Consider the following 45082-nt stretch of genomic DNA (forward strand, 5'->3'; position numbering starts at 1 on the left):
TGGTGTGTTTGGAGACAGCCAGTTTACCAGCACCCTGTCTGTCAACTTCCACTTCCCCAAGATCCCGCGAAGAACCAAAAAAGCGCCTCTGGGGAGGCGCGGGGAAAAGACAGATTGGAAGCGTCACATGGGTGCCACCTGAATGAGGGATGAGCCGTCCCATCCAAGTGTGAAGCCATGATGCCTGATACTCTCTGAAGCGCTTCTGAGGCGATTCTTCATACTGTGTTCATTTTCAAAATGCTGCTGCAATGTGATTTTTAAATGATTGATGCTGAAATAAAATAAATAATCAGTGATTTATTTTGCTGTGCGGCTCAAAGGAAAGATGAATCGGGGCGGTGGGCATGCTCCTGCCATGGGGCGGATCTGGCGGCAGATTATCCCGGTGCAGGCTCAACACATCACGCAACCATGCTGCCAGATGGCAAGCAACCAGCATGTGATGGAGATGCTGTCCGTCATGGGCAGTGCAACGCCGCCTGCGGTCTACTGTTGGGCCCAGCAACTCGTATGTGATGAAGATGCCGCTCGTCAGAGGATCCGCGCGAGTGGCCTGCGGTCTGTGGTGCCTGCACCCGCAACCCGCATTTGACAGGAGGCGCACCCTTTCATGGGGTCAGCGCGAAGTGGTCTGCGCTCTCCTGCTCCAGTGCCAGCAACCAGCGCTTGATGGGGATGCCTCCCCCGTAGCCGGTCAGTTCACCGCTGCGCCCTATGACCCTGTGGCAGGGCACTATGATGCTGAGGGGATTGCGGCCGTTGGCGGCGCCTACCGCCCGCACGGCCCTGGGGTTGCCGATGGCCTCTGCAATCTGGAGGTAGCTGACGGTCTCGCCGTAGGGAATGTCGCACAACGCCCGCCACACGGCCTGCTGGAATGGTGTGCCCGTGGCGGCCAGGGGGAGATCGAAGCGCCGCAGGCGGCCGGCAAAGTAGTCGACAAACTGCTCGACGAAGGGGGCCAGGGCGGCATCATCCCGCTGCCACTCCGGTTGCGGCAGGACGGGGCGCTCCCCTTGCACGAATTCCACGTGGCGCAGCCCGGCCCCATCGATGGCGATGAGCAGGGGCCCCTTGGCACATTCACAAAAGCTGTACTGCATTCTCTTGTCCTCGGGGTTGTGGCAGGTCACTCCAGCACGGGCTTGCCGCGGGTGGATTTGATCTCTCCCTTGCGTTTCTTGGCATCGACCCGCTTGCGTTGGGAGCTGCGGGTCGGCTTGGTGGCGTGGCGGGCCTTGGGGCGCCAGGCGGCTTTTTTCAGCAGCTCGGTCAGGCGGCTCATGGCCTCCTTGCGATTCATGTCCTGGCTGCGATGGGTCTCGACCCTGATCTGGATGAAGCCGTCGTGAACCCGGCTGTCGCTGAGCCGCTCCAGTCCCTCCTTGTAGAGCGGCGGCAGGCTGGGGGAGTCGCGATAATCGAAGCGCAGCCAGACGGCGGAGTCGGTCTTGTTGACGTGCTGGCCGCCATTGCCCTGGGCCCGCATGGTCTGGAATTGCAGTTCATGCCAGGGGATGATCACGCTGTTGGAGATGACTAACATGGGGTGATGCTCTCATTTGGTGCATCAAGGGAGTCTGGTGCAGCTTGGTGCCTCATTATGGGGCGAGATGCGCTTCCTTGGTGATCCTGAGCCTTTCTGGCTCAGAGTGTCATATCTATCTATATGAAAATAAACGATAAAAATACTTGGCACAAGAATTGATGACCCATTCGTGACATACCATGGATTGGGAGCAACCAGATGAAGCTGATTACTGCGATTATCAAACCTTTCAAGTTGGACGACGTGCGCGAGGCCATCGCCAACCTGGGGGTGGAAGGCCTGACCGTCTCCGAAGTGAAGGGTTTTGGTCGCCAGAAGGGGCACACCGAATTATACCGGGGGGCCGAGTACCAGGTCGACTTTCTGCCGAAGGTGAAGCTGGAGATCGCCACCGCAGACGAGAACGTCGAAGGGGTGATCGAGGCCATCTGCAAGGCTGCCTATACCGGCAAAATCGGTGACGGCAAGATTTTCGTCTATGACCTGCTGCAAGCGGTGCGTATTCGTACTGGTGAGAGCGACGACGAGGCGCTCTGAGTACGCTCCTTTGCCCGGCCGGGTCGGGCAAAGGTCCGGGCAGGTTCTGCCGACAGTGTGAAGGGGTGGTCGTCGAAAGACCGGATGGGATTCCATTCGGTCTTTTTGTTTGGCCGCTGATTAAATAGATCGTTCCAACCCAGCAAACAGCCTTGATCCTCTCCTCCCGATTCATGCAGAATGCAAACGAAAATGGTTATCACTCTTTACGCAGACAAGGAACGGATGATGAAAATGAAGATGTTGGCACTGGCTTTCTCCACGCTTGTCGCCCAGTCGGCGTTCGCCGCCCAGGAGGTAAACGTCTATTCGAACCGTCAGGATGAGCTGATCAAGCCCATCATCCAGCAGTTCGAGAAGGAGACTGGGATCAAGGTCAATGTGGTGTTTGCCAAAGAGGGGCTGAACGAGCGTCTGGAACGGGAAGGCAAGCTCTCTCCGGCCGATCTGATGCTGACCGTGGACATCAGCCGTCTGACCGAGCTGGTGGACAAGGACCTGGTGCAGCCGGTGGACAGCAAGACGCTGCAGGAGAACATCCCCGCCATCTATCGCGATCCGGACAACCGCTGGTTCGCCCTGACCACCCGGGTGCGTGCCATCTACTCCAGCAAGGAGCGTCTTGGCAAGCTCGACACCATCCGCTACGAAGATCTGGTCAAGCCTGAATTCAAAGGAAAAATTTGTACCCGTAGCGGCAAGCACGAGTACAATGTGGCGCTGGTTTCGTCCATGATTGCCCATCACGGCATGGCGGACACCAAGACCTGGCTGGAAGGGGTCAAGGCCAACCTGGCGCGCAAGCCCCAGGGCAACGACCGTGATCAGGTCAAGGCGATCAAGGACGGCATCTGTGATGTCTCCCTGGGCAACAGCTACTACCTGGGTGCCATGTTGAAGGACCCGGCGCAGAAGTCCTGGGCCGACGCGGTGGAAATCAACTTCCCGAACCAGGGTGATCGCGGTGCCCACGTCAACGTGAGCGGCGTGGCCATGACCAAGTATGCCAAGAACAAGGACGCAGCACAGAAGCTGATGGAGTTCCTCTCCGGGGATACCGCCCAGCACATGTATGCGGATGTGAATGCCGAGTACCCGGTCAAGGCGGGGGTCGAGCCTTCTGCCATGGTCAAGTCCTGGGGCACGTTCAAGTCTGACCCCATGCCGGTCAGCGATTATGCCAAGCACCGCAAGGACGCCTTGCAACTGCTGGATGAAGTGAAATTCGACTTGTAATCAGATGGGGCCAACGGCCCCATCAACTTCTGTGGACTCATGAAACATTTTGGATGGATTGCCGGCAGCTGGGCCACCGCCCTGCTGCTGGGTTTGCCGGTACTCGCCCTGGTCTTCTCCGCCTTCTCGGCTGATGGGGAACTGTTTGCCCACCTCGCCGATACCGTACTGCCCGACTATCTGCGAAACACGTCCGGCCTGGTGCTGGGGGTGGTCTGCTTCAGCCTGCTGTTCGGAGTGCCCACCGCCTGGCTGGTGGCCATGTGCGAGGTGCCGGGGCGCCGCGCCCTGCAATGGGCGCTGATGCTGCCCATGGCGATGCCCTCCTATATCGTTGCCTACGTCTATACCGACCTGCTCGACTACTCGGGCCCGCTGCAGGCGGGGCTGCGTGCCCTGTTTGGCTGGCAGGGACCGACCGACTACTGGTTCCCGGCCATTCGCTCCCTCGGGGGCGCCGCCTGGGTGCTGGCGCTGGTGCTCTTCCCCTATGTCTATCTGCTGGCACGGGCCTCCTTCCTGGAGCAGTCGGTCAGCCTCATTCACTCCAGCCGTCTGCTCGGCTGCACCCCCTGGCAGAGCTTTCGCCGCCTGAGCCTCCCCCTGGCCCGCCCGGCCATCATGGTGGGGGCATCTCTGGTCGCGATGGAAACTCTGGCGGACTTTGCCACCGTCCACTTCTTTGCCATCAACACCCTGACCACCGCCATCTACGACACCTGGCTCGGCTACGGCAGCCTGGCGACCGCCGCCAAGCTCTCCTGTCTGATGCTGCTGGCGGTGGTGCTGCTCATCGCGCTGGAGCGCCGCTCCCGCCAGCGCCAGCAGGTGTTCCAGAAGTCCATGGGCTTCGAGCAGCCCCTGCGTTACCCCCTCGGGGGCCTGAGGGGCGTGCTGGCCGGGCTCTGGTGCTGGGGCCTGGTGCTGGCGGGGTTTGCCCTGCCGTTCGTCATCCTGCTCGATTACGGGGTGCGTTACTTCGCGCTGTCGTGGACGCCCGAATTCGTGCGCTTTGCGGGCAACAGCCTCGCCATCTCGGCCCTGACCGCCCTGCTGGCCATGGCCATTGCCCTGCTGCTCGGCTTCTTCCGTCGCCTCGATGGGGGGACTCGCAGCCTGCTGCCCCTGCGCCTCGCCGCCATGGGCTATGCCATGCCGGGGACCGTGCTGGCCATCGGCGTGCTGGTGCCGCTCACGGCCCTTGATTTTGGCATCAACGATCTGGCCGAGTGGCTCGGGATGCCGGGCCCCGGTCTGCTCCTGACCGGCACCCTCACCGCCATCGTGTTCGGCTATCTGGTGCGCTTCGTCGCCATCGCCATCGGGTCGGTGGAGAGCAGCATGAGCAAGATCTCCCCCAGCCTCGACATGGCGGCCCGCTCTCTGGGGCAGGGGGCGGGCGGCATGCTGCGTCGCATTCACCTGCCGCTGGTACGCCGCGGCCTCTTTGCCGGCGCCATGCTGGTGTTCATCGAATCCATGAAGGAGCTGCCCGCCGCCCTGCTGCTGCGGCCGTTCAACTTCGAAACCCTGGCGACCCACGTCTATCAGTTCGTCTCGGACGAGATGCTGGAGCGGGGGGCGCTCGGTGCCATCGTCATCGTGCTGGTGGGGCTGATTCCCCTGCTGTGGATAAACCGTACCCTGGATGGTCCAGGCCATTGAGCGGCCCCGTCCGGCATCACTACGCGAGAGGAAAAGAACCTTGTCCTGCCTGAATATCGAGAAGGTCAGCTGTCACTACAATGGCCGCCCCGTGCTGGAGCAGCTCTCCCTGCAGGTGGCCGACAACGAGATCGTCTGTCTGCTGGGGGCCAGCGGCTGTGGCAAGACCACGCTGCTCAAGGCGGTGGCCGGTCTGCTGCCCCTGGCCCAGGGGGAGATCCGGCTGGGAGAGACCCTGCTCGATGCCCCCGGCGTGAGTGTGCCGCCGGAGGCCCGCCATATCGGCATGATCTTCCAGGATTACGCTCTCTTTCCTCACCTGACGGTGGCCGAGAACGTCGGCTTCGGCCTGACCGGGCAGGATCGCGGCAGCCGCCTGCAGCAGGTGGAAGAGGCGCTGGCGCTGGTCAACCTGCAGGGATTGGGGGAGCGCTATCCCCATCAGCTCTCCGGCGGCCAGCAGCAGCGGGTGGCCATCGCCCGCGCCCTGGTGTGCAAGCCGCGCCTGATGCTGCTGGACGAGCCCTTCTCCAACATCGACACCCAGGTGCGGATGAAGCTGATCCTCGAGATCCGCACCCTGCTCAAACAGCAGGGCATTGGCGCCATCTTCGTCAGCCACAGCAAGGAAGAGGCCTTCGCCTTCGCCGATCGGCTGGCCCTGTTTCGCGCCGGTCGCATCGAGCAGGTGGGGGAGCCGGAGCAGCTCTATCGCCGCCCCGGGAACCGCTTCGTGGCGGAGTTTCTCGGCGGGGTCAACTATCTGGCGGCCGAGGTGGTGGACAGCCACTGCGTGCAGACCCTCCTTGGAACCATCTGCGGTCAGGAGCCCCATGGCCGCGCGGTGGGGGAGCGGCTGCAGCTCATGCTCAGACCCCAGCAGTTGGCGCTGACGGCGGCGGATGACGGTGAGCTCTGGGTGCGTGAGCAACAGTTCCTGGGCCATCACTGCCGGGTACTGGTGGAGTGTGGCGGCCAGCAACTGGAAGCCAGCATCGGTGAGCCCCTGGAAGGGGAGCGCGCGCGGGTGACCGTGGCGCCTCATGCCCTGGTGTTGTTTGACCCCTTGCCCTGAGTGCGTGGTATTGTCATGAAATCAATGAACTGGAAGCGCGCTGGTTTATAATCGCGCCACGCCCATAGCCAACGCACTTGGAGAGAGACATGAAAGCCCAAGCCGGGATCTGCGCAGAGCCGAATCTGCACGCCCTCTATCTGATGTTCAATCGCACCGGTGACGCCGCTGCCCTGACCTCCCGCCTTGCCAGCCTGCCAGCACTCTGGGAGGCGGTGAGCGCCGACTTCCCCGATGCGGCTTTCAGCGGTCTGGTCGCCGTCGGGGCCGACGCCTGGGATGATCTCTATCCTGCCGCCCGGCCGCCCCAGTTCCGCGGTTTCATGGCGCAATCCGCCAACGGTCAGGAGGCCCCCAATACCCCGTTCGATCTCTTCGTACAATTGCGTGCTGATCGGGTGGACGTGCTGCATCATGCCGGTCATCGCGTCATGGCCCTGCTGGCCGGGCTTGTTGAATTGGCCGAGGAAGTCCGCGGTTTTCGCAACCAGGATTGCCGGGATCTGACCGGTTTCGTCGACGGCACCGAGAACCCGCAGGATGAGCACCGAGCCGAGGTGGCGTTGCTGGACGGCGGCGAGTTCGCCGGTGGCTCCTACATCCACGTGCAGCGCTGGGTCCACGCCATGAGCGACTGGGAGAAGCTGGCCCTGAAGGAGCAGGAAGACATCATAGGCCGCACCAAGGTCGACAACATCGAATACGAGTCCGCCGACAAGCCGCTCACCTCCCACATCAAGCGGGTCAACCTCAAGACCCCGAAGGGGGAGTCCATGGAGATCCTGCGCCAGAGCATGCCCTGGGGCACCATGAGCGAGCAGGGGCTCTACTTCATCTCCTGCTGCCGCACGCCGCTGCACTTCAACGCCATGCTGGCCAGCATGTACAAAGGGGAAGGCAGCCACTTCGACCACCTGCTGCGCTTCACCCGGGCGGTGACCGGCGCGGCCTTCTTCGCCCCTTCCGTCGATTTTCTGGTGGCCGAGGGCAAATAAACCCGGCCTGCCGACCGCTCAAAACAAAAAATCCCGGCCAAGGCCGCAATGCTGTTCACTTAAGAGAATTTGAGTTCCAGTCCACGTAGTATCAGGGCTAAAAAATGAGGGAGGCATGATGCCTCCCTCTTTCTATTGCAAGCCACGCTGGATAAAGGCTGAAGGAACATCGACTGGAAACAGCCTTGCTCCCCCAACTCAAGTCGCATTTATGAATAATTAGTCAAAAATGTGCTTATCTGAACAGCATTGCGGCCAAGGCCGGGATTTTTGTGCGGATCGCCCAAGGCGATCGGATCAGGGCGTCTGCTCGAACAGCTCGAGGGCGGAGAGGTAGAGCTCCTCGATGTCGGTATCGCTGGTCGGGGTGATGAAGATGGTGTCATCACCGGCGATGGTGCCGAGGATCCCTTCGGCCTTGCCGAGGGAGTCAAGCAGGCGGGCGATCAGCTGGGCTGCGCCGGGACTGGTGTGGATCACCACCAGAGCGCCGTTGTGGTCGACATCCAGCACCAGGTTCTTGAGGGGGCTGGAGGTGGTGGGCACGCCCAGTTCCACCGGCAGACAGTAGACCATCTCCATCTTGGCATTGCGGGTGCGAACGGCGCCGAAGCGGCTCAGCATGCGCGAGACCTTGGATTGGTTGATGTTCTCGAAGCCCATCTCTTGCAGGGCAGTCACTATCTCTGCCTGGGAGCCGAAACGCTCCTCTTTCAGCAAGGCTTTAAAGGCCTTGGCCAGTTTTTCTTGCTTGTCGTTATGTTTCATCTTGGACTCACGAATGAGGGGAGTGACCGCCTGTCACGCTCAGGCGGTAGATACGAACAGCGCTGCTATTTTGCATTCATATGCCTGTTTTGGCAAGGAAGCGGCGCTTGTTCTGCATATTGATTCAAATATAGCTTGCATCAACTTATGCTGGCGCTAGAATCAGGACGAAATTTTGAAAACTTATTCAATTGGGCTGTATGGGTATCGAATTAATCGGCATCGAAAAATCCTGGCACAAGGTGCCGGTACTGCAGCAGGTGAGCTTTCGGACTGCTCCCGGCGAGACCTTGGTATTGCTGGGCCCGAGCGGGGCAGGCAAGAGCTCTCTGCTGCGCATGATGAACTTGCTGGACACGCCGGATGCCGGTGTGTTGCGCATCGCAGACAGTGAATTTTCTTTCCCGTCCAGCCTCTCTACTGCCGAATTCAACCGTCAGGCACAGGCGCTGCGCCGCAAGGTGGGCATGGTGTTCCAGCAGTACAATCTGTGGCCGCACCTCACCGTGATGGAGAATCTGATTGAAGCGCCCGTCAAGGTGCTCGGCATGAGCCGCGAGGCGGCCATCGAGAAAGGGGCCTATCTGCTGGCCCAGCTGCAACTGGCCGACAAACGGGACGCCTGGCCCGCACGGCTTTCCGGTGGCCAGCAGCAGCGGGTCGCGATTGCCCGGACCCTGATGATGGATCCCCAGGTGCTGCTGTTTGACGAACCGACGGCTGCCCTGGATCCCGAAATTACCAAAGAGGTGGCGGAGATCATCCGCACCCTGAGCCAGACCGGCATCACCCAGGTAGTGGTGACCCACGAAGTGGAGTTCGCCCGCAAGGTGGCCAGTCAGGTGATCTATCTGGAGAAGGGGCGGATCATCGAATCCGGCACCGCCGCCATCTTCCAGTCCCCGCAAACCAGCCGGTTTGCCGAATTCTTGATGCATTGATATTGAGTCGATAAGGAAGCTGTCATGAAAAAGAGTCTGTTGCTGATCGCCGCCATGGGTCTGCTGAGCACTTCTGTGCTGGCCAAAGAGATCAAGTTCGCCACCGAGGCAACCTATGCGCCGTTCGAATACCTGGATGACAAGAACGAGTTCCAGGGGTTTGACATCGATCTGGCCCGCGCGGTCTGCGAGCAGGCCAAGCTGGAGTGCAGCTTCCACAACCAGGCCTTCGACAGCCTGATCCCCAGCCTCAAGTTCCGTCGCTATGACGCCGTCATCGCCGCCATGGACGTGACCCCGGAGCGGGCTGCCCAGGTCGACTTCTCCGACATCTATTACGAGAACTCCGCGGTGTTCGTCGCCAAGAAAGAGACCTTCAAGGGGCCGGACGATCTGGTGGACAAGACAGTTGGCGTGCAGAACGGCACTTCTCACCAGTCCTATCTGGTGGACAACTGGGTGAGCAAGGGTCTGCTGACCGTGCCCTACGCCAGCTACCAGAGCGCCTTCCTCGACATGATGAATGGCCGCACTGACGGCGTGTTTGCCGATACGGCGGTGGCCGCCGACTGGCTCAAGCAGCACAAGGAATACGCCGTGGTCGGTACCCCGGTGACCGACGCCAAGTACTTCGGTACCGGTTTTGGCATCGCGGTGGCCAAGGGCAACCAGGAACTGCTGACCCAGCTGAACAAGGGGCTGGCCGAGATCAAGGCCAACGGCACCTATCAGAAGATCTATGACAAGTACTTCGCGCAGTAAGCCATGTTGAGCCTGTTGTTGGATGCAGCCTGGATGACCCTCGGGCTGGCCCTGGCATCCCTGGTCGGTGGCATGGTGCTGGCACTGGCATTCAGTGCGGCTGAGTTGAGCAAGCAGCGTGCGTTGGTGTGGCCCGTGGCCACCCTGACCACCTTGATCCGTGGTCTGCCCGAGTTGCTGGTGGTGCTCTTCATCTACTTCGGCTCGACCCAGGTGCTGTTCCTCATCACCGGGGAGTATGTGGAGTTCAGCCCGTTCGCCTGCGGTGTGCTGGCGCTCTCCCTGCTGTTTGCGAGCTACGCCACCCAGACCCTGCGTGCCGCCCTCAATGCGGTGCCCACGGGGCAGCGGCTGGCGGCGCAGGCGCTCGGCCTGGGCAAGGGGCACACCTTCTTTCGCATCGTGCTGCCCCAGGCCTGGCGTCACGCCCTGCCCGGGCTCGGCAACCAGTGGCTGGTGCTGCTCAAAGACACCGCTCTGGTCTCCCTCATCGGGGTAAACGAGATGATGCGTCAGGCACAGATGGCGTCGGCCAGCACCTATCAACCCTTCACCTGGTACGCCGCTGCCGCCCTCATCTATCTGGCCATCAGTCTGGTGAGTGAATTCGGCTTGAAGCAGGCGTCCCGCTATACCCGCCGTTACGGAGGCTGACCATGCAGGATTACCTGATGACCCTGCTGGGAGGGCTGGCGATCACCTTGCAGCTCACCGCATTCAGCTTGCTCCTGGGCGTGCTGATGGCGGCCGGCATGACCTGGGTGCTGGAGCGTCGCATTCCGGTGGCGACCCAGCTGGTGCAGCTCTGGGTACTGGTCTTTACCGGTACGCCGTTGCTCATCCAGATCTTCCTCATCTACTACGGGCCTGGTCAGTTTGAATGGCTCAAGGCGGGGCCGCTCTGGCCGCTGCTCAAGCAACCCTGGTTCTGCGCCGTGCTGGCGCTCGGTTTCAATACCGCAGCCTACTCCACCCGGCTGTTTAAGGGGGCGCTCGACGCCATCCCCGCCGGTGAAGTGGAGGCCTGCCGTGCGCTCGGCTTCTCCGCCGGACAGACCCTGTGGATGAAGGCCCGCCATGCCGCCCGTCGGCTGGTCCCCGCCTATTCCAACGAGGTGATCCTGGTGCTCAAGGGGAGTTCGCTCGCCAGTACCATCACCATCATGGACATCATGGGGCTGGCCCAGCGTCTCAACGCCCAGACCTATGACACCCTGGCGGTGTTTACCGTGGCCGGAGCGCTCTATCTGACCATGAATGGATTGTTAACAATTGGTTTCCGCTGGTGTGAGCGTCGGGCACTGGCTTTCCAGTCCTGAAGCAGTCACATTTACCTCTTAATGGTGAGGGGAGCACAGGAAATCTGTGTCTTTCCTCCCATTTATCGCATATTCCTCTCCGCTTTCATCGCCGCTTGTTCCCTGGCTCACAGAACCCGTGATTACAACTGTTATCAGATTGTTTTTTAGGAGGGGATCCTTTAAGGTGAGGCGCACAATAAGAATCAGCATTAACCCAACTAGAAACAACCTTAAACCTACGCTTAGACATGGAGTTGATCATGAAAGTTGCCGTTCTGGGTGCCGCCGGTGGCATCGGCCAAGCCCTCGCTCTGCTGTTGAAAAACCGCCTGCCTGCCGGTTCCGAACTGAGCCTGTATGACATTGCCCCGGTCACTCCGGGCGTGGCGGCGGACCTGAGCCACATCCCGACTGACGTGAAAGTAAAAGGTTTCTGCGGTGAAGATCCGAGCCCGGCTCTGGTCGGCGCCGATGTCGTGCTGATCTCTGCCGGCGTGGCGCGCAAGCCCGGCATGGACCGTTCCGACCTGTTCAACATCAACGCCGGGATCGTCAAGAACCTGGTGGAAAAGTGTGCTGCTTCCTGCCCGAAAGCACTGATCGGCATCATCACCAACCCGGTCAACACCACGGTCGCCATCGCCGCCGAAGTGCTAAAGAAAGCCGGTGTCTATGACAAGCGTCGCCTGTTCGGCGTGACCACCCTGGATGTGATCCGTGGCGAGACCTTCGTGGCCGAAGCCAAGGGCCTGAACGTTGACAAGGTACGTGTCAACGTCATCGGCGGTCACAGTGGCGTGACCATTCTGCCGCTGCTCTCCCAGGTTGAAGGCGCCAGCTTCACCGCTGAGGAAGTGGCTGCCATGACCAAGCGCATTCAGAATGCCGGTACCGAGGTGGTGGAAGCCAAGGCCGGTGGCGGTTCCGCCACTCTCTCCATGGGTCAGGCAGCCTGCCGTTTCGGTCTGTCGCTCATCAAGGGTCTGCAAGGGGAAGCCAACGTCATCGAGTGTGCCTATGTGGAAGGCAACGGTGAGCACGCCACCTTCTTCGCGCAGCCGGTGCTGCTCGGCAAGAACGGCGTCGAAACCGTGCTGGACTACGGCAAGCTGAGCGCCTTCGAGCAGGAAGCGATGGACAGCATGCTGGCCACCCTGAAGGCTGACATCCAGCTGGGCGTCGACTTCGTCAAGTAAGTCTCTACGTCGACCGCAAGGGGAGCCCAGGCTCCCCTTTGTCATTTTCGGGGTTGGGTGTAGCGGGCTAAGGAGATGGCCCTGGCTGCCGATAACAGAAGGCAGCAGGAGATCCCTATGATAAAACCAAGAACCCTCATCGCCATTATCGGTGTGTGCAGCTTACCCTTGCAGGGGGCGGAGTCCACCTCGGCCGCCGCGCCCACCCAGGCGGTGGCGGCTGCAGCCGCGCCGCCATCCGCGGCGTCTGCATCCTTGTCACCGGCCTCATCATCGGCCCAGCCAGCCCTGACGCCAGCCTCTTCTGTCGCCACGCCATCCCTCCCTGTGTCAGCAGTTCCAGCCCAGGCGCCATCCGCATCCGCACCTGTGCCGTCCGCACCGGCAGCTGCGCCGCTGCCCAGGGCGACGACGCAGGCATCCGCTGCTGCGGGAGAGTTGCAGGCCGTGCCGCTCTATCGCCAGGACGAACTGCTCAACTGGATAGAGCAGGGGCGCCATCTGGCCCGGGTGAAGCAGGACAGGTGCCAGCTCACCCAGGATATCGAGGCGAGGGCCTCGGTGATGAAGATCCCTGCCTATCAGTTCCTCTGGGGAGACATGCTGGCGTGGGGGGTTTGCACCAAGCCGGACGCCCAGATCGGGGTGCAGTACATGTGGGAGGCCGCCAACCAGGGGCTGGCGCCGGCGCTGGAACAGCTTGGCCGCTATTACTGGAAGGGGATCCTGGTTCAGAAGGATCTGGTGCGGGCCGAGACCCTGATGCGGGAAGCCGCGAGCCTCGGCTTCTTACGGGCACAGATGGAGTGGGTGGAGATGTTGCTGCAGGGCATGGGGAGTCCGCTGGATTACGAGGAGGCGTATCACTGGCTGCACGGCGCCGTCATCGGTGACAAGGCCATGCACCAGAAGGCGGCGAGCCTGCTCAGCCGGCTCGGCAACCGGATGCCCGCCAATGCCATCGCCCGTGCCAAGGCGATGCACTGAGTTCTGGTAGCCCGCTTTGATATTACAAGGCCCACGAAGCTGTGCTTGTGGGCCTTGTGCATTTTCCCGGTCAGGGGAGGGATCAGAGGCCCTGATGGGGGCCGAAGACCTCGTAGTGCATCCGCTCGGCAGGCACGCCCACATTCTCCAGCTGAGCTTTGACTGCCTTCATGAACGGGACAGGGCCGCAGAAATAGTAGTGGGCGTCGGCCGGAATGAGGTCGGTGACCTGCTCCAGTGCCAGAGTGCCGCTGAAGTCGTAATCCTCTCCTTTGACATCCTGCTCCCCCGGCTCCCGATACCAGATCCGGCTCTCCAGTTTCCCGTGTTGCCTGCTCTTTGCCCGGATCTCGTCCCTGAACGCGTGGTGGGCGCCGTGTTCGCAGGCGTGAAGCCAGCGAATATCCATATCCGGGCCCTCGGCCAGCAAGTGGTTGAGCATGCTCAGCATGGGGGTGAGGCCGACCCCGGCGGAGATCAGCACCACGGGCGTGTCTGTCACCTCTTGCAGGAAGAAGTCGCCGGCCGGCGGCATGATGTCGACCGTGTCACCGATGTGAAGATGATCATGCAACAGGTTGGAGGCCTGACCCCTGGGTTCGCGCTTGACGCTGATGCGGTAGTCGCGGCCATTGGGGGCGTCCGAGAGGGAGTACTGGCGGATCTCCTGATGCTCGAGGGCGGGATGAACCAGCTTGATACTGAGATATTGCCCCGGTTTGAAACGCAACACGGGGTTGCCATCGAGGGGTGCCAGGACGAAAGAGGTGATGAGTTCACTCTCCTGACGCTTCTCCTTGATGATGAAAGGGCGGGTTCCCTGCCAACCACCGTCCTGGCTTGCCTTCTCCCGATAGAGCTCGCTCTCCCGGCCGATAAAGATGTCGGCCAGCACACCGTACGCCTTGCCCCAGGCGGTAAGGACCTCCTCCGTGACAGCGTTGCCACCCATTTCTTTGAGCGTGGCCAAGAGATGACTACCCACAATGTGATATTGTTCCGGCTGGATCAGGAAACCCGTGTGTTTGTGGGCGATGCGTTCAACGGCTCCGGCCAGGGCCCCCAGATTGTCAATGTTCCTAGCATAGGCCGCCACCGCACTGAACAGTGCCAAGGGCTGTCCCCCGCTACGCTGGTGAGCCAGGTTGAAGAGATCCTTCAACTCGGGATTGTGGCTGAACATGCGCTGATAAAAGTGCCGTGTGAGGTCAGGGCCCGCCGATTCGAGCAAAGGAATGGTGCTCTTGATGACGGCGATGGTGGCTTGGTCTAACATAGGAGGTCCTTTCTAATTGAACATCTGGAATGTCACTTATTAAGTTGCATCCTAAATGTTTAATTGATCTGGATCAATCATCAATTCTTCGCGCTAGGCGCTACAGGCACTATGAGACTAACGAGCTATACCGATTTTGGATTGAGAGCCCTGCTCTATCTGGCTACCCTGCCGGAGGGGGAACTGTCGAGCGTGGCCAAGGTATCCGCCTTGTACGACGTATCCCGCAACCACATGGTGAAGGTGGTGAACCAGTTGGTGAAACTGGGCTATCTACAGTCACAACGCGGCAAGAATGGTGGCATCCGCATGGCGCGCTCCCCCGACGAGATCAATATCGGGCAAGTGATCCGGGCATTGGAAGGCAATCTGGACGGGATCGACTGCAGCTCCCCGGTCTGCCATATCGTCTCCGTCTGTCTGCTCAAGAGTGCCTTGAAGGAGGCGATGAACGCCTTCCTCGCGGTGATGGATGGTTATACGCTGCAGGATTTGCTGGCAAACCGTGACGAGTTGCAGCAGGTGTTCGGTGAGCTCATCCCCACTCTGGTGCTGGAGCCGGATGACGAGAGCGAGTGAAGCAAAAAGGCTGCCATCGGCACAATGCTGTTCACTTAAGAGAATTTGAGTTCCAGTCCACGTAGTATCAGGACAAAAAAGCGAGGGAGGCATGATGCCTCCCTCTTTCTATTGCAAGCCCCGCTGGATAAAGGCTGGAGGAAGATCGACTGGACACAGCCTTGCCCCCTCAACTCAAATCCAATTTATGAATAATCAGTCAAAAAAGTGCTTATCTGAACAGCATTGTGCCATCGGCAGCCTTTTTTCAATCCTCGTACTCTGAATCGTCCCGGTACAGGTGCGGCATGATCCTTGCCATCTTCACCATGTTGTTCTCCACTTCGAGAATCTCGATAGGGTAGCCCGCCAGCCTGACACTGATGTTGGGTTGGGGGATCTCCTCAAGGTACTCCAGGATGGCGCCATTGAGGGTCCGTGGGCCGTCCATGGGCAGGTGCCAGTCCATCTCCTTGTTCAGCTCGCGGATGCTGGCGGAGCCTTCGACCAGGAAGGAGCCGTCCGGCTGGGGATGGATCTCGTCACTCGGGGTCGGTGTCATGGAGGTGGTGAAGTCACCGACAATCTCTTCCAGGATGTCGTCCAGGGTGATCAGCCCCTGAATATCGCCATATTCGTCGACGATAAGGCCAATTCGCTCCTTGTTGCGCTGGAACTTGGCCAACTGCACGTTGAGGGGGGTCCCCTGGGGGATGAAATAGATGGGGTCGACTTCCCGCAGCAGGCTGGACTTGCTGAACTGATCCCGGGCGACCAGTCTCAGGGCATCCCGTGAGTGCAGGAAGCCGACGACGTCATCGATATTGTCGCGATAGAGCAGGATCTTGGTGTGGGCGCAGTGGGCCAGCTGGCGCAGTATGATCTTCCAGTCGTCATTGATGTCGATGGCGGAGATCTCGCTGCGCGGGACCATGATGTTCTCCACCGTCATCTTGTCGAGATCCAGGATGCTTATCAGCATCTCCTGGTGGTGCTTGGGAATGAGATTGCCCGCCTCGTTGACGATGGTGCGCAGCTCTTCGGAATTGAGGGAGTCATCCTTGTTGTGCTCTAGACGCAAGAGTTTCAGCAGCAGGTTCGTGATGCTGTTGATGAGCCAGACAAGGGGGGTGAACGGCACCATCAGCCCCTTGAGGATCCAGGAGGCAGGGTAGGCTATCCGCTCGGGGAACATGGCCGCCAGTGTCTTGGGGGTGACTTCCCCGAATACCAGCACCACCAGGGTCAGCCCGAAGGTGGCAATGGCGACGCCGAGATCCCCGAACAGCCGGATGCAGACGATGGTCGCGATGGCGGAGGCCAGGATGTTGACCAGATTGTTGCCGATGAGAATGAGGCCAAGCAGGCGGTCCGGCCTGGCCAGCAGCTTCTCGACCCGGCGGGCAGCCTTGTGCTTGGTCTGGGCCAGATGCCGCAGCTTGTAGCGGTTGAGCGACATTAGACCGGTTTCGGAACTGGAGAAGAAGGCTGACAAAAGGATCAAGATAACGAGAACAATCAGCAATGTACTCGTTGAGATACTGTCCAAGAAGGGCTCCTGTAAGGATGGTTGGGGAATGTTCGTGTGTCAGCTAAGCAGCACTTCCTTGACGAAACGGCTGCCAAAATAGGCCAGTGTCAGGATGAAGCTGCCGATGAGGCTCAGCATGATGACCTTGCGGCCGCGCCAGCCACGGGTATGGTGACCCCAGAGCAGCAGAGCGTAGACGCACCAGGCCAGGATAGAGAGGATGGCCTTGTGGGATTTGCCCTGGGCAAACATGTCTTCCAGGAAGAACAGGCCGGATGCGATGGAGAGGGTCAGCAGCAGCAGACCTGCGGAAATGAGCTGAAACAGGCGCTTCTCCACCGTCATCAGGGGTGGCATGGCTGGCAGGTGGCTGATCTTTCTGGATTTCAGTTGCCTGTCCAGGCAGGCAAGCTGGAGGGCAAACAAGCAGGCGATCATCAGTACCGAATAGGCCATCAGCGCGAGGCCTATGTGCAGCAGTAACTGGGGGTGCGCTTCCAGATGGGTGATGTAGCGCCCGGGAATGAGCGCGCTGGCCGCCAGCAGCAGGGCTGAAAAACTGTAGACGACGGGCAGCAGGATCCAGCCGTTGAAGCGTCGGGTGACGCAGGTCATGAAGCAACTGATGATAAGGCTGACCAGGGACGCCACGTTCAACATGCTGAGATTCTGGCCGGAATGGGTGACCAGCACTTCGCTGCCCACCGCCATGCCATGGGCGGTCAGGGCCAGGCCGACACAGGCGAACAGCGATACTTGCCCGACGGGCTTGGCGCTGAGCAGCAGGTGCAGTGAGGCGATGATGGCCAGCAGGTAAAACGCCAGGGCCAGAACAGAGATCACGATCATAACCAGGTCGTTGTCAAACAAGCTTTATGGATAAGAGGGGCAGTATACCTTGCACAAGATATGCTCGCCAGTTGTGCCAGAGGCTAACTGCCCACATATAAGTAGGCGTTGATGGCCACCGTGCGGCGAATAATCGTCCTCCGGCGTTGACTGAGGTATACTGCCCTCCATTTGTTGACCTGCCCGTTCGATGGCAGGCCGCCGCGGCAAGCGGCGAGTAATCGTCCCTAGAGTGCTGACCGGGGTATAATGCCCCCAGTGTCACGCCAAGAACCGGAAAGCGTCATGTTTGAAAATTTGACTGAACGACTCTCGCGCACCCTGCGCAATGTCAGCGGCCGCGGCCGCCTGACCGAAGAGAACATCAAGGATACCCTGCGCGAAGTCCGCATGGCGTTGCTCGAGGCGGACGTCGCCCTGCCGGTGGTGCGCGATTTCGTGGCGCGCGTCAAGGAACGAGCCGTGGGCCAGGAAGTGGCCAAATCCCTGAGCCCGGGCCAGGCGTTCATCAAGATCGTCCATGGCGAACTGGTCACCGTGATGGGGGAGGCCAACGAACAGCTCAACCTGGCTGCCCAGCCGCCGGCCATCATCCTGATGGCAGGTCTTCAGGGGGCCGGTAAGACCACTACGGTCGGCAAACTGGCCAAACTGCTCAAGGAGCGCAGCAAGAAGAAGGTGCTGGTGGTCAGTGCGGACGTCTACCGTCCGGCGGCGATCAAGCAGCTTGAGACACTTGCGGGCGACATCGGTGTCGACTTCTTCCCGAGTGATGCCAGCCAGAAACCGATCGCCATTGCCACTGCCGCCATCGATCAGGCGCGCAAGAAGTTCTATGACGTGGTGATCGTCGATACTGCCGGTCGTCTGCACGTCGATGGCGAAATGATGGCGGAGATCCAGGATCTGCACGCCACCATCAAGCCGGTCGAAACCCTGTTCGTGGTGGATGCCATGACAGGCCAGGATGCTGCCAATACCGCCAAGGCCTTCAACGAGGCGCTGCCGCTCACCGGTGTGATCCTTACCAAGGCAGACGGTGATGCCCGCGGTGGTGCCGCACTGTCGGTGCGCCACATCACCGGCAAACCGGTCAAGTTCATCGGTATGGGCGAGAAGACCGACGCGCTGGAGCCGTTCCACCCGGATCGTCTCGCCTCCCGCATCCTCGGTATGGGGGATGTGCTCTCTCTCATCGAAGAGGTGGAGCGCAACGTCGATAAAGAGAAGGCGGCCAAGCTGGCCAGCAAGGTCAAGAGTGGCAAGGGCTTCGATCTGGAAGACTTCCGTGAGCAGCTGGCCCAGATGCGCAACATGGGTGGCATGATGGGGATGCTCGACAAGCTGCCTGGCATGTCCGGCCTGCCGGACAACATCAAGGATCAGATGGATGACAAGCTCACCGTGCGGATGGAGGCCATTATCAGCTCCATGACGCCGAAAGAGCGTGCCCATCCCGATCTCATCAAGGGCTCCCGCAAGCGCCGCATCGCTGCGGGCTCCGGCATGCAGGTCCAGGATGTGAACAAGCTGCTCAAGCAGTTCACCGAGATGCAGCGCATGATGAAGAAAATGTCCGGCAAGGGCGGCATGCGCAAGATGATGGGCCAGATGAAGAACATGCTGCCCCCCGGATTCGGTGGTGGCGGTCGCGGTCCGTTCTGATTTTCCTGCTGGTCAGGTAGAAAGGCTCACCCCGGTGAGCCTTTTTCATGCCAATCCCTGCGCAAAAAATAGCTGGCTTGGTTGCAATTATTACGAATCCAAGTAGAATTACGCGGCTTATTTTAAGCTAGGGTCTGCGTATTTGCAGGCCTTGTTCATTAGATGTTTATGAGGACGATATGGTAACCATTCGTTTACAACGTGGTGGCGCGAAAAAGCGTCCGTTCTACCAGGTAGTAGTTGCTGACAGCCGTAACGCCCGTGACGGTCGTTTCATCGAGCGCGTCGGTTTCTTCAACCCGGTTGCTGCTGGTAACGCTGAAAAGCTGAACCTGGACCTGGCTCGTATCGAGCATTGGGTTGCTACTGGTGCCGCTGTTTCTGACCGCGTTGCCAAGCTGATCAAAGACGCTGCCAAAGCTGCTTAATCAGCCAAACGGTAGGGAGTTAAGGTGGAAAAACCTGTAGTTCTGGGCACCCTGGGGACCGTTTACGGGATCAAGGGCTGGCTTAAAGTGAACTCCTTCACCGATGTTGCCGAAGCGATTTTCGATTACAACCCCTGGCTGATCAATCAGAACGGGGCGTGGCGTGAAATCCGGGTGTCATCCTGGAAGCGTCATAACAAGGGTCTGATCTGCAAACTCGATGGTATCGATGTGCGTGAGGATGCCCTGGCATTGACCAACGTCGAGATTGGCGTCCCCGCCGATCTGTTGCCTGCGTTGCCCGAAGGGGAGTTCTACTGGCGTGACCTCATTGGTTGCACCGTGGTAACCACCAAGGGATACGACCTGGGCAAGGTGACCGAATTGATGGAAACCGGCTCCAACGATGTGTTGGTGGTTGAGGCCAATGTAAAAGATGCCTTTGGTGCAAAGGAGCGGTTGATACCGTTCCTGGAAGAGCAGGTGATCAAGAATATTGATCTGACTGCTCGAACAATCGAAGTTGATTGGGATCCTGGTTTCTAGTTTCCCGCGCTAACACGGGTGCCGGAGGTTTCTTATGTGGATTGGGGTCATTAGCCTCTTCCCGGAAATGTTCCGAGCCATTACCGAGCACGGGGTAACGGGTCGGGCCGTCAAGAGTGGCCTGCTGCAGATTGAGTGCTGGAACCCTCGGGACTTCACCCACGACAAACACCGTACGGTCGATGATCGTCCTTATGGTGGTGGGCCCGGCATGTTGATGATGGTTCAGCCGCTGCGTGATGCCATTCATGCAGCCAAGCAAGCGGCGGGAGACGGGGCGAAAGTCATCTATCTCTCTCCTCAGGGACGCAAGCTGACTCAAGCGGGCGTGACCGAGTTGGCGACGAATCAGAAACTGATTCTGGTCGCCGGTCGATACGAAGGTATCGATGAGCGCGTGATACAAACCGAAGTCGACGAAGAGTGGTCTATCGGAGATTACGTGTTAAGTGGTGGCGAGTTGCCTGCCATGACCCTGATCGATGCGGTTTCGCGTCTGGTCCCGGGGGTCTTGGGTGATCAGGCCAGTGCCGAGCAGGACTCCTTCACGGATGGCCTGCTGGATCATCCCCACTATACTCGGCCGGAGGTGTTGGATGGGCTGACGGTGCCCGAGGCGCTGACAAGCGGCAATCACGAAGTGATTCGGCGCTGGCGACTCAAGCAATCGCTCGGACGAACCTGGCAGAGAAGGCCGGAACTTATTAACAACCTAGCTCTGACTGACGAGCAAGAATCACTTCTTGCCGAGTATGTCCGCGAAGTGCGTGACAGCGTTAAGTAGAGTTTTCAGTTTATCCTAGGTAAGGAAAGACAATGAGCAAGATTATTCAGCAGCTTGAACAAGAGCAACTGCGTACCGACATCCCGGCTTTTGCCCAGGGCGACACCGTACGTGTTCAAGTTCGTGTTAAAGAAGGTGGTAAAGAGCGTCTGCAGGCTTTCGAAGGCATCGTGATTGCCAAGCGTAACCGCGGTCTGCACTCTGCTTTCACCGTTCGCAAGATCTCCAACGGCGAAGGTGTTGAGCGTGTATTCCAGACTCACTCTCCGCTGATCCACAGTGTAGAACTGAAGCGTCGTGGTGATGTTCGCCGCGCCAAACTGTACTACCTGCGCAACCTGTCCGGCAAAGCTGCTCGTATCAAAGAGAAGCTCAACTAATTCGATTCGAATTGGTGTCGGTATGTCGGCGAAAAGCTCGACAGGTAGTGAAAAGGCTCGCCAATGGCGAGCCTTTTTTGTATCCGTGTGCGGGGTATTGGCTCAACTGGGCTGGCTGACCCGCACCACAGAGTTGTCACGCCCGAAGGGGCCAGGCACGTAGTCGTCCGCCTCCCAGTCGTTGTCATAAAGAGTTTCACCATCGGGTTGCACTAGCTGATAGCAATACTCGAAATGGCTGGGGCCATCGGTCGGCAGGTTGAGTGTCGCCTTGAACTCCCCGTTTTTCATCCTCTTCAGTTCAATGGGCTGCCACTGGCTGAATTCACCCAGCAGCAAGACCTGCTCGGCATCACCGGCGGCCTCCTTTTCGACGGCAAAGGTCACCTTTACCTCGGGACGCGATTTGAGGAATTGCTTGTTGATCGGCATATGGACTCCTTGTCACTGGCTGCGAAGAAAGTAGCGCTGGTTATTTTTATATCACTTTATGACAAGGATGTTGATAAACAGGATCAAAGGGGGAGGGCAAAATGGCGCTGCAGGAGTTGATGGGTGAACTCGATCTTGAGGTAGAAGCCCCGTGGTAGCGTCATGATGGGTTGGCCATTGCGGCCGATAGCGCGGGTCAGCGCCTTGCTGTTGGCCGCCTTGGGGCGCAGCTGCAATACTTGGCCGTGGCGGGCGCTGATCTGCTCCACTTCCCCCAGCACTATCATGTCCATCAGCTCTTCCCAGTCCTGTCGCAGCAGTCCTTCTTCCTCTTCATTCGGGCTCCATAGCAGCGGCATGCCGACGCGACGGTCGCCGACAGGGATGTCGCGGCTGCCTTCCACCGGGATCCAGAGCACCCGCGACAGCTTGTTGCGCACGTTCGACTCCTCCCAGCGCTGGCCGCTGACCCCGATGAGGGGGGCCACGCAGACAAAGGTGGTTTCCAGCGGGCGCCCTTGAGGATCGACGGGGATCGTCTTGAGCTCGATACCGAGATCCGGAAAATCCTGCTCGGGACGGCTACCTGCACTGGCCCCCAGCTGCCACTCGATCAACTGCCCTGTCCAGCCCTTGTCACGTCTGAGATCCCGCGGTACGGGGATGCCCGCCGTTGCGGCAAGCTGGGCCAGAGTGAAGCCAGCCATGGCGTAGGCTCGACTGAGCAGCTCTTGTTCTGACTGGGGATTGGCAGGCATGAGGGCTCCTCTGGAGATAATAGACATCGCAATACGGATCCTTGCATGGTATCGCTGATTTTATAACCGATCCTCGCCCGACTATACACAGGGGGACATGGGTGACAGAATTCAACATATCTAAATGATTTTAAAGGGTTTTACTTTATTTATCCAGTATGTTGGCCCGCCGGATCCCCGCATAAACGAGTTGTCCAAGGGTTTGTGCGAGCTGTTGCACACAGTTATCCACAGAAATCTTGGATAACTGGCGTAAAGTGGTGAAAGGAAGCGTGGCACCAGAAATAAATGTGAGAGTACGCCGATTTTCAGCGCCATTTCGGTGCAGATAATGCGCCATATCTGTGGATAAATCCGTCTTGGTGGATCTTTGAGCAGTCGAACTTGTTCACAATTGACAGGCAGGATCCTCTTAGGCAAAAGACATGGATCTTGATCCAGCAATTAAACTATAACCTTATGTATTTAAATGTATATTTTGTTTTTAAGTGAATCGGGTATGATATGCTTCCGTGCAATGCCACAGTATAAAACTACTGTATATACCTGCTTGATCACAGGTTTATGCACAGTCTGGGTGGGCAACTTGCCTAGCATGAACCTTCAATTTGTTTATAACTTTGCTTGAAATGCCAAGTTATTCATGAATGGAAGATGACAGTCCCTGTTTGCCGCCACGGGGTGAATGTGGAACAATCTCGTTATAGATTCAGCCTTTATAAGGTGATCACGTGATAGATGGTGACGGATTTCGTCCCAATGTCGGCATCGTGATCTGTAACCGTGACGGACAAGTATTGTGGGCTAAGCGCTATGGGCAGCACTCCTGGCAGTTTCCGCAGGGGGGGGTTGATGATGGTGAATCGCCGGAGCAGGCCATGTATCGTGAGCTGTATGAGGAGATAGGCCTCAAGCAGGACGATGTGACCATACTGGCGACCAGTCGCAACTGGCTGAAGTATCGCTTACCCAAACGACTCGTCCGCTGGGACAGTTCACCGGTCTGTATTGGCCAGAAGCAGAAATGGTTTTTGTTGCAGCTCGATCCTGGCAAAGAGTCCAGGATCCAGTTTGGCTGTCATGGTCACCCGGAATTTGATGATTGGCGTTGGGTCAGCTTCTGGTACCCGGTTCGTCAGGTCGTCTCCTTCAAGCGGGAGGTTTACCGCCGGGTGATGAAGGAGTTTGCCCCGCTGGCCATGCCAGTCCCCGTGGTGCAGGCTAACCGAAAAGATGGGCGGCGCAACCGCTCGCGTTAAGGAGCACAACTAGTTGCTGACGGAACTCAGACGCATCGTGGAAAGCATGGCCGAGGCCAACACCCTCGAACAGGCCTTGCAAGCATTGGTGAGCCAGACCCGGCTCGCCATGACGGTGGACTGCTGCTCCGTCTATGTAGCCGAGCCGGACATGCGCCGCTATCGACTGGCTGCGACCGATGGTCTGGCCGAATCGGCCGTGGGCAAGGCCACCCTGCCGTTCGAGCAGGGTATCGTCGGCCTGGTGGGTCAGCGTGAAGAGCTGATCAACCTGGCGGATGCCCCCTCTCACCCCAGTTTTAAGTTCCTGCCCGATGTGGCGGAAGAGGCGTTTCGCTCCTTCCTCGGCGCTCCCATCATGCATCAGCGTCAGGTAGTGGGGATTCTGGTCGTGCAGCAGAAGGAGAGCCGCCTCTTCGATGAGGGGGAGGAGTCCTTCATGGTCACCCTGGCGGCTCAGCTGGCTGCCCGCATCGCCCAGGCCCAGGCCAAGGGGTGGCTGCAGAAGACCGACTGGAGCAAGCCGCTGCGCGGTATTGCCGGGGCGAGTGGCATCGCCATCGCCAAGGCCTGGGTGTGGCGTCCGCGCAAGGCGCTCAATACCATCACGCCGCGCAAGGACGAGGATCATGCCAAGCAGCTTGCCCGTCTCGAGCTGGCGGTGGAGGAAGTGCGCCATGATCTGGAGAGCCTGGCACTGCGCTTTCGCGAGAGCTACAGCCAGGACTCGGTCGCCATCTTCGACATCTATCTGCACCTGTTGAACGATCCCGGCTACATCAAGCCCATCCGCAACAAGGTCAGCAAGGAACACTGGACGGCGATCTCGGCGGTCAAACTCATCAGCGATCGGCTGATAGAGCAGTTCAAGGGGATGAAGGATCCCTATCTGCGGGAACGTTCCACCGATGTGAAAGACATCGCCCAGCGGCTCATCAGCCGGCTGGTGCAGGACGAACCCGAGCAGCTCACCATCGGCGAACCCGTGGTGCTGGTCGCCGATGAAGTGACGGCCACCATCCTTGCGGAGATCCCGAGGGAATTTCTGAGCGGTGTGGTGTCGCTCAAGGGCGGGACCAACTCCCATGCCGCCATCCTGGCCCGTGCCATGGGGGTGGCGGCCATCATGGGGGTGGATCTGCCCCTCGGTGACATCGGCGGGCGCACTCTGGTCATCGATGGCTACAGCGGCGATCTCTTCATCGAACCCAACCAGGTGATCCTGACCGAGTACCGGCAACTGCTGAGTGAGGAGCGGGCACTCGACACCCTGGTGCGTAGCGTCGACAGCCAGCCCTCCGAGACTGCCGACGGCACCAAGGTCTCTCTGCTGCTCAACGCAGGGCTGAGTGCGGATACCGAGATCTCCCTCAATCATCTGGCGGACGGGGTCGGGCTCTATCGCACCGAGATCCCCTTCATGCTGCAGGACAGCTTCCCTTCGGAGTGGGAGCAGACTGCCCGCTATCGCGGGATCCTGGAAACCTATCGGGATCGCCCGGTTTGCATGCGGACTCTGGACGTGGGGGGGGACAAGCAACTGCCCTATTTCCCCATCGTGGAGGAAAATCCCTTCCTTGGTTGGCGGGGGATCCGGCTCACCCTGGATCACCCCGAACTCTTCTTGGTGCAGCTCAAGGCCATGTTGCGGGCCAGCGAAGGGCTGGACAATCTGGCCATCATGCTGCCGATGATCAGCAGTGTCAGTGAAATCAAGGCCTCCCGTCGTCTGCTGGATCAGGCGTGGCGCGAGGTGTCGGAAGAAGCGGCCAGCCGCGATGCGGTGATCCGCTACCCCAGTCTCGGGGTGATGATCGAAGTCCCCTCCGCGCTGTACATCCTGCCGGAGATGGCGCCGCTCATCGACTTCTGGTCGGTGGGCAGCAACGACCTGACTCAGTACCTGCTGGCGGTGGATCGCAACAATGCCCGTGTCGCCAGCATCTACGATGCCTTCCATCCCGCGGTGATCCGCGCTTTGCAACTGTTGGTCGATGCCTCTCAGCGCTATCACAAGCCGGTCTCTGTTTGTGGCGAGCTGGCTGGCGATCCGGTCGGAGTGCTGCTGCTGCTGGCCATGGGCTATCGCCGTTTCAGCATGAATACCCACAACATCTCCCGTATCAAATACGTGCTGCGGCAATCCGACCTTGGCGAGTTGAAGGCGCTGATGGCGGATGGTCTCAAGCATGACAATCCTCACGTGCTGCGGGGCCTGTTCGCCCGATATCTGGAAGAGCACGGTCTGGGCGGATTGCTGCGGGCTGGGCACAAGGTCAGGCTGCCCGATTGATATTCCACCTTGTTACTGCGTAAGAATGATCGGAGAATGCGGCTTTTCTTATGATTGGGGCCGCCTATGCAGCACGACGGATATTGGGTTTTCTCGCAGATTGATCCCGTAGCATTCAGTTTGGGACCATTATCGGTACGCTGGTATGGTCTCATGTACCTGTTCGGTTTTGCCTTCGCCATGTGGCTGGCAGGTCGCCGCGCCGATGCACCCAATAGCGGCTGGACCCGCAACGAGGTCTCGGATCTGCTGTTCTACGGCTTCCTCGGGGTGATCCTGGGAGGGCGCATCGGTTACGTGCTGTTCTATAACTTCGATCTCTTCCTCGCAGACCCGACCTATCTGTTCAAGATATGGACTGGTGGCATGTCGTTCCACGGTGGCCTCATCGGGGTGATCACCGCCATGATCTGGTTTGCCCACAAAACCCAGCGCCACTTCTTCACCGTGGCGGATTTCGTGGCACCGCTGATTCCGTTTGGCCTCGGTGTTGGCCGCATCGGCAACTTCATGAACGGCGAGCTGTGGGGTCGGGTGACCGATGTCCCCTGGGCAATCATCTTCCCCGAGGCGGGCCCCGAGCCGCGTCACCCGTCCCAGCTTTACCAGTTCGCGCTGGAAGGTGTGGTGCTCTTCATCATCCTGAACCTGTTCTGGCGCAAGCACCCACCCCGTGGCGCCATTTCCGGGATGTTCTTGCTGTTCTACGGCCTGTTCCGCTTCCTGGTGGAGTTTGTTCGTCAACCAGACAGTCAGCTGGGTCTCTACTTCAACGAGATCAGCATGGGTCAGATCCTCTCTACCCCGATGATAGTGGCGGGGGGCCTCATGGTCTGGGCCGCCTACAAACAGCCCCGTCTGTTCGGCAATGCACCCAAGGAGGCGAAGTAATGCGTGCCTATCTCGACCTGATGCAGAAAATTCTGGATGAAGGGACCGTCAAATCCGATCGCACCGGCACCGGGACCGTCTCCCTGTTCGGTCATCAGATGCGCTTCAACCTGGCCGAGGGATTCCCGCTGGTGACCACCAAGAAGTGCCACCTGCGCTCCATCATTCACGAGCTGCTCTGGTTCCTCAACGGCGATACCAACACCGCCTATCTGAAAGAGCACGGTGTCAGCATCTGGGACGAGTGGGCCGACGAGCACGGTGATCTGGGGCCTGTCTATGGTGCCCAGTGGCGCTCCTGGCCGGCGGCCGATGGGTCTGTCATCGACCAGATCCAGAAGGCGGTGGACGACATCCAGCACAACCCGGATTCCCGCCGCATCATCGTCTCCGCCTGGAACGTGGGCGAGCTGGACAAAATGGCGTTGGCACCCTGCCACGCCTTCTTCCAGTTCTATGTGGCGGATGGCAAGCTCTCCTGCCAGCTCTACCAGCGTAGTTGTGATGTTTTCCTTGGCCTGCCGTTCAACATTGCCAGCTATGCGCTGCTGACCCACATGATGGCGCAGCAGTGCGATCTGGAAGTGGGTGACTTTGTCTGGACCGGTGGCGATGTGCACCTCTATTCCAACCACATGGAGCAGACGGCACTGCAACTCACCCGCGAGCCGCGCCCCCTGCCGCAACTGGTGATCAAGCGCAAACCTGACTCCATCTTCGATTACAGATTCGAGGATTTCGAGATCCAGGGCTATGATCCCCATCCTGGGATCAAGGCGCCTGTCGCTATTTGAGTAGGTAATGAGCCTGGGGCGAGTATCGTCTCCCAGGTGACGATGAGTCGACACTCAGCTGTTAGAGGCACCTTCGGGTGCCTTTTTGCATTTTCTGTGAATTAATATGCAACATTCCGGGTGGAGAGATGGCTCCTGAAAAGGGGAAATAACCTGCTTATAGCAGGCATTATCTGTTTTGCTTTCGGTTTTTTCGTTGTTATCAGCCGTTAGAAACGATTTTTCATTGAGCTACTCTGGCCCTAGACTGAAAAGATGCAATTTTATGGGTAGTTAGATATGAGCGATGTATTCAAGCGTTTTCTCAAACTGGAGTCCGCTTCCGGGATCATTCTGATCCTGGCCGCCCTGCTTGCCATCGGCCTGGCCAATTCGGCGCTGGCGCAACACTATCAGGGCTTCCTCAATACCGAGGTACAGGTTCGCATCGCGGCGCTCGACATCAACAAGCCGCTGCTGCTCTGGATCAACGATGGCTTCATGGCGATCTTCTTCCTGCTGGTGGGTCTCGAGGTGAAGCGAGAGATGCTGGAGGGGGCGCTTTCCTCCCGGGTGCAGGCAACCTTCCCGGCCATTGCTGCCGTGGGGGGGATGTTGGCACCGGCACTCATCTATAGCTTCTTCAACTACGGGGACGAGGCTACCCGTGCTGGCTGGGCGATTCCGGCCGCAACCGACATCGCCTTCGCTCTCGGGGTCATGGCGCTGCTGGGCAAGCGGGTACCGACCAGCCTCAAGGTCTTCTTGCTGGCGCTGGCTATCATGGACGATCTGGGGGTCATCATCATCATTGCCCTCTTCTACACCCAGCAACTGTCGCTGACTGCGCTGGCGATAGGTGTGGTGGCTACCCTGACCTTGCTCTGGATGAATCGCCGTGGTGAGGACAGGATTGGACTCTATATGCTGGTCGGCCTGGTGCTCTGGGTTGCCGTGCTCAAGTCCGGTGTCCATGCGACCCTGGCGGGGGTCATCGTGGGCTTCATGATCCCCCTCAACGGCAAGCGTTACGCATCGCCACTCAAGCATCTGGAGCATGTGCTGCACCCCTGGAGCGCCTTCCTGATCCTGCCACTGTTCGCTTTCGCCAACGCCGGGGTATCGCTGGAGGGGATCTACTTCTCGGCTCTGCTCAATCCGCTCCCCATGGGGATCATCCTGGGGCTCTTCGTCGGCAAGCCGCTCGGGATTTTCACCATCAGCTGGCTGGCTGTGAAATCAGGCATTGCCCAATTGCCGCAAGGAGTGAACTTCAGACAGATCTTTGCCGTCAGCATCCTGTGTGGCATCGGCTTCACCATGTCGATGTTTATCGCATCGCTGGCATTCGAGCATGGCGGACTGGACTACGGCAGCTACTCGCGCCTCGGGATCCTGGCAGGTTCCACACTCGCGGCCGTGATCGGTTACATCGCACTGCGGATATCGCTGCCCAATCGGGAGGCGAATCAAAGTACGGAGGGGTTATGAGAAAACTAGGATGGTTAGTCATGCTGGCGAGTCCTGCAATCTGGGCAAATGGCCTGGTCGATTGTCAGCGGGATGCCACCTCGGCAAGTTGTTCTGCCTATCTCAACGGGGTGGTCGACAGCGCACTCATGCTGGGGGACTCACAGGTAAAAGCTCGGTTCGGAGAGACCTTCGCCGAACGGGCACTGAGCAGTCGTGCCGGCGAGCGAGTCAAGCTGTCCAACAAGCGCTATTGTACCGAGCGAATGCCGGATGCCGGTCGTCTCAAGGCCCATCTGCAGGCACAGTTCGACGCGAACAAGGTTGACTCGATCAGCGACATGTATGACATTCTGGCGGTTGAACTCAGCTGCTACCGGAGCCCGCCTGGCGCGGGAACCCCATCGGATGTCACACCTTAACTACAACCATCTCTACTATTTTTGGATGACTCAGAAGAAGGGCTCCGTCACGCAGGCGGCGGAAGCCCTCTTTTTGACCCCACAGACCGTGACCGGTCAGATCAAACTGCTTGAGCAGCGTCTTGGCGGCAAGTTGCTGATCAGAAAGGGGCGCTCCCTTGAGGCCACCGAGCTTGGCCAACTGGTATTTCGCTATGCGGACAAGATGTTCAGCCTCTCCTACGAGATGCTGGATATCGTCAACTACCGCAAGGAGAGCCAGATCCTGTTCGATGTGGGCATCGCCGATGCTCTCTCCAAGCGTCTCGCCAGCCGGGTACTGCTCTCCGTGATCCCCAATGACGGTTCCATTCACCTGCGCTGCTTCGAGTCGACCCATGAACTGCTCCTGGAGCAGTTGAGCGAGCACAAGCTCGACATGATCCTCTCTGATTGCCCGGTGGACTCCAGCCAGCATGCCGGGTTGCTGTCCAAGCGTCTGGGGGGATGTGGCGTCAGTTTCTTCTGCAAGGCGCCTCTGCCCTCCCAGCCTTTCCCTGCCTGCCTGGAAGAGCGCAAGCTGCTCATCCCGGGCCGCCGTACCGCCATGGGTCGTCAACTGACCCAGTGGTTCGAGCAGCAGGGAATTTCCCCCAGCATTCTGGGAGAATTCGACGATGCGGCGCTGATGAAGGCGTTCGGCTTCTTCAACCAGGGCATCTTCATGGCACCGACCATTTATCGGGAGGAGATCCTGGAGGGGGAGGAGGTGATGCTGCTGGGTGAAACCCAGGATCTGATGGAGGAGTATTACGTCATCTTTGCCGAGCGGATGATCCAGCATCCTGCGGTCAAGCGGGTATGCGAGAGTGATTTCTCCTTCCTCTTTGCGGGGCAGGAGGATTTCACGGCCATTCAGCCGGCAAGCCTCTCGTTTTAAATCGACGGTGACGGCGCTATGATGCCAGTCTTGGAAGAGGAGGGTGAGATGCAATTGGAAGAGATGGAAGCGAATGCCGGGCGTGCCGTCACCCTGCTCAAGGCATTGGCCAATGAGCGACGGCTGTTTATCTTGTGCCAGTTACTGGATAGGGAGCTGTCGGTCGGCGAGCTGAACGAGGTCTTGGGATTGAGCCAGTCAGCCATGTCGCAGCATCTGGCGGTGTTGCGCCGGGATGAGCTGGTGGCGACGAGGAAGGAAGCCCAGACGGTCTATTACTCCCTGCGCAGCCATGAGGTGCGCGAGATGATCGGATTGTTGCACAGACTGTACTGTAGCGACCCCAAATAAAAAACCGGCACTAGGCCGGTTTTTTCAGCTTTCATCAGCGGATGCTGATTAAGCCATGGCTTTGATCTGGGCAGACAGGCGGCTCTTGTGACGAGCAGCTTTGTTCTTGTGGATCAGGCCTTTGGTCGCCATACGATCCATGATCGGCTGAGCAACAGCGAAAGCGGCAGTGGCAGCAGCCTTGTCACCAGAGGCGATGGCAGCGATCACTTTCTTCAGGTAGGTACGGGTCATGGAACGACGGCTGGCGTTGTGCTGACGACGTTTCTCTGACTGAAGAGCACGCTTCTTAGCAGATTTGATGTTAGCCAAGGTAAAACTCCTAAAACTGTCTTAGCGAGTGTATTGAAAAGGCCCGGAAATATGCCTTCCCAACCACATATTGTCAAATGATTTGTGCAAATAAACACCGCCCCCCGGTGGTGTGTCAGATGGGAGACGGTTAAACTGTCGGCCGATTCTAACAGCATTCTTTTCTTTCCGACAGTTCCAGAGGCCTCGTCTTGAGTAAGAAATTGATCAAATCCGGCATGATTGTGTCCGGAATGACGCTGGCATCCCGTGTGATGGGCTTGGTGCGCGATGTGGTCATCGCCAATTTGCTCGGTGCCGGGGTGGCCGCAGACGTCTTCTTCTTCGCCAATCGCATTCCCAACTTCTTGCGCCGTCTCTTTGCCGAAGGGGCATTCAACCAGGCCTTCGTGCCCGTGATGACGGAGTACAAGAAAAACGGTGACGAGCAGGCGGTTCGCGAGTTGCTGGCGGCGGTGGCGGGCACCCTGGGTGGTATCGTCACCGTGGTCACCTTGCTCGGGGTGCTGGGTTCCGGTGTCCTGACGGCCCTCTTTGGCTGGGGCTGGTTCTGGGACTGGCTGCACGGCGGACCGGCGGCGGAGAAGTTCGAGTTGGCCAGTCTGATGCTCAAGATCACCTTCCCCTATCTCTGGTTCATCACCTTCACCGCCATGGCGGGGGCCATTCTCAATACCTTTGGCCGTTTTGCCGTGTCCTCCTTCACGCCGGTGTTCCTCAACATCACCATGATTGCAGCGGCCTGGTGGATCGCGCCCTTGATGGAGCGCCCCGAGATCTCCCTGGCGATCGGTGTCTTCCTCGGCGGTCTGGTCCAGTTTTTGTTCCAGTATCCTTTTCTGCGCCAGCTCAACATGCTGGTCTGGCCCAAGTGGGGTTGGCACCATCCCGGGGTGGTGAAGATCCGTACCCTGATGATCCCGGCCCTGTTCGGCGTGTCGGTCAGCCAGATCAACCTGCTGATCAACACCATGCTGGCCTCGTTTCTGGCTACCGGTGCCATCAGCTATCTCTATTACTCGGACAGGTTGCTGGAGTTTCCCCTCGGCCTCTTTGCGGTGGCCATCAGCACGGTGATCCTGCCTGCCCTGGCCAGAAAACACGTGGATGCGGATCCGGCTGATTTCTCTCGCACCATGGATTGGGGGGTGCGCATGGTGATGCTGCTCGGCTTGCCAGCCATGGTCGGCATCGCCGTACTGCGCGAGCCCATACTGCGGGTACTTTTCATGCGCGGTGAGTTCGGTCTGCACGAGGTGAGCATGTCCAGTGCGAGCCTGCTGGCCTCCACCACGGGGCTGCTCTCCTTGATGCTCATCAAGGTGCTGGCCCCCGGTTATTACGCCCGCCAGGACACCAGGACGCCGGTGCGTATCGGCATCATGGCCATGGTTGCCAACATGGTGTGCAACCTCATCTTCATCTATCCGCTCGGCTACGTGGGGCTGGCTCTCGCCACTGCCTGCTCCGGCACCCTTAACGCCGTACTGCTGTTCAAGGGGCTCTATCAGCAGGATGTTTATCGCCCTTCCCGCAACACCGGGCTGTTCTGCCTCAAGCTCTTGGCGGCAACGGTCTTGATGGGGGGGCTTCTGGCCTATCTGTCACCGGATCTCGCCCAATGGGGGGCCTGGAGCATGGGCAAGGCCAGCCTGGAGTTGACCCTGCTGCTCTGCCTGGGCGGAGCGCTGTATGGCATTGTCCTTTTGGCATTGGGGATCCGGACACGGCACCTGAGAGCCGGTCAGCAATAAGGAGCCAGCTGCAAGGGAGGGGACAGTACAGGGTCGATGGGGGCGGTCTCAGGGGCTGTCGGGTTGGCCCGCCAACGAGGTGCGATGCTCCTGGCCAAGTCCGAGAAGCGAGCGGGATGGCTAAATCGGGTCAACGGCAGGGCTGACCCTGCCTGCTGCCTGATATATAATCCGCCGATTTCCATGGCAGCAACGCACAAGGCACTGATGGAGCTTATTCGCGGCATTCACAATATCAAGCCCCGTCACCGGGGCTGTGTATTGACCATAGGCAACTTCGATGGGGTTCATCAGGGGCACCACGCAGTGTTGGCCCGTTTGCAGGAGAAGGCCGCCCAACTTGGCCTGCCGGCCTGTGTCATGTTGTTCGAACCCCAGCCGCTGGAGCTGTTTGCGGGCAGTGCCGCGCCCGCCCGTCTCAGCCGTTGGCGGGAGAAGTACGAAGCCCTCAAGGGAATGCAGATCGATCGCATGCTCTGCGTGCGTTTCACCCATCGTTTTGCCGAGCAGGCGGCCAGCACCTTCATCGAGCAACTGCTGGTGGAGAAACTCGGCGTGCACTATCTGGTGGTCGGCGACGATTTTCGCTTCGGCAAGGGGCGGGAAGGGGACTTCCACCTGCTGGAGGAGGCCGGTCGGCGCTTCGGGTTCGAGGTGATCAGCACCCAGAGTTTCCAGCTTTCCCGCCAGCGGGTCAGCAGCACCCTGGTGCGTGAGGCCCTCAAAGCGGGCCGCATGGCGGAGGTGGAGCTGATGCTCGGTCGCCCCTATGCCATCAGCGGCCGGGTGGCCCACGGCGATAAGCTGGGGCGCACCATAGGTTTTCCCACCGCGAATCTGGCCCTCAAACGCCAGGTTGTCCCGGTCGGTGGCGTGTTTGCGGTGGAAGTGATATGTTCCGGCAAGACTTTCCCCGGCGTCGCCAATGTGGGTGTACGTCCGACTTTGAGCGGTACACAAGCCAGATTGGAAGTACATCTATTTGATTTTTCTGGTGATCTATATGGTCAGCAGGTCAAGGTGCTGCTTCGCCACAAGCTGCGCGAAGAGCAGAAATTTGACTCTTTCACCGCCTTGAAAGAGCAGATCGAACGAGATGCCCTGGCGGCCCGAGCCTGGTTCGGGCTGCCACAATTTCATTTACCCAGCACTCTTTTAGAAAAGAAGGGAACCCAGGACTGATGAGCGACTATAAACACACCCTGAATCTGCCGGAAACCGAGTTTCCGATGCGTGGCGATCTGGCCAAACGCGAACCCAACATGTTGAAACGTTGGTACGATCAGGATCTTTACGGCGCCATTCGCCGCGCCAAAGCGGGCAAGCCTTCTTTCATTCTGCACGATGGCCCCCCCTATGCGAACGGCAGCATTCACATCGGTCACTCGGTCAACAAGATCCTCAAAGACATCATCATCAAGTCCAAAGGCCTTTCTGGCTTCGATTCCCCCTATGTACCGGGCTGGGATTGCCACGGTCTGCCCATCGAGCTGAAAGTGGAAGGCATGGTCGGCAAGCCGGGCGAGAAGGTTTCCGCCGCCGAGTTCCGCGCCGAGTGCCGCAAATACGCCAAAACCCAGATCGAAGCGCAGAAGACCGACTTCATCCGTCTGGGCGTGCTGGGTGACTGGGAACACCCCTACCTGACCATGGATTTTGGGACCGAAGCCAACATCATCCGCTCCATGGCCAAGATCGTTGAAAACGGCCACCTGCACAAAGGCTCCAAGCCGGTGCACTGGTGTACCGATTGCGGCTCCGCGCTGGCTGAAGCGGAAGTGGAGTACTACGACAAGAACTCCCCCTCCATCGACGTGCGCTTCAAGGCCGTCGACGAGGCTGCTGTTGCCGCCAAGTTTGATTGCGCCGAAGGCCACACCGGCAAGGGCGCGCTCTCTGCCGTGATCTGGACGACCACCCCGTGGACCTTGCCGGCCAACCGCGCCATCGCCATGCATGCCGATCTCGACTACGCACTGGTGCAGGTTGAGGGCGACAATCCCGAGCGTCTGATCCTGGCCGCCGAGCTGGTGAAGGATGTGATGGATCGCGCCGGCATCGAGCACTTCCACAACCTGGGCTACGCCAAGGGTGCCGCACTCGAGCTGCTGCGCTTCAACCACCCCTTCTACAGCTTCGACGTGCCTGTGGTGCTGGGTGACCACGTCACTCTGGACGCCGGTACCGGCGCGGTGCACACCGCCCCTGGTCACGGTCAGGAAGACTTCGTGGTCGGTCAGAAGTACGGTCTGGAAGTCGCCAACCCGGTTGGCAGCAACGGCGTCTATCTGCCGGATACCGAACTGTTTGCCGGCCAGCACGTGTTCAAGGCCAATGCGGCCGTGGTCGAGGTGCTGACCGAGCGCGGCGCCCTGCTGCATCACAAGGTGTTCAACCACTCCTACCCGCATTGCTGGCGTCACAAGACCCCGATCATCTTCCGTGCCACCCCCCAGTGGTTCATCAGCATGGAGCAGAAGGGTCTTCGGCAGCGCGCACTGGAAGAGATCGAGCGTATCGAGAAAGAGGGCATTGCCCAGCATGGCCAGAGTGGCTGGGTCCCGGCCTGGGGCAAGAACCGCATCCAGGCGATGGTCGAGAACCGTCCCGATTGGTGCATCTCCCGTCAGCGTACCTGGGGCGTGCCCATCTCCCTGTTCGTTCACAAGGATACCCAGGCGCTGCACCCGGAATCCGTGCGCCTGATGCACGAAGTGGCCAAGCGTGTCGAGCAGTCCGGCATCCAGGCATGGTGGGATCTGGACAAGGCCGAGCTGCTGGGTGCCGATGCCGACAACTACGAGAAGGTGCCCGACACTCTGGACGTCTGGTTTGACTCCGGCTCTACCCACGCCTCCGTGGTCGATGCCCGTCCCGAGTTCAACGGCAAGCCGGCCGACATGTATCTGGAAGGCTCTGACCAGCACCGTGGCTGGTTCATGTCGTCGCTCATGATCGGCGTGGCGATGAAAGACAAGGCGCCCTACAACCAGGTGCTGACTCATGGCTTCACCGTGGACGGTCAGGGCCGCAAGATGTCCAAGTCCATCGGCAACGTGGTAAGCCCTCAGGACGTGATGAACAAGCTGGGTGCCGACATCCTGCGTCTGTGGGTAGCGAGCACTGACTACACCGGTGAGATGACCGTCTCCGACGAGATCCTCAAGCGCTCTGCCGACGCCTATCGTCGTATCCGCAACACTGCCCGTTTCCTGCTGGCCAACCTGAACGGTTTCAATCCGGCGACCGACATGGTGTCGCCTGCCGACATGGTGGTGGTGGATCGCTGGGCAGTGGGCCGTGCCAAAGCGGTACAGGCAGAGATCGTGGCCGCGTTCGATGAGTACAACTTCCACGGCGTGACCCAGAAGCTGATGCAGTTCTGCTCCATCGAGATGGGCTCCTTCTATCTGGATGTCATCAAGGACCGCCAGTACACCGCCAAGGCCGACAGCCTGGCCCGTCGCTCCTGCCAGACCGCCCTCTATCACATCGCCGAGGCCATGGTGCGCTGGATGGCGCCGATCATGAGCTTCACTGCCGACGAGATCTGGGCTCTGCTGCCGGGCGAGCGCGGTGAGTTCGTGTTCACCGAGGAGTGGTACGACGGCCTGTTCGGGCTGGAAGCGGGCGAAGTGCTGAACGACGAGTTCTGGGCCGAGATCCTCACCGTGCGCGGTGAAGTGAACAAGGCGCTGGAAGTGGCCCGTGGCGAGAAGCGCATCGGCGGTTCTCTGCAGGCCGAGCTGACCCTGTTCGCCAAGCCTGAGCTGGCCGCGCGTCTGAACGCCCTGGCCGATGAGCTGCGCTTCGTGCTGCTCACCTCCAAGGCCAAGGTGGTCAGCGTCGATGCTGCACCGGCAGAGGCCGTGGCGACCGAGCGCGATGACCTGTGGCTCTGCGTTGCCCAGTCTGCCGCCGCCAAGTGCGACCGCTGCTGGCACCATGTAGAGGACGTGGGTACCATCGCGGGTCACGAAGAGATCTGTGGCCGCTGCGTCACCAACGTCGAGGGTGACGGCGAAACGCGTCAATTTGCCTGATGAACATGACTCAACATAAAAGCGGCCTGCGTTGGCTGTGGCTGGCAGTGCTGGCCTTTGTTCTGGACCAGGCGAGCAAGCTCGCCGTGGTCAAACTGCTGCCATTTGGCTACCCGGGGGTGGAGATCACCCCCTTCTTCAACTTGGTCCATGTCTACAACAAGGGCGCTGCTTTCAGCTTCCTGGCGGATCAGGGAGGCTGGCAGCGCTGGTTCTTCGCCGTGCTGGCGTTCGCCATCTGTGGCCTGCTGATCCACTGGCTGCGCAAGCAGTCGGTCACCCAGCGCTGGAGCGGTATCGCCTACAGCCTGATCATCGGCGGGGCGCTCGGCAACGTGTTTGACCGGCTGGTGCTGGGCCATGTGGTCGACTTCCTCGACTTCTATTGGCAGCGCGCCCATTGGCCGGCGTTCAACCTGGCTGACAGCTTCATCTTCATCGGTGCCGCCATGATAGTGCTGGACGGTTTTCGCAGTGAGAAGAAGGACGTGACACCATGAGCCAGCCGATTGCGGCAGACAGCAGCGTGCTGTTTCATTTCGCCATCAAGCTGGAAGATGGCTCGGTGGCCGACAGCACGGCGCTGCACGGCAAGCCTGCCCGTCTGCGGATGGGAGACGGCAGCCTGACGCCGAGCTTCGAGCAATGCCTGCTGGGGCTGCGCGAAGGGGAGAGCAAGAGCTTTACCCTGGCGCCGGAAGAGGCGTTCGGCCTTTCCAATCCCGACAACATCTACCATCTCGATCGCGCCAAATTCGGTAACGAAGTTGAGCCCAAGGTGGGTACCATCATTCTGTTTGACCAGCCCAACGGCAGCGAACTGCCCGGGATCATCCGGGCGGTGGAAGGGATGTCGGTCACGGTCGATTTCAACCACCCCCTGGCCGGTCACACCGTCACCTTCGAGGTGGAGATCCTGGGGGTTGATGACGAGGAGAAGGTGCACTGATGGATATTCTGCTGGCTAACCCCCGTGGCTTCTGTGCCGGTGTCGACCGGGCCATCAGTATCGTCGAGAGCGCGCTGGAGAAGTTCGGTGCCCCCATCTATGTCCGCCATGAGGTGGTGCACAACCGCTACGTGGTGAACAAGCTCAAGGAGGCGGGCGCCGTCTTCGTGGAGGAGCTGGATGAGGTGCCGGATGACAGCATCGTCATCTTCTCTGCCCACGGTGTCGCCAAGGTCGTGCGCGAGATGGCCAAATCCCGCGCCCTCAAGGTGTTCGATGCCACCTGTCCGCTGGTGACCAAGGTGCACATGGAGGTCCATCGCGCCAGTCGCAAGGGCTCCGAAGCCGTGCTCATCGGCCATGCCGGCCACCCCGAGGTGATCGGCACCATGGGACAGTACGAGAACAGTGAGGGGGGCATGTATCTGGTGGAGACGCCGGAAGATGTGGCCAAACTCAAAGTGAAGAACCCGGACGATCTCTGTTTCGTCACCCAGACGACACTCAGCGTGGATGAGACGTCAGACGTCATCGATGCCTTGCGTGCGCACTTCCCCAAGATCCAGGGGCCGCGCAAGGATGACATCTGCTACGCCACCCAGAACCGCCAGGATGCGGTGCGGGAGATGGCCGGGCTGGTGGATGCCATGCTGGTGGTGGGATCGCGCAACTCTTCCAACTCCAACCGACTGCGGGAGCTGGCCGAGAAGGTGGGCGCCAAAGCCTACCTCATCGACGACGCCTCTATGATTGAGCCGCAATGGCTGGACGGAGTTGCCCGTATCGGGGTCACGGCGGGTGCGTCAGCCCCCGATGTGCTTGTTCAGAATGTCATTGCTCGTCTGCGCGAGCTGGGAGGCAAGATAGTGACCGAGCATCCTGGCCGGGAAGAGAATGTGGTGTTTGAGGTGCCGCCGGAGCTGCGCATCCTTTGAGTCAGCCATCCCGTGCGGCATAGTGCCATGAGTGCCTGAGCCACCTCCTGTGAGGTGGCTTTTTCATGGGCGATTCTTATGACTCTTGTTGTCCGGTTTGTGGTGAGATTGCAGCGAAATTTGATGATGTATGTCCAAGATCTGAGTAGATTGAATTGCAAGCGAAGGTCTGCGGTCTAGACTGCTGATGATCTTCTCATCTGGCTTGATGGCACATGGATATGCGAACGAGCCTCCCCGACAAAATCAGAGCGAAACAGGATGTTTTTGCGTTCAGGTTTTAGCCTCATCGAGCTGATGGTCACCGTTGCGCTCATCTCTATCCTGCTGACGTTGGGAGTCCCCTCCTTTAGCGCGATATTGCGCAACATGACGCTGACCAGCCAGGCCAACAACTTCGTGGCCGCCATCAACCTCGCCCGCTCCGAAGCCATTCGCCGCAATACCGCGGTCACGCTCTCCGCAACCGCCAGCAACCTGACCCAGAACCACTGGGAATTGGGCTGGCAGATCTGGGTCGATCGCAACGGCAATGGCACCCTCGACAACGGCGAACTGCTGCGGCTCTTTCCCGACATGGGCGCAGGCACCCTGGTCAGCAATACGTCGCTGGTTCGCTTCAGTGGCAATGGCTTTCTCGACGGACGTCAGCAGGTGGCGCTGGTGTTCTCTCTGCAGCCGCCGGAGTGTGCCCAAGAGGCATCGCGCGACATCACGATCACCCCGGCCGGGCGCCCATCCATCGTGGAGACCAGCTGCATATGAAACGACATCAGGGGGTATCTCTGCTTGAGATCATGATCGCCGTGCTGGTGCTGTCGATCGGCATTCTCGGCATGGCGACCCTGCAGTTGCAGGCGCTCAAGAGCAATCAATCGGCGCTTACCCGCACAGAAGCGACCCAGTTCGGCTACATGATCGCCGACATGATGCGGGCCAATCGCAGCGCGGCCCTGCTCGGTCAATACAATGTCGGGCTGGGAGAGGCTGTCTCCGGCAGCTCGATGGCGATACAGGATGTGCAGTACTGGAAACAGGCGCTGACCGGCCTGCCGGGCGGTGACGGGGCCATTGCCGTCAGCGCCGGGCAGGCGACCATCACCATCCAGTGGGATGCCAGCCGGCTGGCTACTGAGCCTGCGCTGCGCAGCATGACCCTGAGGACGGATCTGTGAGCGGGCGGCGCACCTTGTTGCGTCAGGCCGGTGTCGGTCTGGTGGAGGTGATGATCGCCCTGCTGCTGTCACTGCTGACGGTCGGGGTCATCATTCAGGTGCTGCTTGGCAACCACAAAACCTATCTGACCGGCGAGGCCATCGCCCGGGTTCAGGAGGACAGCCGGTTTGCCGTCAATCTGCTGCAGCAGGAGCTGCGGATGGTGGGCTACCAGGGTTGCCTCAGCAAGCAGGGGGTCAACATCACCAACACCCTGAGCGGTGGTACGGCGCTGCCCTACAACTTCACCGTCTATCTGCGCGGCTATGACAATGTCACCGCCGCGCTGCCCGTGGCGCTGTCGGCCCTGTTTACCGCTGCCGAGCCCAAACCCAAACCGGGAACCGACGTGTTGCTGGTGCAGGGGCCGACCGGCGCCGGGGTGCCGGTCACTCGCAACAACAGCGCCGCCCAGCTGTTCGTGCAGCAACTCTCCAGCAAGGCCAACTACTGCGGTACCGGCAAGCAGGGCTACAGCGACCTGTGCGAGGGGGACATCGTCATGGTGTCCGACTGTCAGAAGGCGCGGATCTTCCAGATCACCCAGACCCAGGTGGTGGGTGGCGGCAGCGAGGTCAACATCGGCCACTCCAACGACAATAAATACACCCCGGGCAATGCCGTCAGCTCCTGGGGCGGCGCCAGCAGCCCGGTCGAGGAGCGCTTCGGTGCCGGCTCGGTATTGAGCCGGATGGAGACCCGGATCTATTACGTCGCCCGCCCCTCTGCCAACGCGCCCTATGCCCTGTATCGCAAGAGCGGTCTGGCTGCCGGCATGCTGCTGGTGGACGGGGTCACCGATATTCAGCTGACCTTCGGCGAGGATCAGAACCGGGATCGGGCGGCGGATCGCTATGTGAGCGCCGCCAGCAACCCGAACTGGGACAACGTGCTGGGGATTGGCGTTCAGCTCTTGATGCGCAGTGGTCAGGGCAACGTGGTATCAGATCCGCAGGCCATCAGCTTTGCCGGTGCAACCTTCCAGGCTGTCGACAATCACTGGTACTGGGTGGCCGAAACCACGGTCGCCCTACGCAACCGGCTGCCATGAGGAGGGAGGCATGATGGCTCGACAAGGGGGAATGGCGTTGGTGATCAGCCTGATTTTTCTTGCGGTGGTGAGCTTGCTGGCGATGGCCAGCATGCAGAGTGCCCTGCTGCAGGAGAAGATGGCGGGCAACCAGAAGGAGTCACAGCAGGCGCTGCAGGCGGCGGAGGCGGCGCTGCGTGCTGCCGAGCGCTATCTGGAGGCGGGCAGTTCAGGCCCCTACGACAACAGTGCCGGCCTCTATGAGTTCGTCAGCGTGGCGGTGGATCCCGCCTCTCCCTCCACGGCCTGGCGTACCTATGCCAATAGCGGTCTGACCGGACGGGCCCCCGAATATTTCATCGAGCGGTTGCCCTATACCCAGGGCAGCAACGAGAGTCTGGCGGTTGACGAGCCTATCAGCGAGCGCCGCCTCTATCGCATCACGGCAAGGGGATTCGGACTCTCGGACGAGAGCCGGGTGCTGTTGCAATCGACCTACAGCCGCTAGGAGAACAACCCATGCGTGCATCTGGCTACGGACTCTCGGCCCTGCTGCTCTGCTCCCAGGTGCAGGCGGCCCTCGACATCGCCCAGGTTCCCCTCTATCTGGGTACCCGGGCCGAACCCAACATCATGTTCAGTCTCGATGACTCAGGTTCGATGCACTTCGAGTTGATGCCGGAGGGGTTGATCGAGAACAGCGCCCGCTACGTCTATCCCAGAGCCGACAATGTCTATGGCAGCGAGGATTATGACAACCGGACCGTGACCTTCACCAGCAGCAACGACCGCAACGCCTATACCCGCTCAAGCAACAACAACAAACTCTACTACAACCCGCAGCAGAGCTATCGGCCCTGGGCCAAGGCGGACAGCACCCTGATGGCGAATGCCAGCATCAGCTGCGCACCGCACAACCCCTTCAATACCGCCGCCGGCTGTCGTGATCTGACTAAGAACAACCGCTCCAAGTCCCTGCGTTACTACACCGGGTTCTCCTCCACTGACTACAACGACGATGAGACCTTCTGGCCTGCCGTCTACTTTGCCTACAAGGGCAGTGGCGACGTGAAGAAGGTGGGCAGCTATACCCGGGTGGAGATAAAGTCCGGCAGTACCTATGGCGGGCGCCCCAATCGCAGCGATTGCAAGAGCGCCCCCGTTTGTACCTATGACGAGGAGATCCAGAACTTCGCCAACTGGTACACCTACTACCGCTCCCGGATCCTGGCGGCTCGTGCCGGGGTCGGCCGTGCTTTTGCAAGCCAAGGGCAGGCCCTGCGGGTGGGGTTTGCCACCATCAATGCCAGCGGCAGCGTGATCCGCGGCGTCGCGCCTTTTTCCGGCACCGATCGCAGCGCCTTTTTCAGCGACCTGTACAGCCGCGATATTCCGGCCGCCGGTACACCGCTGCGCACCAGCCTGAAAGATGTGGGGGAGTACTTCTCCCGCACCGACAACAACGGCCCCTGGGCGGCCAGTGCCGGCAGCACCTTGCCCCACCTCACCTGCCGGCAGAGTTACAACATCCTGATGACCGATGGCTATTGGAACGGGGATACCCCCTCGGTAGGGGATCTGGACAAGGATGGCTACAGCAATACCCTGGCCGACGTGGCCTACAAATACTGGAAAACCGACCTGCGTGCCGATCTGGCCGACAAGGTGCCGACCAGCACGGTGGATCCTGCCAACTGGCAGCATCTGGTCAACTTTACCGTTGGACTCGGGGTCAACGGGTCGCTCAATCCGGCCAACGGCATCCCGAACAGCTGGCCCAATCCCCATGATCCGGATGACAAGGAGTACAAGAACGCGACCTACATTCCGGAGTACAAGATCGATGATCTGTGGCACGCGGCACTCAACAGCAAGGGCAGCTTTTTCAGCGCGGGCGACCCCGACATCTTTGCTGCAGCCCTGAGCAGCACCCTGGCCCAGATCGCGGCCCGTAACAGCTCCGCCAGCTCGGTGACCGCCAACGCAACCCGGCTGGACAGCAACACCCACATCTACCAGGCCCGCTACAACAGCGGCGACTGGTCGGGGCAACTCATCTCCATTCCCCTCAACAGCGATGGGTCGCTGGGCAACATGGCCTGGAATGCCGCCACCCTGATCCCGGCACACACCTCCCGCAGCATCTTTACTCGACAAAACGGGGTCGGCATTCCCTTCACCTGGGCCGATCTCAACGCCACCAACCGTGCCCTGTTCAACCTTGCTGGCGACAGCCAGGGGGAAAACCGGGTTGCCTATTTGCGCGGTGATCGCAGTCGCGAGCAGAGCAATGGCGGCCTGTTTCGCAGCCGCAGCGATCTGCTGGGAGACATCATCAACTCGGATCCCGTCTATGTCGGCAGCCGGGATTACGGCTACGGCAGCGCCACCGGCCTGACCCAAGCGGAGCGCGACGGTTATCTGATTTTCCTCGGTTCGACGGCTATTCGCAGCCGTACACCCATGCTCTACGTGGGGGCCAATGACGGCATGCTGCATGGTTTCAGGGTCGCCAACGGGGTGGAGACCCTGGCCTACATTCCTGCCAGCCTGTTGGGGGATCTGAGTTTGCTGACCAAGCCGGACTACAGCCATCGTTACTATGTCGATGGCACGGCCAAGGTAGGCGATGCCTATCTTGGCAGCAGCTGGAAAACCGTGCTGCTGGGATCGACCGGTGCCGGTGGCAAGGCCGTGTTTGCCATCGACGTGACGGCGCCGGACAACTTCACCGCCGACAAGATGCTGTGGGAGTTTACCAATACCGAGATGGGAGTGGCGCTGGCGGCGCCGACCCTGGTTCGGGTCAAGTCCGGCAACAAATGGGTGGCGCTGGTGGCCAACGGCTACAACAGCACCAGCCAAACGGCGCGCCTGTTCGTGCTGGATCTGGCGACCGGTGCGGTGATCAAGGAGATAGATACCCAGGTGGGCTCGGCCAGTGAGCCCAATGGTCTCTCATCCCCCTTGCCGGTAGACGAGGATGGCGACCGGGTGGCGGACTATGTCTATGCCGGCGATCTGCAGGGCAATCTGTGGAAATTCGATCTGACCGACAACAACAGCGCCCAGTGGGGGAGTGCCTTCAAGACCGGCAACAAGCCAAAACCGCTGTTTCAGGCGTGCAACGGAACCTGCTCCGCCAGCACGCGTCAACCCGTCACCATGCGCCCGCTGGCCATCCGTCATCCCAAGGGAGGCATCATGGTGCTGATGGGGACGGGCAGCTATTTCACCAATGACGACAAGTTGCTGCCGGCGACCCCCAGGCTGGAAGCCGTCTATGGCATCTGGGATACGGGGGCTAGCGTGCTCAGCAGCCAGCTGTTGCAGCAGAGCATTACCCACGAGTATTCCGCCAATGGCACCACCATCAAGTTCAACGTCAGGGTGGTGTCCAACACGGCGGTCAACTACACCAGCCAGAAAGGGTGGTATCTGGTGCTCAAATCCCCTGCGTTGAGCAAGGGGGTGGGGGAGCGAGCCGTGTCAGAGATGCTTTATCGCAACAAGCGGCTGATCTTCAACACCCTGAGCCCCTCGGCGGACGCCTGTGACTTCGGTGGGCACTCCTGGTTGATGGAGCTGGATCCCGTTTCGGGAGCGCGTTTGACCTACTCGGTGTTTGACGTCAATGGCGATGGCGCGGTCAACGATGACGACTATGTGGGGATTAAGGACAGTGGCGGCAACGACATCAAGGTGCCGGTCAGCGGCAAGCAGTTTGACGAGCTCACCACGACGCCGAGCGTGGTGGAAGATGCCGACATGGAGCGCAAGTACATCAGTGGCTCCAGCGGCAACATTTCGGTCACGCTGGAAGAGGGGGCGGGTGATCTGGGTGGTCGCCAGTCCTGGTTGCAACTGGAGTAGAGGTGGAGATGGTGCGTGGATTTTCCCTGATGGAACTGATGATTGCGGTAGCCGTGATGGCCATTCTGACCGTGATTGCCTATCCCAGTTACAACAGCTACATGGCCTCTGCCAAGCGGGCAGAGGCCAAGGCCGCCCTGCTGGAGGCGGCGCAATACATGGAGCGACAGTTTACCGCTGACGGCAATTATGATGGTGGCAACTTGGTCTCCGCCGGGCTGGCTACCTTGCCCAGGGATGGCGGGACTGCCTATTACAATCTGGCGCTCAATGCCAGCGGCGCCAGCTATACCCTCAGGGCGGGATTATACTTTTTGCGAGCAATTCGCATCTGTCGTCACGCCAAAAAACATCTCCATTCGAAAATCATC

General features: G+C 59.7%; 46 protein-coding genes. 37 read left to right on the forward strand and 9 right to left on the reverse strand.

Annotation, left to right across the window (positions count from 1 at the left end; genetic code table 11):
- Positions 1–611 precede the first annotated feature (611 nt).
- Entirely contained in the window at positions 612–1106 is a 495-nt protein-coding gene (locus OKC30_RS03965) for a methylated-DNA--[protein]-cysteine S-methyltransferase (RefSeq protein WP_052814794.1), read from the reverse strand.
- Between the two features lie 26 nt (positions 1107–1132).
- Positions 1133–1549, reverse strand: a complete 417-nt coding sequence (arfB, locus tag OKC30_RS03970; protein ID WP_010673067.1) for an alternative ribosome rescue aminoacyl-tRNA hydrolase ArfB — start codon at positions 1547–1549, stop codon at positions 1133–1135.
- A 201-nt stretch (positions 1550–1750) separates the two neighbouring features.
- Between arfB and glnK the strand changes: the two genes are divergently transcribed.
- From glnK to OKC30_RS03995, 5 genes are all read left to right on the forward strand, one after another.
- Positions 1751–2089 (forward strand): P-II family nitrogen regulator, encoded by a 339-nt coding sequence (gene glnK, locus OKC30_RS03975; RefSeq protein WP_005332325.1) that lies wholly within the window; start codon positions 1751–1753, stop codon positions 2087–2089.
- A 228-nt stretch (positions 2090–2317) separates the two neighbouring features.
- Positions 2318–3325, forward strand: coding sequence for a Fe(3+) ABC transporter substrate-binding protein (locus tag OKC30_RS03980; protein WP_010673068.1), 1008 nt, complete (start codon positions 2318–2320; stop codon positions 3323–3325).
- A gap of 39 nt (positions 3326–3364) precedes the next feature.
- On the forward strand, positions 3365–4990 hold the full coding sequence (locus OKC30_RS03985; RefSeq protein ID WP_103857974.1) for an ABC transporter permease: 1626 nt from the start codon (positions 3365–3367) through the stop codon (positions 4988–4990).
- A 40-nt stretch (positions 4991–5030) separates the two neighbouring features.
- Positions 5031–6065 (forward strand): ABC transporter ATP-binding protein, encoded by a 1035-nt coding sequence (locus OKC30_RS03990; RefSeq protein ID WP_270666870.1) that lies wholly within the window; start codon positions 5031–5033, stop codon positions 6063–6065.
- An 89-nt stretch (positions 6066–6154) separates the two neighbouring features.
- Positions 6155–7060, forward strand: coding sequence for a Dyp-type peroxidase (locus tag OKC30_RS03995; protein WP_042864452.1), 906 nt, complete (start codon positions 6155–6157; stop codon positions 7058–7060).
- Positions 7061–7357: 297 nt separating this feature from the next.
- Here OKC30_RS03995 and argR read toward each other — a convergent pair whose 3' ends face one another.
- Positions 7358–7828: a transcriptional regulator ArgR gene (gene argR, locus OKC30_RS04000; RefSeq protein ID WP_005308670.1), complete on the reverse strand. Its 471-nt coding sequence runs from the start codon at positions 7826–7828 to the stop codon at positions 7358–7360.
- Positions 7829–8028: 200 nt separating this feature from the next.
- Between argR and OKC30_RS04005 the strand changes: the two genes are divergently transcribed.
- The 6 genes from OKC30_RS04005 (at position 8029) to OKC30_RS04030 (ending at position 13015) form a co-directional block, all read left to right on the forward strand.
- Positions 8029–8769: an ATP-binding cassette domain-containing protein gene (locus OKC30_RS04005; protein ID WP_041214472.1), complete on the forward strand. Its 741-nt coding sequence runs from the start codon at positions 8029–8031 to the stop codon at positions 8767–8769.
- Positions 8770–8793: 24 nt separating this feature from the next.
- Positions 8794–9531, forward strand: a complete 738-nt coding sequence (locus OKC30_RS04010) for an arginine ABC transporter substrate-binding protein (RefSeq protein WP_010673073.1) — start codon at positions 8794–8796, stop codon at positions 9529–9531.
- A gap of 3 nt (positions 9532–9534) precedes the next feature.
- A complete protein-coding gene (gene artQ / locus OKC30_RS04015) occupies positions 9535–10185 on the forward strand; it encodes an arginine ABC transporter permease ArtQ (RefSeq protein WP_125117090.1) in 651 nt (216 codons plus the stop codon).
- A gap of 2 nt (positions 10186–10187) precedes the next feature.
- The gene (gene artM / locus OKC30_RS04020) at positions 10188–10850 is read left to right on the forward strand and encodes an arginine ABC transporter permease ArtM (protein WP_048209073.1); all 663 of its coding nucleotides are present in this window, start codon (positions 10188–10190) and stop codon (positions 10848–10850) included.
- A 242-nt stretch (positions 10851–11092) separates the two neighbouring features.
- A complete protein-coding gene (gene mdh, locus OKC30_RS04025) occupies positions 11093–12028 on the forward strand; it encodes a malate dehydrogenase (RefSeq protein ID WP_010673076.1) in 936 nt (311 codons plus the stop codon).
- 396 nt (positions 12029–12424) lie between these two features.
- Entirely contained in the window at positions 12425–13015 is a 591-nt protein-coding gene (locus tag OKC30_RS04030) for a tetratricopeptide repeat protein (protein WP_029313773.1), read from the forward strand.
- An 82-nt stretch (positions 13016–13097) separates the two neighbouring features.
- On the opposite strand, the gene hmpA is transcribed toward OKC30_RS04030, so the two are convergent.
- The gene (hmpA, locus tag OKC30_RS04035) at positions 13098–14291 is read right to left on the reverse strand and encodes an NO-inducible flavohemoprotein (protein ID WP_069652213.1); all 1194 of its coding nucleotides are present in this window, start codon (positions 14289–14291) and stop codon (positions 13098–13100) included.
- A gap of 111 nt (positions 14292–14402) precedes the next feature.
- Between hmpA and OKC30_RS04040 the strand changes: the two genes are divergently transcribed.
- Positions 14403–14870 carry an Rrf2 family transcriptional regulator gene (locus OKC30_RS04040; RefSeq protein ID WP_039039978.1) on the forward strand — a complete coding sequence of 156 codons (468 nt, stop codon included), beginning with the start codon at positions 14403–14405 and terminating at the stop codon, positions 14868–14870.
- Between the two features lie 247 nt (positions 14871–15117).
- Here OKC30_RS04040 and OKC30_RS04045 read toward each other — a convergent pair whose 3' ends face one another.
- Together OKC30_RS04045 and OKC30_RS04050 are read right to left on the reverse strand one after the other, a co-directional pair.
- Positions 15118–16398: an HlyC/CorC family transporter gene (locus OKC30_RS04045; protein WP_160837191.1), complete on the reverse strand. Its 1281-nt coding sequence runs from the start codon at positions 16396–16398 to the stop codon at positions 15118–15120.
- A gap of 39 nt (positions 16399–16437) precedes the next feature.
- A complete protein-coding gene (locus tag OKC30_RS04050; RefSeq protein ID WP_010673082.1) occupies positions 16438–17229 on the reverse strand; it encodes a cytochrome C assembly family protein in 792 nt (263 codons plus the stop codon).
- Positions 17230–17514: 285 nt separating this feature from the next.
- Between OKC30_RS04050 and ffh the strand changes: the two genes are divergently transcribed.
- From ffh to rplS, 5 genes are all read left to right on the forward strand, one after another.
- Entirely contained in the window at positions 17515–18894 is a 1380-nt protein-coding gene (gene ffh / locus OKC30_RS04055; RefSeq protein ID WP_010673083.1) for a signal recognition particle protein, read from the forward strand.
- 179 nt (positions 18895–19073) lie between these two features.
- On the forward strand, positions 19074–19322 hold the full coding sequence (rpsP, locus tag OKC30_RS04060; protein ID WP_010673084.1) for a 30S ribosomal protein S16: 249 nt from the start codon (positions 19074–19076) through the stop codon (positions 19320–19322).
- Positions 19323–19346: 24 nt separating this feature from the next.
- Complete coding sequence (rimM, locus tag OKC30_RS04065; RefSeq protein ID WP_039039979.1) at positions 19347–19868, forward strand: ribosome maturation factor RimM; 522 nt, start codon at positions 19347–19349, stop codon at positions 19866–19868.
- A gap of 34 nt (positions 19869–19902) precedes the next feature.
- Positions 19903–20652, forward strand: coding sequence for a tRNA (guanosine(37)-N1)-methyltransferase TrmD (trmD, locus tag OKC30_RS04070; RefSeq protein ID WP_010673086.1), 750 nt, complete (start codon positions 19903–19905; stop codon positions 20650–20652).
- A gap of 32 nt (positions 20653–20684) precedes the next feature.
- Complete coding sequence (gene rplS / locus OKC30_RS04075) at positions 20685–21032, forward strand: 50S ribosomal protein L19 (protein WP_005313505.1); 348 nt, start codon at positions 20685–20687, stop codon at positions 21030–21032.
- A 102-nt stretch (positions 21033–21134) separates the two neighbouring features.
- Here rplS and OKC30_RS04080 read toward each other — a convergent pair whose 3' ends face one another.
- Positions 21135–21464, reverse strand: coding sequence for an isoamylase early set domain-containing protein (locus tag OKC30_RS04080; protein WP_103260846.1), 330 nt, complete (start codon positions 21462–21464; stop codon positions 21135–21137).
- A gap of 83 nt (positions 21465–21547) precedes the next feature.
- A complete protein-coding gene (gene mutH / locus OKC30_RS04085; protein WP_042014896.1) occupies positions 21548–22222 on the reverse strand; it encodes a DNA mismatch repair endonuclease MutH in 675 nt (224 codons plus the stop codon).
- 731 nt (positions 22223–22953) lie between these two features.
- Between mutH and rppH the strand changes: the two genes are divergently transcribed.
- The 8 genes from rppH to OKC30_RS04125 all read left to right on the forward strand — a co-directional run bounded on the left by rppH (position 22954) and on the right by OKC30_RS04125 (position 30600).
- Positions 22954–23481, forward strand: coding sequence for an RNA pyrophosphohydrolase (gene rppH / locus OKC30_RS04090; RefSeq protein ID WP_010673089.1), 528 nt, complete (start codon positions 22954–22956; stop codon positions 23479–23481).
- A 13-nt stretch (positions 23482–23494) separates the two neighbouring features.
- Positions 23495–25774, forward strand: coding sequence for a phosphoenolpyruvate--protein phosphotransferase (gene ptsP / locus OKC30_RS04095; protein WP_160837185.1), 2280 nt, complete (start codon positions 23495–23497; stop codon positions 25772–25774).
- 66 nt (positions 25775–25840) lie between these two features.
- A complete protein-coding gene (gene lgt, locus OKC30_RS04100; RefSeq protein ID WP_043153049.1) occupies positions 25841–26665 on the forward strand; it encodes a prolipoprotein diacylglyceryl transferase in 825 nt (274 codons plus the stop codon).
- Positions 26665–27459, forward strand: a complete 795-nt coding sequence (gene thyA, locus OKC30_RS04105; protein ID WP_042014892.1) for a thymidylate synthase — start codon at positions 26665–26667, stop codon at positions 27457–27459. Before lgt ends, thyA begins: the two co-directional genes overlap by 1 nt.
- Positions 27460–27738: 279 nt before the next feature.
- The gene (gene nhaA / locus OKC30_RS04110; RefSeq protein WP_103261680.1) at positions 27739–28929 is read left to right on the forward strand and encodes a Na+/H+ antiporter NhaA; all 1191 of its coding nucleotides are present in this window, start codon (positions 27739–27741) and stop codon (positions 28927–28929) included.
- Between the two features lie 20 nt (positions 28930–28949).
- Positions 28950–29330: a hypothetical protein gene (locus OKC30_RS04115; protein WP_010673094.1), complete on the forward strand. Its 381-nt coding sequence runs from the start codon at positions 28950–28952 to the stop codon at positions 29328–29330.
- Entirely contained in the window at positions 29317–30249 is a 933-nt protein-coding gene (nhaR, locus tag OKC30_RS04120; RefSeq protein WP_010673095.1) for a transcriptional activator NhaR, read from the forward strand. The genes OKC30_RS04115 and nhaR overlap by 14 nt, the downstream gene beginning before the upstream one ends.
- Before the next feature lie 48 nt (positions 30250–30297).
- On the forward strand, positions 30298–30600 hold the full coding sequence (locus OKC30_RS04125) for an ArsR/SmtB family transcription factor (protein ID WP_029313781.1): 303 nt from the start codon (positions 30298–30300) through the stop codon (positions 30598–30600).
- A gap of 48 nt (positions 30601–30648) precedes the next feature.
- Here the strand turns inward: OKC30_RS04125 and rpsT are convergent, their stop codons facing one another.
- Positions 30649–30912, reverse strand: coding sequence for a 30S ribosomal protein S20 (rpsT, locus tag OKC30_RS04130; RefSeq protein ID WP_005308808.1), 264 nt, complete (start codon positions 30910–30912; stop codon positions 30649–30651).
- A gap of 191 nt (positions 30913–31103) precedes the next feature.
- Here rpsT and murJ point away from each other — a divergent pair, with 191 nt between their 5' ends.
- The 12 genes from murJ to OKC30_RS04190 all read left to right on the forward strand — a co-directional run.
- Positions 31104–32666, forward strand: coding sequence for a murein biosynthesis integral membrane protein MurJ (murJ, locus tag OKC30_RS04135; protein WP_270661837.1), 1563 nt, complete (start codon positions 31104–31106; stop codon positions 32664–32666).
- Positions 32667–32873: 207 nt separating this feature from the next.
- On the forward strand, positions 32874–33848 hold the full coding sequence (gene ribF / locus OKC30_RS04140; RefSeq protein WP_010673098.1) for a bifunctional riboflavin kinase/FAD synthetase: 975 nt from the start codon (positions 32874–32876) through the stop codon (positions 33846–33848).
- Positions 33848–36709: an isoleucine--tRNA ligase gene (gene ileS / locus OKC30_RS04145; protein ID WP_160837180.1), complete on the forward strand. Its 2862-nt coding sequence runs from the start codon at positions 33848–33850 to the stop codon at positions 36707–36709. Before ribF ends, ileS begins: the two co-directional genes overlap by 1 nt.
- Positions 36709–37209: a signal peptidase II gene (gene lspA, locus OKC30_RS04150; protein WP_052814604.1), complete on the forward strand. Its 501-nt coding sequence runs from the start codon at positions 36709–36711 to the stop codon at positions 37207–37209. Before ileS ends, lspA begins: the two co-directional genes overlap by 1 nt.
- On the forward strand, positions 37206–37658 hold the full coding sequence (gene fkpB / locus OKC30_RS04155; RefSeq protein ID WP_160837178.1) for an FKBP-type peptidyl-prolyl cis-trans isomerase: 453 nt from the start codon (positions 37206–37208) through the stop codon (positions 37656–37658). Before lspA ends, fkpB begins: the two co-directional genes overlap by 4 nt.
- Positions 37658–38593, forward strand: a complete 936-nt coding sequence (gene ispH / locus OKC30_RS04160; protein WP_052814602.1) for a 4-hydroxy-3-methylbut-2-enyl diphosphate reductase — start codon at positions 37658–37660, stop codon at positions 38591–38593. The genes fkpB and ispH overlap by 1 nt, the downstream gene beginning before the upstream one ends.
- Positions 38594–38854: 261 nt before the next feature.
- The gene (gene tppE, locus OKC30_RS04165) at positions 38855–39358 is read left to right on the forward strand and encodes a type IVa pilus pseudopilin TppE (RefSeq protein ID WP_160837176.1); all 504 of its coding nucleotides are present in this window, start codon (positions 38855–38857) and stop codon (positions 39356–39358) included.
- Entirely contained in the window at positions 39355–39768 is a 414-nt protein-coding gene (tppB, locus tag OKC30_RS04170; RefSeq protein ID WP_106553390.1) for a type IVa pilus pseudopilin TppB, read from the forward strand. Before tppE ends, tppB begins: the two co-directional genes overlap by 4 nt.
- A complete protein-coding gene (locus OKC30_RS04175; RefSeq protein WP_160837174.1) occupies positions 39765–40859 on the forward strand; it encodes a PilW family protein in 1095 nt (364 codons plus the stop codon). The genes tppB and OKC30_RS04175 overlap by 4 nt, the downstream gene beginning before the upstream one ends.
- A 10-nt stretch (positions 40860–40869) precedes the next feature.
- Positions 40870–41346, forward strand: coding sequence for a pilus assembly PilX family protein (locus tag OKC30_RS04180; protein WP_080688822.1), 477 nt, complete (start codon positions 40870–40872; stop codon positions 41344–41346).
- Between the two features lie 11 nt (positions 41347–41357).
- A complete protein-coding gene (locus OKC30_RS04185) occupies positions 41358–44711 on the forward strand; it encodes a pilus assembly protein (RefSeq protein WP_270662325.1) in 3354 nt (1117 codons plus the stop codon).
- Positions 44712–44719: 8 nt separating this feature from the next.
- Positions 44720–45082, forward strand: a 363-nt coding sequence (locus OKC30_RS04190; RefSeq protein ID WP_270809562.1) for a type IV pilin protein, incomplete at its 3' end; no start/stop codon positions are given.

Source organism: Aeromonas sp. QDB18 (assembly GCF_027705325.1).
Lineage (GTDB): Bacteria > Pseudomonadota > Gammaproteobacteria > Enterobacterales > Aeromonadaceae > Aeromonas > Aeromonas caviae.

Coding starts and splice junctions, on each gene's coding strand:
- OKC30_RS03985 (WP_103857974.1), top strand. CDS start 3,365: ATGAAACATTTTGGATGGATTGCCGGCAGCTGGGCCACCGCCCTGCTG.
- OKC30_RS04005 (WP_041214472.1), top strand. CDS start 8,029: ATGGGTATCGAATTAATCGGCATCGAAAAATCCTGGCACAAGGTGCCG.
- OKC30_RS03995 (WP_042864452.1), top strand. CDS start 6,155: ATGAAAGCCCAAGCCGGGATCTGCGCAGAGCCGAATCTGCACGCCCTC.
- artM (WP_048209073.1), top strand. CDS start 10,188: ATGCAGGATTACCTGATGACCCTGCTGGGAGGGCTGGCGATCACCTTG.
- tppE (WP_160837176.1), top strand. CDS start 38,855: ATGTTTTTGCGTTCAGGTTTTAGCCTCATCGAGCTGATGGTCACCGTT.
- artQ (WP_125117090.1), top strand. CDS start 9,535: ATGTTGAGCCTGTTGTTGGATGCAGCCTGGATGACCCTCGGGCTGGCC.
- ffh (WP_010673083.1), top strand. CDS start 17,515: ATGTTTGAAAATTTGACTGAACGACTCTCGCGCACCCTGCGCAATGTC.
- OKC30_RS03965 (WP_052814794.1), bottom strand. CDS start 1,106: ATGCAGTACAGCTTTTGTGAATGTGCCAAGGGGCCCCTGCTCATCGCC.
- OKC30_RS04125 (WP_029313781.1), top strand. CDS start 30,298: ATGCAATTGGAAGAGATGGAAGCGAATGCCGGGCGTGCCGTCACCCTG.
- rplS (WP_005313505.1), top strand. CDS start 20,685: ATGAGCAAGATTATTCAGCAGCTTGAACAAGAGCAACTGCGTACCGAC.
- fkpB (WP_160837178.1), top strand. CDS start 37,206: ATGAGCCAGCCGATTGCGGCAGACAGCAGCGTGCTGTTTCATTTCGCC.
- OKC30_RS03980 (WP_010673068.1), top strand. CDS start 2,318: ATGAAAATGAAGATGTTGGCACTGGCTTTCTCCACGCTTGTCGCCCAG.
- OKC30_RS04040 (WP_039039978.1), top strand. CDS start 14,403: ATGAGACTAACGAGCTATACCGATTTTGGATTGAGAGCCCTGCTCTAT.
- tppB (WP_106553390.1), top strand. CDS start 39,355: ATGAAACGACATCAGGGGGTATCTCTGCTTGAGATCATGATCGCCGTG.
- mdh (WP_010673076.1), top strand. CDS start 11,093: ATGAAAGTTGCCGTTCTGGGTGCCGCCGGTGGCATCGGCCAAGCCCTC.
- trmD (WP_010673086.1), top strand. CDS start 19,903: ATGTGGATTGGGGTCATTAGCCTCTTCCCGGAAATGTTCCGAGCCATT.
- OKC30_RS04185 (WP_270662325.1), top strand. CDS start 41,358: ATGCGTGCATCTGGCTACGGACTCTCGGCCCTGCTGCTCTGCTCCCAG.
- lgt (WP_043153049.1), top strand. CDS start 25,841: ATGCAGCACGACGGATATTGGGTTTTCTCGCAGATTGATCCCGTAGCA.
- rpsP (WP_010673084.1), top strand. CDS start 19,074: ATGGTAACCATTCGTTTACAACGTGGTGGCGCGAAAAAGCGTCCGTTC.
- ispH (WP_052814602.1), top strand. CDS start 37,658: ATGGATATTCTGCTGGCTAACCCCCGTGGCTTCTGTGCCGGTGTCGAC.
- OKC30_RS04180 (WP_080688822.1), top strand. CDS start 40,870: ATGATGGCTCGACAAGGGGGAATGGCGTTGGTGATCAGCCTGATTTTT.
- nhaA (WP_103261680.1), top strand. CDS start 27,739: ATGAGCGATGTATTCAAGCGTTTTCTCAAACTGGAGTCCGCTTCCGGG.
- argR (WP_005308670.1), bottom strand. CDS start 7,828: ATGAAACATAACGACAAGCAAGAAAAACTGGCCAAGGCCTTTAAAGCC.
- ribF (WP_010673098.1), top strand. CDS start 32,874: ATGGAGCTTATTCGCGGCATTCACAATATCAAGCCCCGTCACCGGGGC.
- OKC30_RS04080 (WP_103260846.1), bottom strand. CDS start 21,464: ATGCCGATCAACAAGCAATTCCTCAAATCGCGTCCCGAGGTAAAGGTG.
- nhaR (WP_010673095.1), top strand. CDS start 29,317: ATGTCACACCTTAACTACAACCATCTCTACTATTTTTGGATGACTCAG.
- lspA (WP_052814604.1), top strand. CDS start 36,709: ATGAACATGACTCAACATAAAAGCGGCCTGCGTTGGCTGTGGCTGGCA.
- hmpA (WP_069652213.1), bottom strand. CDS start 14,291: ATGTTAGACCAAGCCACCATCGCCGTCATCAAGAGCACCATTCCTTTG.
- ileS (WP_160837180.1), top strand. CDS start 33,848: ATGAGCGACTATAAACACACCCTGAATCTGCCGGAAACCGAGTTTCCG.
- OKC30_RS04010 (WP_010673073.1), top strand. CDS start 8,794: ATGAAAAAGAGTCTGTTGCTGATCGCCGCCATGGGTCTGCTGAGCACT.
- glnK (WP_005332325.1), top strand. CDS start 1,751: ATGAAGCTGATTACTGCGATTATCAAACCTTTCAAGTTGGACGACGTG.
- mutH (WP_042014896.1), bottom strand. CDS start 22,222: ATGCCTGCCAATCCCCAGTCAGAACAAGAGCTGCTCAGTCGAGCCTAC.
- OKC30_RS04115 (WP_010673094.1), top strand. CDS start 28,950: ATGCTGGCGAGTCCTGCAATCTGGGCAAATGGCCTGGTCGATTGTCAG.
- arfB (WP_010673067.1), bottom strand. CDS start 1,549: ATGTTAGTCATCTCCAACAGCGTGATCATCCCCTGGCATGAACTGCAA.
- OKC30_RS04050 (WP_010673082.1), bottom strand. CDS start 17,229: ATGATCGTGATCTCTGTTCTGGCCCTGGCGTTTTACCTGCTGGCCATC.
- thyA (WP_042014892.1), top strand. CDS start 26,665: ATGCGTGCCTATCTCGACCTGATGCAGAAAATTCTGGATGAAGGGACC.